The following is a 57,671-nucleotide window of genomic DNA, read 5'->3' as shown; positions in this document are numbered from 1 at the left end:
ATGGCAAAATGTTATGGAAGTTTATCCACAAACTAGCTCGCTAATACTTGATTAAACTAGTCAAGTTTAAGATAATTGCACCGTTGTAAAAAGAGAACCTGAGTACTATGTCTGATACTGAATTACCGATTAAATTTTCTGATGCGGCAGCGAGTAAAGTGCTATCGTTGATCACCGAAGAAGAAAATCCGAACCTTAAATTGCGCGTCTATGTGACAGGTGGCGGCTGCTCTGGTTTTCAATATGGTTTCACCTTTGATGAAAAAGTTAATGAAGGTGACATGACTATTGAAAAACAAGGGGTCACTATGGTGATCGATCCAATGAGCTTACAATATCTTGTGGATGGCGAAGTCGATTATGTTGAGGGGCTCGAAGGCAGTCGCTTTTTAGTCAATAACCCGAATGCTTCAACAACTTGTGGTTGTGGCGCATCTTTTTCTATCTAAATCTATTTATATCTCATATCAAGCCAGCATTCGCTGGCTTTTTTATTGTCACTGTTCCATTTTCTATCAAGATTTTAATAAAAGTTTTGCGTGAGCGGATAATATTCTATTTAATGATGCATTAATTTTTGTAATTAGAGGGATTACTTGTAGTGAACGTATTTTGGCGAAAGATCATCAAATCTAGTGTGATTTCTGCATTTCTTTGGGGTGCACTATTGACTACCACAGCATCTGCTGAGGTATTAAATCAACAACAAAAGCAAACCATGAAGCAATTATCTCAGACCAGTATGTCGTCTGATTTATCTTATCAACTTATCGAGTCACTCACTACGGAAGTAGGCCCTCGTTTAATGGGCTCTGAAGGTGATAAAAAAGCGGTAGAATGGGCAGTAAATAAAATGCAAAGCCTCGGCTTTGATAAAGTATGGACAGAAGAAGTCACGGGGACATTTTGGCAACGAGGCGAGGCGCAGGCAAAAGTGTTAGCCCCTTATCCTCAAAACTTGGTTGCCGTTGCATTAGGAGGCTCTGTCGGCACAGGTAAAAATGGACTGACCGCAGAAATAGCGCACTTTGACAGCTTAGATGATTTAAACGCTGTGGCGGATAACAGCTTAGCGGGAAAAATTGCTTTTATTTCTTATCGTATGGAAAGACATGTCGATGGTCATGGCTACGGACAAGCGGTTGGAGCGCGAGTCAATGGTGCATCCATTGCGGCGCAAAAAGGAGCATCGGCAATTTTAATTCGTTCAGTGGGCACAGACAATAATCGTATTGGCCATACAGGGGTGATGCGTTATCAAGCGAACATTAATAAAGTGCCTGCAGCGGCGCTTTCTAACCCTGATGCCGATATGTTGGTTAACCAGCTTGCACGTGGAGAAGCGGTTAAAGTTTATTTAAAATTAACACCGAGTACCGATGAAAAAGTAGTGGCTCGTTCGGCTAATGTGATTGGTGAAATTACCGGTAGTGAGTTTCCAGAGCAGATTGTTGCGATTGGTGCTCACCTTGATAGCTGGGATGTAGGCACGGGAGCTTTAGATGATGGCATGGGGGTAGGTATTGTCATGTCAGCAGCCAAGCAAATTCAGCAATTAACACAAGCGCCTAAACGCACCATTCGAGTCATTTTATTTGCGGCTGAAGAAGTGGGGTTACTTGGTGCAAAGCAGTATATGATCGATCATAAAGATGAGATTGATAATCATATTATTGGCGCCGAATGGGATTTTGGTACAGGTGAAATATATAAAATGACCACGGGTGTCGGTCAAAAAGCGTTAGCGCAAACCAAAGAATTGGCAGCGTTTTTAGCGCCTTTAGGTGTTGAGTTTTCTCAAGCAAATGATGCTAAAGCACAATCGGACATGGGAATGTTAAGTGCTGCAGGCATGCCGAGTATGAATTTTGCACCTGATGGTTCCCGTTACTTTGATTATCATCATACTGAAAATGATACGTTGGATAAGATAGAAGTTGATGCCTTGAAGCAAGCAACAACTGTGTATACCTTGTTCAGTTATTTTGCCGCTAATGCAGAGATTGATTTTAGAAAATAATGTTATCCCTGCATTAATAAGAACTCGATGATTTTGTTCATATCCAGATCAAAATCATCGGCTCTTACGCCTTTGATGATGTAATCTTTATCTTTAGCGAGATCGATATCTTCGGTCATTACATAGTGGCGATACGGGACATTATAAAAAGAGCGTACCTTCGGGCTGATGGGATCTTCAGCGTTACGCTGTTCGACAATGGCTATACGTTTTGAGTTTAATTCAACCAAAGAGCCAACCGGGTAAACGCCCATACACTTGATAAATAAATCGACTAAACGCTTATCTAAGTGAGCTTGTTCCGCTAAGTTGCGCAATATGGTGAAGGCTTTGACATGACTATAACCATCTTTATAGCAACGATTGGCTGTTAGTGCGTCAAAAATATCGCAAACGCTGATCATTCTGCCATAAGTGGAAATATCTTTTGCTTTTAATCGAAATGGGTAACCATTACCATCGAGTTTTTCATGATGTAGCGCTGCTACTTCTAAACTTAATTCAGACAGACCTGCCGTGCGTTTAATCGCGTCAATTGAATGATTGACGTGAGTTTTCATGATAGTAAATTCTTCGTCTGTCAATTTAGCTGGTTTATTTAAAATGTGATCTGGCACGTTGATCTTGCCGACATCATGTAAAAATGCACCTATGGCTAATTGCTGAATAATCGACTTTTCTATTTTTAAATAACGGGCAAAGATGGTCATTAATATAGACACTGAAACTGAATGTTCGAGCAGGTATTCATCTTTGTTTCTCAGATTGATAACGCATGCGAGCGCATCAGAGTTTTTAAAAATTTCATTAATGGTTTGATCGGTAATATCGATTATTGGCTCTACATCTAATGCTAAACCTTCTTGAGCATCTGCAAATACCTTCTTTTGAATTTCTTTTGATTCTGAAAAAATTTGCTTGGCTTTTTGAACATTAAAAACGACCGAAGCATTATCTGTTCGTTGAGGAGGCGTTGCTGCTTTTTTGTTAGGGAACAAGGTCTTACTCTTATCAATAAGAACCGTTTTAACCCCTTTATTGATTAAATGTTGAATGACGGCATCAGTTTTAACATGTCCAGGTTGAGACAAGGAAAAATTAGAGCTTTGATTAACTATATCAACCACATAGTGGCCTACTTTTAGTTTCGATATTTCGAGTTCAACAATCATAATGGCATTATTTACCGTCAGTTATCCATCACAGTGACATTGGCTGTTAAGCGTTTGTTATTTGCTGCGTATCTTCAGAGTTGTTTTTATGTAAGTATAATTGTTCATCCGCTAATTTAAGTAACTCATCCATGGTGTGTTTACCATCACTGGTCGCAACGCCACAACTAATAGTAATATTGAGGTAACTTTGTTCATAGGGCATCGGATGATCAATAAAAAATTGACATAAACGCTGACTCACTAACCAAGCTTCCTGTTCGATTTGGTTGCTCAGTAAAACAACAAACTCATCACCGGCATAGCGAAAACAGCGATCATTTTCACGGATCAATTCTGTTAATTGAGTGGCTACATATGCCAGTACTTTATCACCACAATCATGACCGTAGGTGTCATTAATTTGTTTAAATTTGTTACAGTCGATAAACAGAATTGAAAACGGATTGCCGTAGCGCTTTTGTCGATTGAGTTCCTCGCTAATACTTATTTCCATCAATCGCCGGTTAGCGACATTGGTAAGGCGATCATAATGCGCCATATAATCGAGTTGCTCTCTTATTAATACATTCGATAAACACAAGCTGACTTTAACGGCCAGTTGTTGAAGGTGAAAGGTGCCTAATTCAGGGGTAAAGCGATCAGCATTGTTATCACAAAATAATACACTACCGAAAAGTTTTCCTTCTAAATTTAAAGGTGTTAATGCTACTGATTTGGTGTTTGCTAGCAAATGTTGTGGGACAAACTGTTTAAAAGTTTCAACATGATTACAAAGAAACGGCTGATTATCAGGGTGATATTTTTTGAGTTGTTCTCCGTCAATTTGGGTTGTTTGGCGCTGATGCCAAGAAGACTGTAAATTGCCATTGATTAGATAATTAATGGGAGTAGGTGATGCGAGTAGTAAATAGATACCTGAAAGGTTAAATTTTTCTTGAATGAGATCGAGTAAGTTTTTAAGTAACTGCTCACTAGATTGACAACTAAGCACCGCGGTTTCTATTTCAAATAACTTGCGGGCAATTACTTCATTTTCTTTTGAATGCTGAACGAGTAAATTTAGCTCTGTTGTTAGTTGTTCTGCCGTTTTCGTCATCATTACAGCCTTATCATTACTGAATACCCATTACACGCATAAACTCTTAATGAGTAAGGTTAATTTATTAATGTACTTGGTATATTTCACCGTGTTCATTGTGTAACTTTTATACAAAGAGAGCAAGTGGATATTATAGTTGCAATTGGTATTAAAATTGCTTTATCTATCAGTAATAATAAGTCCAGTGTGTTATTTGTCAAAAGCTTGGCTTAATATTTTAGTGAATAGGCCGATAACAAGTTGGCTAGTGAGATTTTTTTAAGAGATTTAATATGCGTATATTACCATTGATTTGTTTTGTTACTGTGATTTGTTCCTCAATAGTGAACGCTGAACAATTAGAAGTCGTGCAAGTATATACGGATGATCAGTTGTTAGATTTAATCAAAGATAATAAACACTTAGGGCAAGTTGTGCTGGATGAATGCCAGTTGGTAAAAGATATTGAAGCTCGCGCGATAACTTCCAAAAAACCTGCATTTCAATTTCTATGGGGAGATATGCTTGCCTACGGTGTGTGTGTGAAAAAAGACGTACTGTTAGGGTTGCATTATATGCGTGAATCTGCCGATCAAGGTTTACCTGAAGCACTTGAGCAACTAGGGCGATATTATCATATTGGTAAGTTTATGCAGCCAGATTTACGACAAGCGATCATATACTTAAAAGAAGCAGCAAGTTTAAATAATTTAAAGGCACAAATTCGTCTGGCGGAAATTTATAATAGTGGTGAGGGAAGTCCATTAGATTACCCTGAACTCTATGCTCAGTTACATCATTCGGTCACTGATGATAAACCCACTCACAAGAAAATAACGCAGTTGTTAGTTAAATTAGCGGAAAAGATGCCTGAACGTGTAGTAAATGCTGCCAAAAAAGGGAAGTTCTAATTTAATTTATGCCAGTAAAATTACCTATGGTAAAGGTAATAAATGAATGATAATTGTGCTAAGTAGGATATACTTAAGCCAAATCATTTAAATAAGTAAGATATATCATTAAAGATCCACACCAACAACGTGAAGAAAAAAAGTATGACAACCCTGTTGCCAGCCGTGAGTTGATCCTTGAAACCATCGAAAAATCAACGACACCACCAACGTTCAAGGGCTTATGTAAGCTCTTCAATTATCATGAAGAACATCATTTAATTGGCCTAAAAAGGCGCTTGCGCGCGATGGAAAATTCAGGGCAAGTGATTTTTAACAAATTTAAACAGTATGCGCTGGCACCTAAAAATCATGTGTTAACAGGTAAAGTGACGGGTCATCGCGATGGCTACGGCTTTTTCACGCCTGATGTCCCCGTTGGAGGCAAAAAAGCGAAGGATTTATTTATTTCTTCTCATGAGATGCAGCGAGTGATCCATGGCGATGTGGTTGAGGCGATACTGGTGGATCGCACTGACCGTAAAGGCCGACAAGAAATAAAAGTGCTTGATGTTATTGAACCGCGTAAAGCCGGCATTGTTGGGCGTTTTTTTGTTGAGCATAATATTAATTTTGTTGTTCCCGATGATACGCGGATCAAACAAGATATTTTAATTGATCCGAATGAAAAGTTAGGGGCTCGTCATGGTCAGATGGTGGTGGTTAACATCACGAAACGACCTTCTAAACGCAATAATGCGGTGGGGCAAGTAGTGGAAGTGCTTGGTGAGCATATGGCACCAGGCATGGAAATTGAAATAGCGTTAAGAGAACATGATTTACCACACCAGTGGTCAGCCGAAGTTGAGCAAGAAATAGCCGTTATTGCCGATGAGGTTGAAGAGAAGGTTAAACAACAGCGCATAGATTTACGAGATTTACCTTTGGTTACCATTGATGGTGAAGATGCCAGAGATTTTGATGATGCTGTTTATTGCCAAGCTGAACCAAGTGGAGGCTGGCGTTTATGGGTAGCTATCGCAGATGTTAGCTATTATGTCAGGCCTGGTTCTGCTTTAGATGATGAAGCAATTGCACGCGGTAATTCCGTATATTTTCCAAGCCAAGTGATCCCAATGTTGCCTGAAAAGCTCTCAAATGGCTTATGTTCATTAAATCCAGATGTTGATCGCTTATCTATGGTATGTGAAATGACCATCAGTGCTGGCGGACAACTCTCTAGTAGTCAATTTTATCCTGCTGTGATGCGTTCAAAAGCACGCTTTACTTATACAAAGGTGGCAGCGATCCTTGAAGGTGATAATGAACTTCGAGCAGAGTATGCACCGTTAGTTACTGATTTAGAACAACTTCATCGGTTATATACTTCTTTGGTTACTGCACGAGAACGCCGAGGAGCAATTGCATTTGAAACAGAAGAATCACGCTTTATTTTTAATGCCGATCGCAAAATTGAAGCAATAGAGCCGGTAGTGCGTAATGACGCTCATAAAATGATTGAAGAGTGTATGATCTTAGCAAATGTAGCAACCGCTCAGTTTGTTGAGCAGCACCAAGTGCCGGGCTTATTCCGTGTGCATGATAAGCCAAGTGAAGATAAATTTAATAATTTTGTTACTTATCTGGCTGAACTTGGCTTGCAAATGCCGAGAGTGAATAACGAGGATGAGTTACCTGAGCCTAGAGATTACAGTGATATTCTTGCTAAAGTGCAAGGACGTCCGGATCAGGAGTTGATCCAGACCATGTTGTTACGTTCAATGAAGCAAGCGGTTTATCAAGCCGAGAATCTCGGTCACTTTGGCTTAGCGCTGGCCTCTTATAGTCATTTTACTTCACCAATACGTCGTTATCCCGACTTAGTGATCCATCGGGTGATTAAAGCTGTACTGCAGGCTAAGGAGAATGATCCGGCCAACGATGGTTGTTATAGCTACGATGAGCAAGCAGTGTCAGAACTTGGCGAACATTGCTCAATGACTGAACGACGTGCCGATGATGCAACACGTGATGTTGCCGATTGGTTAAAGTGCGAGTTTATGCAAGACCACGTAGGCGATGTTTTTACTGGTGTCATTTCAACAGTAACAAATTTTGGCTTATTTGTTCGTTTATCTGCGTTACATATTGAAGGCTTAGTGCATATTACGTCTTTAGGGCGTGATTTCTATCATTTTGATGATATTAGAATGTGTTTAAGCGGTGAAAAAACGGGTAATAAATTTCATGTTGGTGATGTGCTTGAGGTACAAGTTGCCGCGGTTAATTTAGATGAAAAGAAAATTGATTTAGTGTTATCGGGTGATAATGCAGTGATCAGCAGAGCTAAGCCAATTCATCAAGAGAAGCCGCTACGAAATAAAAGTAAAGCCAAGCACAAAGATGGTAAATCACATAAAACTAGTACAACAAAAAGTAAAAAAACAAAGCATAAAAAAGAAAAGCCAAAGGCTGCTAAGCGTAAAGAAAGAAAGTCTAGGCCGGGAAAAAATGCGCGTAAGGCGACAAAGTAGCCACTGATCTTTTTGAAAAATTAAAGCAAAGTTAGAGAATAAATTCATGGCCAAAAATGATGAATTAGTGTTTGGTATCCACGCCATTAATGAGTTAATTAAACGTTCACCAGAACGATTTATTGAATTATTTTTGTTAAAAGGTCGAGATGACGAACGCTTAAAGCCGATTATCAATTTATCACGTAAGTATGGCATTCCCACCCAACTGGTAAATAGAAAAGTGTTGGACGATAAAAGTAAAGGGGAACAGCACCAAGGGGTTGTTGCGCGAGTAACACCAGGAAAGACCTTCACTGAAGCCGATCTTGATGACATTTTGTTAGCGGCGCAGCAGCAAAGCAAAGATCCTTTTTTGTTGATCCTTGATGGGGTGACTGATCCTCATAACTTGGGCGCCTGTCTACGTAATGCCGATGCCGCAGGGGTGCAGGCAATTATTGTTCCTAAAGATAATGCTGCACGTTTAAGCGCCACTGTACGAAAAGTTGCAGTGGGAGCTGCAGAGACTGTGCCGTTAATACAAGTGACTAATCTTGCCCGCACGATGAAGCAGTTACAGCAAATGGGAGTATGGATCATTGGCACTGCCGGTGAAACTGATACTTGTTTATATGAAGTTAAAATGAATGGTCCTATGGCATTAGTTATGGGCGCAGAAGGAAAAGGCATGCGTCGTTTAACTCGAGAAAATTGTGATCAATTAGTGAAATTGCCAATGGCAGGGACTGTTTCTAGCTTAAACGTTTCGGTGGCAACAGGTATTTGTTTATTTGAAATAGTGCGACAACGCCAGCTGTAAAAAACACTATTTCATTGGTATTAGTACATGCTTATTCGTAGAGTTTTAACCAGAGTTTGGGATTATCCAACATAGTTTTTTCGGTTAATTCTGAATTGCGTAGATGTAAAAACTTTTTATTTTTCCACTTTTCTAATGGAAATATTTGCGCCGAAAATGGATGTTTCTTCATTAATTTGAAGAAACGTCCATCCTTAATTAGTTCTCTTAAACCATATTCAATTTGTTGTGCTAATTCAGGCTTGTTTTTATTGACAAAAAAGTAAATTGCAAAAGGGTAATGCAAGACTAGATCATCAAACATTACGAGGTTGGGAAACTCTTTCTTGACAATATCTAACTCAGAGTAACCTTCAAAAATTGCTCGGGGAAAGTAGTCACAGCGTTTATAGGCGAGTATTTTAAACATTGAACTTAAGTTAACGATGCGTGAAATATTAAAGCCATTGTCTTCTAAAATATCCGAATCAGGCCAATGCTCTCCTTGACATGCGGTCAACGATTTGAGCTTTTCAGGGCTGTCGAGTAAAGCGGCAAATTGTGAATAATTATCTTGATGAATAAGCGATACTCTATAACCCAGTAACCCCATGAATAATGGAATACGAATAGGTATAAATTGAGATTCCCTTGCTTGATTTGTGCCGGTCCAAATAACATCGAGAACACCTCTTTCTAAAAGGTTTACTGTGCGACCTTGGGTGGTATGAGTTAATTTTAAAATAGAGATTGATTTATGTTGGTATTCTGGAGTGCTTGCATTGATAGCAAGTTTAATAAGCTGGGTAAAGTACTCATGCCCGAGATCCTCTTTTGATTGCTGACCAACTACTCTGATCTCATCATGACTAATTTCATTAGCTAATAATGTTGTGTTTTGTTGGTAAATTATAAGAAAAAGTATTAACCAGCGAATCATTATTGTTTCTTTGCTGTAGGTTATAATCGCTAATTATAGCAATTATTATTTTTTAAACGAGAATGAGAAATAAATGCTTTTAATTCTAAGCATTTAAACTAGACTTGATAAAGCCTTAAGGTAATTCTTGTTATTGGTCGTTTTAACGTGTTTCTGAGGAGTAATGTTGTGGTTATGATTCATTTAGCTTTGTTTTTTACGAATGAATAAAATAAATACTTTATCAGTATTTATTGTCGCATTTCAGTTGCTCTGTGGCGGATTTCAGCTCCAAGCAGAGGAGCTGTTACCGATAAATTTAGCCGTTTCTAATGCTACCACTGGTCCTGCTGCAAAGTTAGGCACTCGCTTAAACCAAGGGGCGAACGCTTATTTTTCTCGAGTTAATAAGCAAGGAGGTGTGGCAGGAAGAAAAATTAACTTAGTCGTGCTAGACGATGGTTATGAACCGTACAAGACGTTAAAGAATACTCAGAAGTTTCTTGAACGAAATGATATTTTTGCTTTTTTCAATTATGTAGGAACACCTACAACTTACGTAATTTTACCTATTATTAAGAAAACTGAGCTGCCATTTTTAACGCCATTTACAGGAGCTGAATTTTTAAGAAGTCCAGTGATCGAAAATGTCTATAATTTGCGCGCCAGTTATTATCAAGAAGCGAGTGCTCAAATTGACTATTTAGTTAATGTTAAGAAATTCACAAAAATAGGGTTACTCATTCAAGCGGACGCGTTTGGCGCAGCTGTCGAGCAAGGTTATTTGAATGTTATGAAACGCCATGGTATTGAACCGGAAGTGGTAACACGCTATCGACGTAATACCAGTGATATTAATCTGGCGCTTAATATTTTAAAAAATAAACAAGTACAAGCAGTTGCATTTGTTGGTACCTATCAACCACTTGCTAAGTTGGTAAACTTAGCTTATCAGCAAAAATTTGAACCGTTTTTTACCACGGTATCATTTATATCAAGTCATGAGTTATTTCAACGCATTGAACAACCAAGTCATATTCTAGTCACTGAAGTTGTCCCTGATCCGTATGAATGTCAATGGGAGATTTGCCAGTCTTTTATTCAAGACATGAAAGCAGAAGGGTATTTGGCACTTGATCGCGTTCAGTTTGAAGGTTATTTGAATGCCGTGGTCACCACACAAGTTTTAAAACTCTGTGAAAATAACCTAACCCCCGCATGTTTTTTTAATAATATTAATCAGATTAAACTCCATTTGGGTGAAGATGATATTGAGTTTGCCCATGATGATCATCAAGGCTTAGACCGTGTTTATTTAAATGTGTTTAATTATGAGTCTTATAGCCACTAAGCAAAGATGTTCATGCTTATTAAAGCTGACATTTACCCTGCGTCAACATATCTAAAACATTGGCAAGTTGTTCTGCGGGTATAAAGCCACGTTTTTTGACTAATAACTTATCTTTACGGTTAAAAATCAGTGTCGTTGGTGAGGCTTGATAACCCCCAATTTTTCGTAAAAATTGTCGATCGGCAATAAATGCAGGAATATCAGAGGAATAATGCTTGAGCTCATGTGTTAGTTGTCGTCGATTCCCATTGGTTCCTATTAATGAGATGTTTAACAGGCCTTGGCAATGCTTAATTGCTGTTGCTAAGGTTTTTCCTTGCTTTTTACACCAACTACAATTGGGTTGAAATATCATACTGATAGTAGCTAAGTTATTGTTTTTTAGGTGATAAGTTTGTTCTTTAGTGTGTAGCGGCTTTAAGGTAAAAGGTGTTGATTTTACTGTAAAGGTAGCGCTCATCGCACTGATGAATATCAGTACTATGAGCCCCTTTATCATTACCATGTTATTGAGCGTCATCGTTTAATACTCGACTAAAGCTTTACTTCTACGCCAGCGTATAACTCTCGGCCATGTAATGCGCCGTAAATATAAGCCACATCATAGCCTCCGTTTGCATCATAAAATAATGGCGTGCCACTGCTATCAATTTGAGTTTTTTCAAAGATATTAGAAATACCTGCATACAGTTTTATATGCGTTGTTAGTTGATACTGTACTTTAATATCAGAAGTAGAAAATGCCTTCCCTGTTAAGGTTTTAATTGAAGTTAAATCATTAAGGCGATCATAACCTTCATAACCATATTCAGTTAAATCTTTTGCGCCAAACCATACGGTTGACCAGTATACTTTAAGGTTATCCTTTTGATATTGGAGTTCAATATTTGCACGTTCTTCAACTGGAGCGATAGCATAGGATGATTTGAATGCATCATCATAGTGAAACTTTTCAATACCGAGATTCAAAGTGAAATTGTCAGTGAGGTTATAACCTGCCGTAACATCAAAGGTAGTGACTGCAGCGCTTTGTTGTAATTGCGTTAATAAAGGAACGCCATCTTCGGTTTCTTGTAAACTTGCCAAGTTGTCTACTGTTGAGTGGGCAATAGAACCGGTTATGGCGACAAGGTCAGTGTCATAATTTAATGAATAGCTCGCTGATAGTGATTCTTCCAGCGCGTGAATATCAATTTGGTAGCCTAATTCTGCATCTAAAATGCCGTGATCTGTTTCAAAAAATGACAGTGGTGCCCGGTAGCCTCGACCGGTTGAAAAACGTGAAGTCAGCTGTTCGGTATGAAAATAGCGAATATCTAGTCGTGGAGCAATGAAAGTTTCGTCAATTTCTGTACCTGATTTGTGTGGATCAATAAAGTTGGCAGTGACGCTGTCAAGTCGTAGTGCGAGGGCGATCTCAATATCTGGGTTGGGTATCCAGGTATCTTGTAAAAATATTCCTTTAGTTTCATAATCAAAGGCATCGCTCTGATAAGCCGCAACGGCTTCTAATGCATCGGTCGAAGAGCGCATTTCTTCTCGACGAGTATCTAAACCAAAGGTGATGAAATGCTCGCTTGATAATTCCATGTCGAATTTGCTTCGGGCATACCACATAGTGTCGTTTGCCTGATAATCAATGCCTTCATAGAAAGAGTCCTGCTCATGTTTCGCGTAGCTGATAGCAAACTCTGCAATAGTGTTGGAACTTAATTCGGTGAGATACTTCACATAAGCTTCATTTCGTGAAGTATCAATCCATTCCGTGGTCTCCCAAGGTTTCCCTATATATTGTTTGCTGACGTCGTCATTGATGAATAAGTGCTCTGATTCTTGTTGATCATAACCAGCAATTGCTGCCCCTATCGATTTCACTTGCTTACCTATGATAGGACCACCAAAAATTTCTGATTGGACTGTCGATAACCTCACTTGCACATTGCTGGTATTATTGAGGTCTTGTGTTAATAGCGAGGTAAAGGATAAATTTTCAATAAGCGGTGCTTCACTCACACCGTTGTCATCATGATCTTCTTGAGCTTGTTTGTCATATTGAGCAATAAATGTCAGGCCTGTTTTACCATCTTCAGAAATACCAGTAGCCATCCCTTTGATTGCGGTAAAGTCATGGGAGCCTGTAGCAATATCAAGGTTTGCCGTATTTTCATACGCTTCTTTGGTGATAATATTGACTGTGCCGCCAATTGCTTCAGGGGCAATCAATGAGGCTCCTGCGCCACGTGCCACTTCAATTCTATCGACACCGGTTGTAGCAATGGCATCGACCGCATAAAAGCCAGAAATTAACGTGTGAGTGGGTAATCCATCGACTAAAATAGTGGTATGCTCCCCCTTCATACCATTTAACATGATGCGTTTAACACCGCACATCGAACACTCATTTGACACATTCACCCCAGGCTCATTGTTAATCGCTGCGGTTAGACTGAGTGCATTTTTATTGTCTATTGTGAGTCTGTCTAGGATCTCAGTTTGTTGAATGACATCTTTTAAACGACCCGCTTGATCCATTTTTTGCCTGAAATTTCGTACTTCAATCACTTCGAACGTTTGATTTTCGGCTTCTGTTTGCTCGTTAAAGCCATAGGAGGAAGCGGATAGTGACAAACTTGCTAGCAGAGCAAGGTGGATGTAGGAAAAGTTTTTCATGGGTTACTCGTTAATCAAATTAGGAAAGTGCGGGAATTATAAATATAATACAAGTTAATGCAAATCATTATCATTTGCGTTTATTTGTTCAAGATCAACTTTCGTTCAATTGTTAACAGTGTGTAAAAGCGATAAGCAAGGGGGGAGGTTGTATTGAACAAACTCGTGAGTATTGGGCTTATATGTGCTAGGTGTATGCTACTGAATTAGGTAATGAATTTACCTGTGTTGGGCGCGCCTTGGTTAATGTGAGATTTAACTTGCCTTTGCTGGTTAATTTCCCTACAATACGCGACCTTAATTCAGCCTGAACTTTTTGTTCCTTGCCTCAATACTGGTGTTGGCTGAGCCAGATAAGAGGCTACAACCGTAAGGAGCTCGTAATGCGTCATTACGAAATCGTATTTATGGTTCACCCTGATCAGAGTGAACAAGTACCTGGTATGATCCAGCGCTACACTGACTTGATCAATGCTGCTGAAGGCAAAATCCACCGTCTTGAAGACTGGGGCCGTCGTCAATTAGCATACCCAATCAATAAATTGCACAAAGCACATTATGTTCTTATGAACGTAGAAGCGCCTCAAACAGTTATTGATGAATTAGAAACTTCTTTCCGTTATAACGATGTTGTTATTCGTAACATGATCATGCGTACAAAAGACGCGGTAACTGAAGCATCGCCAATGGCTGCTGCTAAAGATGACCGTCGTGAAGATCGCCGCGAAGTTAAGAAAGAGGTTGCTGAAACTCCTGCTGCTGAGCAAACTGAAGAAGCAGCAAGCGAAGAATAAGTGCTCTGTGATAACTAATTGCCTTGTTTTAGTTGGAGTTGTGGTTAAAGCACCAAAATTTTCAACTAGCCCTGCGGGTATTGAACACTGCCAATTTTCAATAGACCATCAGTCTGTACAAAATGAAGCAGGCATGAACAGACAAACGTTTGTGCGAATACAAGTAGTGGCAACAAGTGAATTATCACAATTAACTCGTGAATTAATTGTTGGCAGTAATATAAAAGTGACGGGCTTTATTAATCGTCATGAATCGAGAAATGGTAACTCTTTGCTCGTATTACATGCTCAACAAATTGAAATGATTAATTAGTGTTTATTGGCTGTTTATCAGTACAATAGATACTGAAATTAGGAGAAATCCATGTCTCGTTTTTTTAGACGTCGTAAGTTCTGCCGCTTCACAGCGGAAGGTGCTAGCGAAATCGATTATAAAGATATCGCAACACTTAAAAACTATATCACTGAAAGTGGTAAAATCGTTCCTAGCCGTATCACTGGTACTGCTGCTAAATATCAACGTCAACTTGGTCGTGCGATCAAGCGTGCTCGTTACTTAGCATTATTACCGTATACTGATTTACACAAGTAACCTAATAAGGGGTTTTGAAAATGGAAGTAATTCTTCTTGATAAAATCGCCAAATTAGGCGGCCTTGGTGACAAAGTTACTGTTAAGTCTGGTTATGCACGTAACTTTTTATTACCACAAGGTAAAGCGGTTTTTGCCTCTAAAGCAAATGTTGAGCACTTTGAAGCTCGTCGTGCTGAGTTAGAAAAGCAATTAGCTGATAACTTGGCTGCTGCTGAAGCACGTGCTGCTAAATTAACTGAATTAGCTGAAGTAACTATCGTTTCTAAAGCTGGTGAAGAAGGTAAGCTATTTGGTTCTATCGGTACTCGTGATATCGCTGATGCGGTAACTGAAGCGGGTGTTGAAGTAACTAAAGCTGAAGTTCGTATGCCTCACGGTGTTATCCGTGAAACTGGCGAATTTGATATCGCTATTCACTTACACTCTGATGTTGACTCAAGTGTTAAAGTTAATGTAATTGCTGAAGCTTAATTAGCAATTATCGTTAGTAATAGAAACACCGTAACTTTTTAAGTTACGGTGTTTTTTTATGCCTTGAGTGTAATTGGCATCATTATTGACTACACTATGAACAAGCTAATCATTCATAGACAGCCTAAAAATGTCATTTTCTCTAAAACAGCTACAAAGATCACTTATCTTTTTAGTGTTAAAAGTACTGGTGTTTACCGGTATTGCTGTTTTTTCAATGTATTATCTCTATCAACATCAAAACAACCTAGGGTTGTATTTGTTGTCTGTCTTGATGGTGGCGATGGGATTAGCGATTGTCATCTTTTTATTTATAAGACGTTACTTGCGAGGTGTTAAAGATCAGTTACGCTCTCTGATCGTACTTGAGCATTGGGCCGAGCAAGCTAAAGTAAGCGAAACATATCCAAACTTACCAAAAAATGAGCATCTTCTTACTCAAACAATTGTCGATTTGCTGAAGAAATTAGCTCGCGCTAACCAAGTTGAAAGTCATTTTGATATGAAGGTGCGCGGTAGTGCTCTGTTAGATGCTCAAACTGGGGTCGGTAATAGAGAATACTTTAATAGTCGGCTCGAAGCTTTGCTAAAAGAAGAAGAAATGCAAGGCGTGCTTTATTTCATTCATTTTAATCATTTTGATGTGATTCATTCCTTATATGGTGAACGGCAAGTCAATACGTTATTAACCACCTTAGTTAGTACAATTAAACATAGGTTGAAAACATTTGCTAATAGCTATGTAGCAAGGCGTAGTGAATCTGAAATAGCACTTGTTATTCCTGGCATTTTCATCGTAGAGGCAGAGAAACTGGCGACTAAGTTAATTCATAGCTTTTCTACTGTGCCCTTACCGGTAGGGGTTAATCATGAAGAGTTTGTTCATATTGGCATGAGTTATTTTTCTCATGCAGAAAGCGCTTATCAAATAAAATCGGAAGCGGATATGGCGCTACGTTCAGCTCAACTTTTAGGGCCATCACAGTGGTTTATGTATGAGCCAGGCGAAGTTGAGCATGTGTGCGCTAAAGGTTCATTGCAATGGCGTACTTTTTTAGAACGAGCCATTGCTAATAATGCTTTTGTACTGTTTTTTCAGCCTGTGATAGCGAAAGATGGAGAGGTGACACTACACCATGAAGTGCTCTCTAAAGTAAGAGATGTTGATGGCAGTTTGATCAGCGCTCGAGTTTTTCTTCCTATGGCAAAAAAATGTGGTTTAGCAAACACCATTGATTTATTAGTGCTGGAGCAAGTTTGCCGGTTACTTTCCTATGACAATAGTCAGCAAGCATACTGTAGTTTGAATATTTCGATAGAATCACTATTAACAAAAGATTTCACAGCGCAAGTATTGCATGTACTTACGGAGCATCAGATACAAGCCGCTCAGTTGATCATTGAAATCAGTGAATATCATTTAGTGAATCACCTCGATGAGTTAATGCCTGTGCTCAATAACCTTAATCAAATGGGAATAAAGCTGTTGGTAGATAAGGTAGGGCAATATATTGAAAGCTCACATTATCTGATGCGCTGCCCGATTAGCTTTATTAAATTGCATCGAAGTATTGTATTAAATATTCATAAGAAGCCAGAGAACCAAATTTTTGTACAAAGCCTAAAAACCCTATGTGCCACCAATAATGTAGAAGTCTATGCCTTAGGTGTTGAATGTAACGAAGAGTGGCAAGTGTTAATGCGTATTGGTGTGAATGGCGGACAAGGTCACTACTTTACTGAACCGGTAGCTCAGGTGGCAAAGGCCATTCATCTGCCTTAATGCGTTGTTGCTCAACAAGACCATGTAATCCTTGTAAACCACCTGTGTGAAGTAATACGATGCGGTGTCCCGCAGGGAAAGTGTTTTTTTTAATTAAATCAAGTAACGCCACTATCATTTTGCCTGAATAAATTGGCTCAAATGGTATGGCAGTTTGCTCAGAAAATGCTTTGAGTGCGCTCAAATCGCCAGATGAAAACTTACCATAGCCACCTCCGTGGTAATCAGTGAGCAATTGCCAGTTGGTTAGTTGTGCATGATGACCAATAAATTGATTAATTTCGTTCACTAAATATTGAGCTTGCTTGAGCACAGCAACGCCTAACAATTGGTGCTTACCTTGATCACCGAGGATCAGCCCTGACAATGTGCCAGCACTGCCGACAGGGGTGATTAAGGTGTCAAATTCAGTCTGAGCTTCAAGCTCTTGGCATACTTCTGAGACACCAGGTAATGCCAGGTGATTACTACCCCCTTCTGGCACGATAAAGTAGTTTGGAAACTGTTGCTGTAATTGTGCTAAATAACTTGTTTCATGGCGTTTACGGTAGGTTTTGCGATCAACAAATATTAGTTTCATTCCCCATTTTTGTGCACATTGTAAGGTATAGTTGTTCGCGTAATGAGGCTCACCCCTGATAATGCCAATAGTGTTAAATTGCTTGTAATGGCCAGCATAGGCAAGTGCGTGAATATGATTTGAGTAACTCCCGCCAAAACTAACAATACCTTGATGGTGTTGCTGCTTGATATGTTCAATATTGTACTTTAACTTGCGCCACTTATTTCCAGAGATAATCGGATGAATTAAATCATCACGCTTGATCTGTACCTGGATTTGGTATTGATCAAATAGTGGGTGGGATAATGACTGTAAATCAGAACATGGCTTCATAATTGGACGAATTTTCTATTCAGTTAGTATAAATACCTTAAAAAACTTGCGGATATAGCAGAATTAGGGATAATGAAATTAAGATAAATAGCGAAGATAATAATACCTATAAATGAGCTTGATTACACGAGTACGTCGACTATTTTCTCAACCTGAAGCTGCAGGTACTATCGGCGTGAGTATCAAAAATCATGATCTAGATTATTGTGCCTTAGGTCAACAACAAACTGTTTGTAATAGTCAGTTAGTCGTTGATGGTCAATATCATCAAGTCATCGAGAAACTGAGTCAAAAAATAGCTAACAATAGTCAGTGTAACCTTGTGTTGTGTGCTTCTCAGAATCATATTGTGCAAATTGACAAACCACAAGTCCCTGAGGCTGAAGTTAATTCAGCAGTAAAATGGCAGATAAAAGATTTAGTTAGCATTGCACCTGAAGATATGATTGTTGATTATTTTGATGGTCCTAAGCTGGCGGGTGGACTGGAAAAAATTAATGTGGTGTGTGCCGATAAAAACATGTTAAGCCAATATATTACACCACTTATAGAACAAGGCTTATCGGTTGATACTATCACTATTGAAGAATTTGCTTTTGCTAGTTTATTACCCCCGCAAAATGAAGCAAAATTACTGGTGTGTAAACAACCTGGTGAAGGGGTGCTGCTGTTAATCGTTAAAAATGGCGACTTATATTTTCATCGCAGGATCAGAGGCCTTGAACAAGTTGAATTAAAAAGCCAAGAAGAATTAGATTTAAGTGTTATTGATTCGTTGAGCTTGGAAATCCAGCGTTCGACTGATTATTTCGAACGTCAACTCAAGCAAGCACCGATTCGTTCCATCGAAGTATTATTGCCGATGGAGCATGAAGCCTTTGTTGCTCGTCGTTTGTCAGAAAATACCGATGTTACCGTTAACATTTTTACCATGCCCGAGGGCTTTTCAGAATATCGTCAGTTTGCCGCTTGCGTTGGGGCAATACAGTTAATGGCAGCAGGGAGGAAGCATCATGCAAAAATTATCAATTAATTTAATGCAAGATGAGTTAATGCCTCAACAGCCATTGCTGTCGTTAGCTCGCGTCATTGGTTTATGGTGTTTTGCAGCCATAGTGATGATCGCTTGGATCGTTTACACTCAGATGACAATCTCGAAGTTATCCGATGAACAAGCTAAATTGAATGCTGAAAAACAAGCCACAGATAGCTATTTAGCTGAACTCGAGCAAAAAGTGAGTGAAAATAAAGCCGATGCTTTATTAGAAGAAAAACTTGAAACGGTAAAATTATTGTTAGCGAATAAGAAAGCTTTGCATCAACAATTAACGAACGTTGCTTCAACTTACACCGCTGGCTTTTCAAGTGCAATGACAGAATTATCAAACTTACACCATCAAGATATTAGTCTTGAACAAGTGAAAATAATTCAAAACCAGATGTTATTTTCTGGTGTGGCAAAGCAACCCGATGCTGTTCCCCTTTGGTTAGCTGGTTTTGAAAAGTCGACGTTTTTATCGGGACAGTCATTTAGTCACTTTAGCCTGAGTGAGAATGAAGATAAGGTGACGCAGTTTACTGTGAGTTCTAATACGCAACTTATGCAGCGTGGAGGTTAACAGTGAAAGTTCAATGGCAAGAATATTCTGCTAAGTTTCTCTCGATAACACCCAGAGAGCAGTATTTGATCCTATTTACTGGTTTGATAGTGATCATATTTGGTCTTTTTTCTTTTGTGATAGAACCGAAGATGGTGCAAACGACAACCATTAGTAAAGCAGTCAAACAGCTAAAGGCTCATCAAACCTCTAGTCAAGCAAGCATCACTATCTTAGAACAATCGTTAAAGCAAAACCCTAATGACGCGATCAATTTACAGATTGCGCAGTATGAAAAAAAGCTTGAAGCTGTTGATAGCGAACTGCTGACATTAACAACAGATTTAATTAATCCTATCCAAATGCGCCATGCACTCACTGACTTATTAAAAACGCAAAAGTCGGTGAGTTTATTATCATTTGAAGTGATGAATCCTAAAGTGATTACTTTATCGTCACCACCTGAGCAGACAGTTGAGCTCGATGAACAAAGCACTCCAAAGCAACGTGCACACTCACTTCAGCTTTATCGTCATGGTATTAAAGTGACGCTGGAAGGACGTTATTTTGCCTTAAGGGATTACTTACAACAGCTCGAAAAACTTGATTGGACATTTTTTTGGCAATCTTTTGATTATCAATTAACCGAATATCCCAAAGGCCAATTAACTATTGAGCTATATAGCTTGAGTACAAAGAAGGAGTTTGTTGGTGTATAAAATTCTGCTGTTATTACTACTAACCTGCTCTTTTGCTGGTATGAGCAAATCAGTTGATCCAACTAAACCTTTTTATAGTAAAGGGGTCGGTAAAAATGCGACTAAACATATTAGCAAATATGCATTGCAATCAATCATCGCCAATGGCCAGCAAAAGCATGTGGTGATTAATGGCAAGTTAATGGCATTAGGGGATCGTATCGGCCCGTATACCTTAACTGTTATTACTCAGCAATATGCGGTATTAACCTCTGCTGAAAAAGAACTAAAAATGTCGATATTTTCGTCAATCGTGACCAATTAAAATGAAAAGAAATATAGTTATGAATAGTGCTTCTAAATATGTCAGTGTCAGTACCATTTTAATGTTGTTGATGAGCTGTCAATCGGTACCACCACAGCCAACTCATGTTAAAAGTGAACTGGATAAAGCGATTGCACAATCACAAGCGACGAAACAGAAAAAGCCACTCTCTGCTGTCCCTTCTTCGGTTAAACAAGAGCTGATGCAACAAAATTTTGCCAATGCAAGACAAGGCCTATTAGCGGAAAAACGTTTAGAGATTGCGGCTAGCCAAGTAGATGCTAAAGCGTTTTTCGCTGCATTGGTACAAGACTCTGATTATAGTGTCGCGGTTCACCCCGATGTTAAAGGCAAAATTACCCTCAATTTAAAAGATGTAACCTTATTAGAATCTTTGGATGTTATCGAGAAGCTTTATGGCTATGAAATTCGCTCTGATGACAAAGTTATTCAAGTGCATCCTGCGGGGATCCGTACCGAAACCATCCCACTTAATTATTTATTTGTTAAACGTTTTGGTAGTTCGTCAACCAGTATTAATTCGGGTGGGGTATCAGAAAATGATCCGAATGCGAATGGCAATCAAAATGGTCGAGGAAACAATAGAGGCAATAATAACAATAATAATCGTAACTCGAATAATCAGAACGGGCAAAACAATCAAAATGGCACTGCAAGCGGTATCAATATTTATACTGAAAATACCTCTGACTTTTGGACTGAATTAAAAGAAACACTTACTTCATTAGTCGGCGATAGCGATGGTCGTTCGGTGATCGTGTCACCACAGGCAGGGCTTATCACAATTAGAGCCTTACCTAATGAAATAGCGGCGGTGAAAAAGTTTATTAATGACACTCAAAGTCATTTACGTCGACAAGTCATTATTGAAGCTAAGATTATGGAAGTCACCTTAAATGATGATTACCAACAGGGCGTAAAATGGGATCAAGTATTGAGTAATATTGGCAGTACGGACTTAACATTCTCGACCACAGGAAATATCGCTGGTAATGTGATTTCATCGGCGATAGGCGGTACCACGGCATTAAGTTTTGTCAATGCTGATTTTTCTGGGGTGATCGAGCTATTGCAATCACAAGGGAATGTACAAGTCTTGTCTAGCCCACGGATCACTGCAACAAACAATCAAAAAGCGGTAATTAAAGTGGGCGAAGATGAATATTTTGTCACTGAAGTTTCCAGTACAACAACCACTGGTACGGCAACCACCACGACACCAGAAGTTGAGTTAACGCCGTTCTTCTCTGGTATTGCCTTAGATGTGACCCCTCAAATTGATGAAAACGGTGAAGTGATCTTGCATGTTCACCCTTCTGTGACATTAACTGATGAACAAGTGAAAACGATCCGCTTAGGCAGTGATGATTTTTCTTTACCGTTAGCACAAAGTAGTGTGCGAGAGTCAGACACTATTATTCGGGCTAACTCGGGAGAAATTGTTGTTATCGGTGGTTTAATTGAGACACGTAAAGTTGATTTGGAATCAAAAACGCCATTACTAGGGGATATTCCTCTGCTTGGCGGGCTATTTAAAAGTAAGAGCCAAACGACTCAGAAAAAAGAATTGATCATTATGTTGAAGCCACAAGTGATCGGCCAAGACACCTGGAAAAACCAATTACAAGATGCAAGAAGGCTGTTACAAGAGTGGTTTCCTGAAGAAGAGCAATTAAACTAACCTTAATGATTAATAGACATTAGTGAACTTATGTACTTGTATCACTTTGGCTTAAAGGAATTGCCTTTCACTTTAACACCCAATACCAGCTTTTATCTGGGGCTTGCACCCCATAATGAAGCGTTAGACGTTTTACTGACGGCACTTAAAACGGGAGAAGGGTTTATTAAAGTTGTTGGGGAAGTTGGTACAGGTAAAACGTTACTTTGCCGTAAACTATTAAACGAAATTCCATCACATTTCGTTACGGCATATATTCCGAACCCATATTTGAAGCCGGATGAATTACGAAGAGCTGTCGCTGTTGAGCTTGGCGTGAAAAATGCGCAGCGTATGTCGGTGCAGCTACTTACCCAACGTATTCAGCAACGGTTATTGGAGTTACATAACGATGGCCATTCGGTGGTGCTGATTTTAGATGAAGCACAAGCGCTGCCTGCAGAAAGTTTAGAAGCCTTGAGGTTGTTCACTAACCTAGAAACAGAAACCCGAAAATTACTGCAAGTGGTGTTATTTGCACAACCTGAACTGGATCAACGTTTAAATGAAGATAATTTCCGGCAATTGAAACAGCGAGTGACTTTTTCGTATCAGCTGAGACCGATGACAGGCTTTGAGGTTGAACAATATATTGAACATCGATTACGAGTGGCAGGTTACAAAGGAGCCGCATTGTTTAATCGAACGATTTGTCAAAAAATTGCAAAGTTATCTCAGGGCATTCCTCGGCTGGTCAATATTCTTTGCCATAAAATGTTGATGTTATGTTACGGCCAAGGACAGTATCAAATCACCAATGGGCATTTAAAGCTAGCTGCCAAAGACACTGAAGCGGTAAACGGAAAGTTGATGAATACCTCTCACTATTTGTCTTTAGCTTTGATGTTTATCGTGGTATTGAGCACGACATTATATTTTTGGAGTATGCGATGAGCGTTATCAATCAGATGCTAAAAGATTTAGATCAGCGCCAACAATCGTCAGTTGAAGGTCAACCCGTCTCCGCTCATGTCTCAGCGAATAAAGGTACGCGAAAATGGCTGATTATCACCATCATCTTTATCCTGTTGATTAATGTGTTAGGAATTTATATTTGGCAATTATATTCAGAGAATCAACAGCTAAAAAATGCTCAACTAAGTGCTAATAATCAGCAAGGCGATGTATCGGAAAGAGTCACACAAAGGGCAACCACTCAACCCGTTGAAATACAGAAAAATACCCGTACAGAGGCGATTGAAACCGAGAACACAACGGATGAAGATGCCGTTGTCCATAATAACGATAAGCTAGCTAGCGATTCATTAGCAAAGCCATTAGCAAAGTCTGATGTCACAGCGTTAGAAAAAAGTGAATCAAATTCAGCTTTGCAATCAGCAGATGCAGCCACAGCTGCAATCAAGCCAATGGCACAACAATCAGCCGCAGTTATTGCTAATGCCAAAGAGCGACAAACAACAGATGATAAATTAGTAGAGATTGCTCAACAAACACCTGTTGTCAAAGAGCAGCCTGCGCAACTGTCAATTTCACGTAAACAATTAACCTCCCAACAATTAGTGGCTAAAAAGCTAACTCAGGCAGAACAAGCATTAAACAGTCATCAATTAACGGATGCCGAGCGTCTTTTTGAAGATATCTTATTAATTGCGCCGAAAAATAAAACAGCAAGAAAACAATTGGCTGCTTTATGGTTCGGTCGTAAATCATATCAAGCTGCTGTTAATTTACTATCACAAGGAATTGCATTGGCACCATTTGATAGTGAATACCGTTTAATGAAAGCCCGTGTATACTTAAGTCAAGGTCAAAGAGCTGCTGCTGTGGAAACGTTAAAGGCGCTAGCGGATATAGAAAATACTGAATATCAAGCATTATTGGCCAGTAACGCACAATTAATAGAACAATACCAAGTGGCAATTAAGGCATATTCTTTGTTAGTGCGCTTACAGCCTAATGTTGGTCGATGGTGGTTAGGTTTGGCGGTTGCTTACGATAGTGATAGTCAGTTTGAACAAGCACAGAGTGCTTATTTGAAAGTAAAAGATAATAGTGACATTTCTGACAGTGCTCGACAGTTTGCTCGTCAGCGTCTTCAGGAACTAGGAGAATAATCGGCTATGGCAGCACCTAAATTAAAAATGCGACTGGGTGACTTATTGGTTCATGAGCACATCATTTCCAATGAGCAGCTAATGCAGGCTCTTAATAGTCAAAAATCAACAGGACGTAAGTTGGGCAGTACCTTAATTGAGCTTGGCTATATTGGTGAGAAACAGCTATTGGAATTTTTGGCGCAACAATTAGATGTGCCATTTTTAGATATTAGTCAACGTCGGATCCCAACTGAAGTGGCTGCATTATTACCCGAAGTACATGCAAGGCGGCTGAGAGCAATTATTATTGAAGATCAAGGTGATGCTGTTTTAATTGGCATGAGTGATCCTGCGGACTTAAGTGGCCTTGATAGCTTAGAGCAAATGCTATCACCGAAAAAAATTAAACTCGCCGTGGTGATGGAATCTCAATTATTTGAAGCGTTCGATACTCTCTATCGTCGCACTGCTGATATTGAATCTTTTGCTAGCCAGCTTGAAGAAGAGTATGAACAAACGACAGACTTTGCTTTGTCGACCTCTTTTGATGATGGTGGCGATGCAACGGTAGGTAAGTTGTTACAGTCAGTGTTTGAAGATGCTGTACAAATGCGTGCCTCAGATATTCATATTGAGCCCGATGAGAAGTTATTGCGCATCCGTCAACGTATTGATGGGGTTTTGCAAGAAAACATATTAAAAGAAAATAAAATTGCCTCAGCCATGGTACTGAGATTAAAGCTCATGGCAGGGCTTGATATCTCTGAAAAACGCTTACCGCAAGATGGGCGTTTCAATTTACAAATTAAAGGGCATAGCATCGATGTTCGGATGTCAACCATGCCAGTACAGCATGGTGAATCAGTGGTGATGCGCTTGCTTGATCAGTCGGCAGGTTTGTTATCGCTAGATGAAACCGGTATGCCAAGTGAAATGGTGGAACGAGTTCGCCATCAAATCTCTCGCCCTCATGGTATGGTGTTGGTGACTGGCCCCACCGGTAGTGGTAAAACAACTACTTTGTATGGTGCGTTAAGTGAGCTTAACCAATCGACCAAAAAAATCATTACGGTGGAAGACCCGGTAGAATATCGTTTACCCCGTATTAATCAGGTGCAAATTAATAGCAAAATTAATTTGTCATTTTCTAGTGTGTTACGTACAGCATTACGTCAGGATCCCGATATCATTATGGTGGGGGAAATGCGTGATAGTGAAACCGTAGAAATTGGTTTAAGGGGCGCGTTAACAGGGCATTTGGTGCTATCTACATTACATACCAATGATGCCATCACCAGCGCGCTTCGTTTGGTTGATATGGGAGCGGCAGGCTTTCTCGTGGGGAGTTCTTTACGTGCGGTAATCGCACAACGCTTGGTACGCAGAATATGTGATAATTGTAGTACTGAGCATACTCCCAGTGCACAGGAAAAACTTTGGCTAAACCATTTAGCGGGAGAGCGTGCAACGAATGCGACCTTTAAGCAAGGTAAAGGTTGTCAAACGTGCCAATATACAGGTTATCGTGGCCGAATAGGTGTCTTTGAATTACTTGAAATGAATGAAGGCATGATGGCGGCATTGAAGCGTGACGATGCAGAAGCGTTTACCCAACTGGCGAAAGCTAACCCAAGTTTTAAGCCGTTAGCTATGGCGGCCTTTGATTATGCTTGTCAGGGCATCACCAGTGCAGAAGAGGTTTTGCGTTTAGTTGAAATGAGTGAAGTGACAGAGAGCTAAAATTTAATGGCGGCATTTGATTACACAGGAAGAGATAGCCGAGGGCAACAAGTCAAAGGACTGATAGAGGCGGCAACTACGTCAGCGGTTGCTGAGCAGTTGTCACGTCAGCAAATTATTCCTATTTCGATTAAGCCGGCAAAAAGTGGCAAGGCTGCTGGAGCGAGTGCGCCAATCGATATTGGCGATCTGCTTGGATTCGACGCGATTTCACTGGATGATCTTATTGTTTTCTGTCGGCAAATGTATGCATTAGTACGCTCAGGAGTTCCTATCTTACGTGCAATTAATGGCATGTCTGAGTCAAGTAATTCACCTAAGCTCAAAACAGCATTAGCAGAAGTAGCAACACAGTTAGAAGGGGGGTACACCTTATCCTCTGCCCTAAACCAACATCCACATCTATTTGCTCCGTTATTTATTTCTTTGATACATGTTGGGGAGAATACCGGACAACTTGATGGTGCTTTTCTTAAGTTGGCTAGTTATTTTGAACGAGAGCAAGAAACACGTAAGCGAGTGAAAACAGCACTAAGGTATCCGTCTTTTGTTTTGGCTGCGATAGCGATAGCGATGGTAATTTTAAATATTTTTGTTATTCCGACCTTTGCTAATATGTTTGCCAAGTTAGGAGCAGACTTACCTTGGGCAACTCAAGTGTTGATTGCCAGCTCTAACTTTTTCTTAGATTTTTGGCCGTATATGTTAGTCGTCTTAGTGTTTTTGTTTTTTGGTACTCGTGCTTATGTAAGAACCGCTAAAGGGCGATATAAATGGGACAGGTTTAAGACTAAACTACCGATTGTTGGTTCTATTATTGAACGTTCTATTCTAGCACGTTTCTCTCATAGTTTTGCCATTGTACTAAAAGCAGGTGTACCAATGACCTCAGGGTTAACCTTAGTGGCTGATGCGGTAGATAATAGCTTTATGAGTAAAAAAATCATTGCAATGCGCAGTGCTATTGAAAGTGGTGAAAGTTTATTGCGCTCTGCTGTTGCAAGTACCTTATTTACTCCGTTGGTATTACAAATGGTGTCTGTTGGGGAAGAGACAGGGCGAGTGGATGAATTGCTTGAAGAAGTGGGCGATTATTATGAACGCGAAGTGGATTATGAGCTTGGAACATTAACCGCAAGAATAGAGCCGATATTAATCGCTATTGTTGCAGGTATGGTTCTGATACTTGCGTTAGGTATTTTCACGCCAATGTGGGATATGATGTCAGCATTTAAAGGTAAATAATGACCAGACAAGGTGACGCAAATAATCGAGAAAAAACACTAGGCGAAAATATTGTCATGGTGGTGTTTATTGCGTTACTAATGAGCGTGTTTTTGTATTACTTCTTCAAACAGGAACGTGAATTTACCCAAGTGGGGTTTGATGTTGTTGCAACAAACTTTTCTTCAAAGGTTACGGCAATTCGAGCGCAGTGGTTTATGGATAACCAACCCGATACGGTGTTGGTTAAAGAGCCAGATGGTGCTATTTTACGCATCAAGGTTAATGAACGAGGTTGGGTTGATTTTACTGGCTTTGATGATGCGTGTCAGCAAATATGGAGAGCGCTTGTTAGTGACGATTTTTCGTTTATTAATCAACCGGTTGCTGTTTTAATGGTACAGGATAGTACTAATTCATTGCAAAGTCATTGTCGCTTTAGTTTACCGTCAGGTGAGTATTTTGATTATTTTTTTGCTAACGGGAAAGTGGCTAATGCGTCGATGCAATAAGAAAATATTGTAAAAAAATGTTAAAACATTGTAATCTTAAGAAAATAATAATAGCAGTTATAAAAACTTAACTAAGGTTAAGTTAACAAAATAGGTTTTGAGGTAGTTATGAGAAAACAATCAGGTTTTACGTTAATTGAGCTTGTGATTGTTGTGGTGATTTTAGGCTTTTTAGCCGTAACAGCAATTCCCAAATTCCTTGATCTAACCGATCAAGCTAAACAGGCGAATATTGAAGGCATGGCAGGTGGTTTTGCTACGGCAATTTCGTTAGCTCGTGCACAATGGGAAGCAGAAGGTCGCTCTAAAAATACGAGTAATCAAAACTTTGTTGATTATGATGGTACCACTTTGTATTTAACGGTAGAAGATAAAGCGAATAACATTAGACCGGGCTATGTACTTGGTACCACAGCAACTGCCACTATTGGTGATGTTAATTGTGTGCAAGTGTGGAACAATATTTTACAACAGCCCCCTAAAGTCTCTACTGATATCACTGATTTAGATGGAGTAAATGCAGCTGATTATTATGTGGTTAAAGACAGCACAAATACTAATGCACCATTTTGTAGTTATTATTTGAGGGAAACCATCGCTAGAGATGGTTCAGGAAACTATACCGCAACAGGGATTGATAATGTGGCGAACTATTTTAGGTATTTTCCAGCGTCAAGCAATGTAGAAATTACCATTAAAAACTAATATAACAATCTAAAAAATATAGGTGTAGTGATGAAAAAATTATCAACAGCAAAAGGCTTTACGCTAATCGAATTAGTAGTGGTTATTGTCATTTTAGGTATTTTAGCGGCCACCGCTGCACCTAAATTTATTGACTTAACGGGTGATGCGAAAGGCGCAACAATCGAAGGTTTAGAAGCTGCTGTGGAAACAGCGACATCATTAGTGCATTCAAAAGCATTGATTGCCAATGAAACCTCCGGCACAAGCACTTTATCAATTAATGGTGGTACTGATAATGTAGGCATTGTAGATGGTTGGCCTAATAATGCTGAAACAACATGGGGAGCGTTGTTAGATATTGAGGCGGCAGATTTTTTATCTGCAACGGATGGAACAACAGGAACTGATGGTAGAGTTGTTTGGTATCCAACACCTAATTCAGGTACTTTAACTGCTGCAGAAGCAGTAACCGCAGAATGTTATGTTTCATTTATTGAAAGTACTGACTCTAATACAAAACCTGCTATTGTATCTGTAACTTCAGGTTGCTAGCTAGTTTATATAATTCTAATATTAAAGGAGGGCAAAGCCCTCCTTTATTGTTTTAATGAAGTGTTATCATGCTATGAAGAATAAAGATAAAGGTTTTACACTAATCGAATTGGTAGTGGTGATTGTCATTCTAGGTATTTTGGCTGCTACTGCTGCTCCTAAGTTCGTCAATTTTGAAGCGGAAGCTAAAACAGCCACCTTAGAAGCGATTAAAGCATCAATGGAGGGAGCTGCTGCCTTGGTTTACAGTAAATCACTGGTAAAGGGAAATCACACTTTGCCTAGTAGTGACAATCCGACCGTGGATATTGGAAGTGGAACAATGCTCAATATAAGTTATGGTCATCCATTAAGCGATATAAATGATTGGTCGGATAAATTAATAGATATAGAGCTAGAAACTTATCAGTTCACGACAACGATTGACGGGGCTATGGTTGTTTATTTTAAAGATGATGATGAACCTGTAAGCTCTTTACAGAGCTGTTTAGTATTTTATAAAACAGCTGGTCTAGGCGAAAAACCAACTATCGATGTGAACCCTTGTACATAGACGGTGAATTATTGTGATATTAAACGCTAAATATTCACTATTAAAAGCTCAACAAGGTTTTACCCTAATTGAGCTAGTGGTTACCATTATGATTTTAGTGATAATGTCTGTCACTGTGATCCCGCGTTTTTTATCATCTGGTGGCTTTGAAGAGTATGGTTACCGTACCGAGATCATTTCAACTTTGCGCGCTATTCAGCTAAGAGCGATGCAACAAACTGATAATGTGCAATGTCATCGGCTTAAAATAGCTGCTGATGGCAAAACATTAGGCTTGATGAAAACAGATGCCAGTAGTAATCATTGTGATGAAACTGCTTGGTCTGATAACAATACCTCAGCAGGCCTAACAAGTGTCAGTGTTGATAGTAACCATAACATTACCTTTAGTGGTGATAACTTTTCTTTTGATCAAATGGGACGTCCTGAAGGTTGCGCCACGATACCATGCATCATTTCAATTAATGGTGGAGAGCAAGTACTAACCATCACCATTGAGCCAGAAGGCTATATTCATGCAAGTTAAACCTCATGGCTTTACTTTAATTGAAACTATAGTCGGGATTGTGGTGCTGTCGATTTCTTTTTCAATTTTGACCAGTTTAATTTACCCGTTAGCCGAGCAAAGCGCAGATCAACTTCATCAAATTAAAGCGTCTGAATTAGCCCAATCGATGTTTAATGAAATTCAGCAAAAAGCCTTCGATGAAAATTCAGATAAAACGGGTGGGCTTTTGCGATGTGGTGAAGCTGCACTGGTGTGTACGTTAAATAATGCTTTAGGCAATGAAGAAAGCGATAATCGTGCTAACTTTGATGATGTAGATGATTATGATGGCCTTAATTTATCATCCGCTGATATCGAAAACTCATTAGGGGATAAATTAGGCGATTGGTACCAAGGATTTTCTATGAGTATTACTGTATGTAATGACGGAAATTATGATGGTATATGCAGTGAACGTGTTGCTACTAATACCGACACCGACACGGCAAAACTCATACGTTTAACCGTGACAACCCCAACGGGTTTCGATATTGAATTTGCAACTTACCGAGCGAATTTCTGATGTTAATGTCAAGACAAGTAAAGGGCTTTACCTTAATTGAAATGGTCACAGTGATCATTATTTTGGGGGTTTTATCTGTCGGTATTAGCAGTTTTTTACAATTTGGCGCGCGAATATTTTCTGAAACTAGTGAACGAGATGAGTTAATCTCGGCGGCAAGGTTTGCGGTTGAGCGCTTAAATCGAGAAGTACGCAACGCTGCGCCTAATAGTATCGAGGTGGATAACAGCAGTGGCTTTGATTGCTTAACTTTTATTCCAATAGCCGCCAATACTATTTATCTCGATTTACCTGTATCTCCAGAGTCGGCAAACAACCAAGTTGAGCTGATCCCTTTTAATAAAGATAATTTTTCAATGGCTAGTCGTGTGGTTGTTTATCCTATATCGCCAGCTGACTATTTACCTGCATCGGATAAAAACCATGAATTCTCGGTATTAGATGATTCAGCGGTGGCACCCGCACCTTGGACTTTGTCTTTTTCATCACCAAAATTATTTGCTACTGATTCTCCTACTAAACGTTTTTATTTTTATGGTGATAATGTCAGCTACTGCGTGGAAGGGAAAGAATTGGTGCGTTATCAAAATGACATAAGTCGTACATTAATGGCGGAGAACTTAGCGAATTATCTTGATGAAAATGGTAATGCATATACAAATTCAGATGATGTTGTTGCTGCATTTGAAGTAATAAGCGCTAGTCAAACACGTAATGCCACGGCGTTAATTCGTTTAGTATTTGCTTTAAACAATGAGCAGGTGGCCTTTAATAATGAGGTGCAAATTCCCAATGTTCCTTAAACGAGATAATCAGGGCAGTGCATTAGTCATTGCTATTTTTGTGATTGTTGTCATGACAGTGATTGGTGCTGCTTTAGTCAGAATGTTGAGTACTAGTGCTGAGACAATTGCTTATGAAGTACTTGGGACTCGCGCCTATAATGCGGCACAAATTGGTTTACAATGGCGATTACAGCAAGTGTTTCCATTAAATGAGCCAGCAAAAGCGTGTAACGCATTGACGGATCCAAAACCAGCATTGTCGACTATCACAGGGTTGGAAAATTGTACTATAGCGTCATTAAATTGCGTTGATGAGCAGATTGCAGGAACACGTTATTACACTATCACCAGCACTGGCCAATGTAATATTGCAGGTGTGCTCACATCCAGAACGCTCGAAGTGCAAGCACGTGAATTATAACGATTTATTTACATAAAACTGTAAAGTTATTTTACACAATTAAAATGTATGGATTTTATTTTTTAGTTAAGGTTTTGATTTGTAAGGTTTGTTTTGGGTTGGTTTGGTTTTTGCTTTATGGTTATCAATTGTAAAGTCGTCTACTCATTAATAAGAGGTTTTTAATGATTAAGTTTGCAGCTAAAGTTTTTCTTGGTATTAGTCTTTTATTTTCAATCATAACTCATGCGAGTTTAATAACTGATACTTCTTTATTAACATCTGATCACTATGTGACATATAGCGATGAAAATGTCTCGATTGATTTTGCATGGGTATCTCCTATAAACGTAGAATTTTGGGGCGATCCTACCCTTGAAAGTACCAATCAATTATTTACTCCTTCATTGCATGATGGTTGGCAATTTGCGAGTGATTTTGATTTAAATATTCTAACGACAAATTTTACGTTAGCCGATTTTACTATTGGTGAAGGTGACGAGCGTACTTTTATTCATGCGGTTCAATTTTGGAATACTGTATTTGATGACGTCGTTTTAAAACTAGATACAGATAATAATCTTGAAAATGGCTACGAAATTATTGATTGGTCTAATGTGAAAAACTTTCAAGATGGCTTAATCAGTAGCGAATGGGCTAGTTCAGGTGTCAATGGAAAGAATTCTAGCGGTACAAGCTATTATGAAACCTTTTATGTGAGAAAAACATATTTTCAACAATCAGCCGTTTCAGTGCCAGAACCAACAACCTTAATGATTTTTGCATTGGCGTTAATCGCCTTATCACTACGTTCACGTCTTGTAAAATAATACTGAAATAACTCCATTTCGTTTCATGAAATATTGCCTTGCAGGATGCAGGGCTTTTTCTTTTTTATCGCTAAGTTGTCTTACCTAATATCGATTAGCTAACTTGCTTAATAGGCTTGATAGCGTTACCTTTAAGTTGTGGTCGTTTTTTGTAGATAACTCATGTATATAGCATTTCAAAATTTAACTGAGGGAATTACTTTTTTGATGAAAAGGCAATTGTTACGTGCTTTTCGTTTTTCACTCATTTTATTGGTTCTTACGCTATCATCGTTCACTTTTTTGAATCTTTCCCATGCGGGGCAATCGTCCGGCACAACATCGTTAGAGACTTCACCTGACGCAGGTAAACTAGTTTTTAGTGAAATTAATGTTGTTGAAGGTTATATCGAGTTTTTTATTAAACAAACCGTTGATTTTGATGGTTGGACATTTTCTTATGAAGGACAAGGAAATAATGATGGCAGTGTTCTGTTATGTTCAGGTAGCTGTACGCAGGATGCTGGTACCTTTTACGTACTTGAAGGACACTCTCTTCATAGTACGTTAGAAGAGCTGGTCATTTTAGATAAAGATGGCAAGGTTGTTCACTATTTTCGTTATGCTAACAGTGAAACTCAGGCTGGTGGCAAATGGAAGTGGCAGGCAGCTGATGATGTATCAACTTTATATTATGTCGAGGGAGCAAAAAATAATTTATGTGCAAACCCGGTTGGTGAAATAGATGTAAGTAAATGGGGGGAATGTACACCAACGAAAGGAAATAATGGTGACCTTTTGAGCTGTGATGAAATCTTTCCCGGTGATATTACCTTCGCTGTTAACGGAAGCCATACTTTTTTTAGTTCTGTCGCCGACAGTACCTGTAATGGTGGAAATTGTAGCCCAATCAATACCTTTCAGCTTGCTGATATTTTTTCGTTAACGTCGACTGGAAATTTTACATCAACTACTTTAGTTGATGGTGTTTATGCCTTTGATTCTTGGGGCTTACCCAGTAATTCAAATATTTCTTTTTCCGGTAATGGTACTGCCGTTTTGTATTTTTATGACGCAGTAACAATTCCTGCTGGCACACAACTAAATGCCGGTGGCGACCCGAGTAATGTATTAATTGTCGTCAACAGTGCGTTAACTATTGAGGCTGGTGCAGATATTAACGCTAATATTTATGTTGCAGGTTCAGCGACTCTTGGTATCCCTACCGAAGGAGTTGATATTACGGGTGCTTTATCGGTCGGTGGTGCATTGGCTGTATATGGCGACGGTGTCTATCAGTACAATGCTTCTTATGTGAATGATATGGACGCCCGTAGTTTTTGTCAGTCGTCACCAGAAGTTGTCGATCATTTTGAAATTATCCATGATGGTAATGGTTTAACTTGCGAAGTCGAATATATAACGATTCGTGCATGTACTAGTAGCATTGGTGATGCTTGTGTGGAATCATCAAAAGCAATTAATTTAGATTTAGTGGCAACCGGAGCGTCTAATACCGTCACTACCCCAGTCAATTACACTGGTAATAGTGCGATTGTAGCGGAATTGAGCTATACCGTGGCAGAACCTGTCACATTATCAATCGCTAATGAATCGGTCACTGCTCCTAATGGTTTTGTTTGTAATAATAATAACGCTGGTGATTGTATTATTAACTTTAGTGATGCTGGCTTTAAAGTTACTGGTCTTAATGATATTGAAGTGGCTGGTGTTCCTAATAACAACGTGAAGATTCAAGCGGTTAAAAAAGGCACAGATATTCAAAGCTGTGTGCCGTTATTTAATGACGGTAATGAAAAAGCGATTGAGTTTGCTGTTGAGATGATATCTCCAGCAACGACTACTGCTCTTAATAATGGATTGGCTTATAAGATGGGCACGGTTGCCAGTCATCTCGATATCCCAAGAAATATCGGTTCGCCCAGTAGTTATCAAACGGTAAACTTAACATTTGATGACACGTCAACGGCCATTTTGCCTCCTAATGTGTACCTCGATGCCGGCATTATTGATTTACATGCCAGATACACTGTTCCCGCAACGGTTGATAACCCTGCTTTTACAATCACAGGAAATAACGGCCAATTCACCGTTAGGCCTGATAGCTTTCGTATTACGCCAACAAACAGCAATGGTGACTCATTAGTCGAGTCAACTCATGATGGGAGCGTGACTCAAGTAGCCGGTAGAAATTTTAATTTATTAATTGAAGCGTTAAATGCTGATTGGTGGGGAGATGGCACCCCAGAAGTGACAACAAACTTCACGGGTATTGATGTGAATATAGCCTTACATAGATTATTACCAGTTGATGGAGTAAATGGTAAATTGGTTGATGGCTCTCTGTTTGATTTTTATTCATCTGTGACTTTACCTATTACTTATCCAGCTGATGTTCCTTTTGTTGATGGAAAATATCAAAGTAGCTCAGTGACTTTTTCTGAAGTAGGTATTTATCAACTTTTCGTACAGGAAAAAGCGACTATAACGCCTGATAATACCAATAATAAAGCCCAAGGGAGCAGTTACCTTGGCCGTTTTATCCCTGATCATTTTGACCTAGATATTGTCACTCATGGTGATATTCGCAGTGAGTGTGGTATTACACCATGGCCATATACTTACGTTGGGCAAATGGATGCGGCTGATCCTACCAAAGGAGCATTGCAATACGGTGTTGAGCCTGAATTTACCATCACGGCTAAATCTTACTGTCCATCAGGTCCTTGTAGTACTACTCAAAATTATACTGGTGATTTTATAAAGTTGGATACTGCTAATGTCACCTTGGTTACACCGGCTACCGATGGTACTCAACTAGGTGTTGATAATACCAATTTAGTCAAATTAACCGCGGATCTTGAAACGCCAAACATTACTGAAAAGTTGGGAGTGCTAACATATCGTTTTTCAAATGAAGATAATTTTGTTTATTTGCATGAAGCTAATTCTCAAGTAGGCCCATTTGATTCTGATATTAATTTAGAAATCACTTCTATAATCGATGGGGATGGCGTGTCTGCGGTTGATTTTGATCCAAGTTATGATTCAAAATTTTCTGGCGTATTAACATTGCACCCTGTCGCGACAAGTATTCGCTTTGGACGTTGGGCAATTGACAATGCCTATGGCCCTGAAACCGAAAAGTTACCCGTACCGATGAAAATAGAGCAGTGGATTGGGGCTGGCAGTAATGGTCGTTTTGAAGTAAATAGCGATGAAATCTGTTTAGTGCCTGGTTATGGTAGTAAAGTGATATCAGGCAATTTTTATGATCCACTCACTGCCTGGCAATACCGTTTATTGGATACCGATGATGGTGAACCTATTACGCCAAACGATACTTCCGTCGAAGTACCTAATCCACTACTAAGTTTTGATAATGGTGAGTATCAAGCGTTTATTTTTGCTATGCCAAATGACAGCGATGGTGATGGAAATAATGAACGAGGCACATTGAAATTTGAATATGATGTACCTAAATGGTTGAAATATGATTGGCAAGGTGATGGAGACTATGATGAGAACCCAAGCGCCACTATCAGTTTTGGTCTATTTCGCGGCAATGACCGTATTATATCGTGGCGAGAAGTGGGGAATTAGCGGTGAAAGCGTCAGTTTTTAATGTTTTGTGAAAAAAAATGCAAAAAACTGCCATTTTTTACAAAAACAGGCATCACTTCTTGTAAAGTCTGCGGTATGATTAGCGGCAATTACAAAAATAATTTCATTACGCTGTAGCATTTTTGCTGTGGTGAGGTAGCAAGGACATAGAGACCTTATGTTTAAAAAATTAAGAGGCATGTTTTCTAACGATTTATCGATCGATTTAGGAACCGCTAACACGCTGATTTATGTCAAAGATCAAGGCATAGTGTTAAATGAACCTTCGGTAGTGGCGATTCGTCAAGACCGCGCAGGAGGTTCGAAAAGTGTTGCTGCTGTTGGTGCGGCAGCAAAACAAATGTTAGGTCGTACCCCTGGCAATATCGAAGCCATTCGCCCAATGAAGGATGGCGTTATAGCTAATTTCTTTGTTACCGAAAAAATGTTGCAGTACTTTATTAAACAAGTACATAGTAATAACTTCTTACGCCCAAGTCCGCGAGTTTTAGTGTGTGTGCCTTGTGGTTCAACACAAGTAGAACGTCGTGCCATTCGTGAATCAGCCTTAGGTGCCGGTGCGCGTGAAGTGTATTTAATTGACGAGCCAATGGCAGCAGCTATTGGTGCGGGTATGCCAGTATCAGAAGCAACAGGTTCTATGGTGGTTGATATCGGTGGCGGTACTACAGAAGTTGGTATTATCTCATTAAATGGTGTGGTGTATTCATCATCGGTGCGCATTGGCGGTGATAAATTTGATGATGCTATTATCAACTACGTACGGCGTAATTTTGGTAGTTTAATTGGTGAAGCTACGGCTGAACGTATTAAACATGAAATTGGCTCGGCTTATCCGGGTGAAGAGCTAGTTGAAATTGAAGTACGTGGCCGAAATTTAGCTGAAGGTGTGCCACGCAGCTTTACTTTAAATAGCAATGAAATTTTAGAAGCATTACAAGAGCCATTAACAGGTATCGTCAGTGCTATTATGGTGGCATTAGAACAATCGCCGCCAGAACTAGCTTCAGATATCTCTGAGCGCGGTATGGTACTCACTGGTGGTGGTGCGCTATTAAAAGATTTAGATCGTTTATTAATGGAAGAAACGGGAATACCTGTGGTAGTTGCTGATGATCCGCTCACTTGTGTAGCTCGTGGTGGTGGTAAAGCGCTTGAAATGATTGATATGCATGGTGGGGATTTATTCGCCTACGAATAATAGCAATATTTATACTTGCTATTTCACTTTATAACGGTGTCAAATGTACTCATTGATAGTTATCAACTCCGTGCTTTTTCCTTGTTATAAAGTGAACTATCGGCGCATAAAGTAATGCTATGATGTTTACTGATTATTTTTCATTTAGAAAATTAGTGTTTATCAATTGATTAATATATTAAATAGCGAAGAGAACCCATATTCTCGATGAATCCCATATTTAAACATGGACCCTCACCTCAGCACCGGCTAGTTCTGGTGCTGATTTGTTCTAGTTTATTGATTTTTTTTGATCATAAGATGAATAGTTTCGAGTTTGTTCGGGGCTATTTGCAATCTATGGTAAGCCCGTTGCAATATTTAGCCACAACACCCAAATTAGCATTAGATTGGGCGAGAGAAAACTTAGTAACGCGGCAACAATTAATTGAGCAAAATCAACAATATAAGACTAATGAGCTGCGTTATCAGGAGCAAATAATGCAGCTTAATATTCTGAAACAAGAAAATGATCGACTTCGTTCCTTACTCGCTTCTCCTGTGCGCACCGATACTAAAAAAATGGTGGCTGAAATTTTATCGGTTGATAGCGACCCCTATTCTCATCAGGTCGTGATCAATCGTGGAGCGAATGACGGCTTGTTTGAAGGACAAGCGGTGATTGATGACAAGGGCATTGTTGGGCAAATTCTCCACGTTGGCACCATATCAAGTCGAGTACTGCTGATCACCGATGTTACACATGCAGTGCCTGTGAGGATCAAACGTAATGGTGTACGTTTAGTTGCTAATGGCACAGGGAATATTGGCCGACTGAGCCACAACTATGTGCCGCACAGTACTGATATTAAAGTGGGTGATTTACTGGTCACTTCAGGCCTTGGCGGTAAGTACCCTGAAGGGTATCCTGTGGCAAGAGTATCAGCAGTGCGACAAGATGAATCACGCCCATTTGCCTTAGTGCAGAGTGAGCCGATAGCACAAATTGATCGATTGCGTTATTTGTTACTACTCTGGCCAGAAAAACCCACCAAGATATTTTCATCAAAAGATGATCTGGCCGCGTTAAAGGAGCAAAGTGATGTTCGCTCATAATGGTATAGTGATCATATTGACTTTGTTAGTAGCCTTAATGGCTTCTATTATGCCGTTACCCCTTGGCGCTGATGCGTTTCGTCCTGATTGGGTATTGGTGGCATTAATCTACTGGTGCTTAGCGTTGCCTAGCCGAGTCAATGTGGTTACTGCATGGATCATGGGGTTTCTGCTTGATGTGTTATTAGGTTCTGTACTCGGGGTGCATGCCGCTGCTATGGCGCTATCGGTTTATATTATTGCTGGCAATTATCAAAAAATTCGAAACTTTTCAGTATGGCAGCAGGCGCTGATTGTCGGTGTACTTTCCGCTTTATATCATTTACTGGTGTTTTGGTTTCAACGCTTTTTATTGGATATCGTCTTTTTACCGAGTTACTTATACCCTGTACTAACATCAATTATTTTGTGGCCTTGGGCATTTTTATTACTTCGAAAAATACGACGTCATTTTAAAATTAGATAATATGAACTCTCTTATTTTAGCTTCTCAATCACCACGACGACGTGAATTATTGGCTCAACTTGGTTATGAGTTTGCCTGTTTGCCTGCCAATATTGATGAAAGTGAATTAGCTGATGAAACACCCGAACAATATGTTGAGCGTTTAGCTAGAGAAAAAGCGCAATATATTGCGAATGATCAGTCAGATACTACAATTATATTAGGCTCAGACACTTGCGTTGTGCAAGATGGCTGTATTTTAGGCAAACCAGAAAACCAGCAACAGTGTCTAACACATTTAGCTATGCTTTCGGGGCGAAGTCATTTGGTCTTAACAGCAATCGCTGTTGTTCAGGGTTCATTAATCAAGTCAATGGTAATATCTACCGAAGTGGAGTTTAAGCAATTAACACAATGCGAGATGTTGAACTATTGGCGAACCGGAGAGCCTAAAGATAAAGCTGGTTCTTATGGCATCCAAGGAATAGCGGGGCAATTTGTGAAAAGAATAACAGGAAGTTACAGCGCAGTCGTAGGTTTACCTTTATGTGAAACAACACAATTATTAGCAGAGTTTGGTTTGAACTCAGCATTACAACAGCCAGATGACCAGTAATAGGAAAAATGATGAGTGGTGAATTACTCATTAATGTGACCCCAAGTGAAACGCGAGTCGCATTAATTGAAAATGGAGTACTGCAGGAAGTTCACGTTGAGCGTGAAGCAAAACGTGGTCTGGTTGGTAATATTTATCTTGGCAAAGTGATCCGTGTATTACCGGGGATGCAGGCGGCATTTGTTGATATCAATCTTGAAAAGGCGGCATTTTTGCATGCCTCAGATATTAATTCCAAACTGATCCTTAATAATGATGAGCGTAAAGAGGAACGGAAGGAACAAGTACCTGATATTCGCAGCCTAGTGCATGAAGGCCAATACATAGTTGTACAAGTAGTGAAAGATCCGCTGGGAACCAAAGGCGCGAGGTTAACCACTGATATCACTGTGGCGGCACGCTATTTAGTACTAATGCCAAATGCTGACTATGCAGGAATTTCACAACGTATCGAAGATATTGATGAGCGTAAGCGCTTACGCGATATCGTCACGCCTTATTGTTCAGAAAACCACGGCTTTATTGTTAGAACTGCAGCAGAGGGCGCGGGTGATGATGAGCTTCGTCATGATGCGGAATTTTTACGCCGTGTATGGGCAAAAGTGCTTGAACGTAAACAGCGTAAACAAACCAGTACTGCCATTTACCAAGATTTATCACTGGCATTTCGAGTAATAAGAGATTTTGTTGGTATTGATCTAGAGCGTATTCGGGTGGATTCTAAATTGACGTTTGATCAGTTAAGTACTTTTACCCAAGAATTTGTTCCCGAGTTAGCCGGTACGTTGGAATATTATCCGGGTGAGCGACCGATTTTTGATTTGTTTGATGTTGAAAATGAAATTCAGCGAGCATTACACCGAAAAATAGAACTAAAATCTGGTGGTTATTTAATTATTGACCAAACTGAGGCCATGACCACCATAGATATTAATACTGGGGCTTTTGTTGGGCATCGAAATCTTGAAGAAACTATTTTTAATACCAATATTGAGGCCACACAAGCAATTGCTCGACAGTTACGATTACGTAATTTAGGTGGTATTATCATTGTTGATTTTATTGATATGTTAGATGAAGACCATCAGCGACGTGTGTTACATAGCCTAGATATGGCAATGATGAAAGATAACGTCAAATACAGTATTAGTGGCTTTTCCGCCTTAGGTTTAGTTGAAATGACCCGTAAGCGCACGCGAGAAAGTTTAGAGCATGTATTATGTGGTGAGTGCTCGGTTTGTCACGGACGTGGACATTTAAAAACCGTAGAAACGGTATGCTTTGAAATCTTGAGAGAAATTGTCCGGGTCAATCGTGCCTACGATACGGATAAGTTTATTGTTTACGCGTCTTCAGCCGTTAGTGAATCATTAATTAATGATGAATATCATAATTTGGCAGAATTAGAAGTGTTTATTGGTAAGCAAATTAAGATTCAAACGGAAAATATGTACAACCAAGAGCAATTTGATGTGGTTATGATGTAACCATTTTAGCAATAAAGCGTTCTACTCAAGGAGGAGCAATACGTTTTCACAGGTTTATTAAGAGCAAAGAGAATTAAGTAGGTAGATGAGTATTTCGAAGGTTTCTAACCGCTGGTTAAACAGAGCATACAAAAGTATCGCCATTTTTTTGGTGATCTTTGCTGTGTTGATCAGTGCCTTGCGTTTACTGTTACCTTACGCTCATAACTACCGCACTGACCTACAAGATTATATTAATCAAACCTATAACAGTAATATTATCATCGGGGCATTAAATATGGGCTGGCAAAGCTCAGGCCCGACGTTAGTGGCATCAAATGTGAGCTTGCTGCAAACTGATGAAGCAGAAATATATGTACAAGCGTTTGATCTTAATGTTGATTTTTGGCAAAGCATTAAGAATAGACGCTTAATCACTAAGGATTTTTCACTAAGTGGGGTGAAAGTTCTGTTTGATAAAACCATTGTTTCAGAAACTGAGGTTTCGAATAATAATTCAGCATTATTGAGCAATTTGACTGAGTTGTTTTTTTCACAAATAGGTCGATTTTCAGTTAATAACAGTCAAGTCATTTATCGAACTAAGCAAGGTAGTCGTACTTTGTTGATCGATTCCCTCCATTGGCTTAACCAAGGAAATAACCATCGTGCAGAAGGTAATGTTATTGTTGATGGCATTACCTCAAATAATTTACGCATTAAGTTGGATGTGCAAGGTGAGCATGTTGAAGATATGCAGGGCACGCTGTACTTGGCTGCTAATCAGCTTAATATCACACCATGGTTAGGTAAAGTGTTAGCGATTGCTGACGAAAATACTCATTCAACCATTAATTTTGATGCTTGGCTGTCAATTGATCAGGGGCAGTTGGATAGATTGCAATTAGCCTTGGGACAGAACCAGATTGCCTGGCAATATAATGGCAAGATCAATACGCTCAATATTGAACAAGGCCAGGTAATGATTGACAACTTGGCGCAACCCGATCAGTTAACCGTGTATTCTTCACCCATTGATGTGACATCAAATAAGCATCAATGGCAGCCGCTGACTTTTAGTCTGCAACAAAATGGTCAAACGCAAACAAGCTATATTTCTAATGTAGATATCGCAGGAAGTGCTCACTTACTTCCTTTATTGGTAAAAGATGAGCAGACTCGTTCGCTGATTAAAAAACTGGCACCAACCGGAGAATTACACGATATCTTTTGGCAGAAAAAACCTAACGGTATGTCGTTAGTTGCCAGTCTTGCTCAAGTTAATACTCAGTACGGTGATGGCATTCCTGGTGTTGAAAACCTCAGTGGAGAGCTGATCTATCAACCAGGAAAATTGCACGCCAACATTCACGCTGAGCAAGGTGCGTTAGATTTTGCTCAACACTTTGCTAGGCCGATTCAGTATCAATCTCTGACATCATCATTGGATTTTGTTGAACAAACAGACGGCTGGCAACTATCGTCGGATGATTTTCAATTTTCTTCAAAACAATTAACCCTTAGTGGTGAATTGGCGGTGTTTAAGCAGCCGGAAAAAGATATTGAGTTGTCGTTACTGGCAACAGCCACTAAAGCAAATGTAGTGGATGCACCGAGCTTTTATCCTCATTTATTAATGGGGGAGAACTTAGTTAATTATTTAAACGCTGCTCTGGTTAAAGGGCAATTAGCGCAAGCTGTTGTGATGATAAACGGTCCTTTAACTGCATTTCCTTATGGTGAAGGAAATGGAATTTTTGTTGTGGATGCTGAACTAACTAACGCTTCGTTTAAATTTGACCAGGGCTGGCCAGCGATAGAACATTTTAATGCTAATTTAAATTTTACAAATAACAGTATGTTGATCACTGGTCGTGATGGCACCTTAAGTGGTATTGAAGTGAAAGGGGTTGAAGCGGCAATCGAAGATCTTTCTGAACAACAAACCTTAATGGTTGATGCGACATTTGATGGAACAAACCCTGCGCTTATTGCTAATTTAATGATGACAAGCCCATTTAGTGATAGTGTTGGCGCTGTGCTTGAGCAAGTCGTGGTCAGTGAGAAAATCGCTGGTGATTTTCATCTGTTATTGCCGTTAAATGATACTGACAGTGCAATTGCCAAAGGGAATATTACATTTAAAGATAATGTTATCGACTTACAGTCACCACAAATGCATTTTAGCCAGCTCAATGGCTCGCTCAGTTTCGAAAATGATCAAATTACCACTGATGGGCTAAGTGCTGTTTGGCGAGGTATGCCAATGAAATTTGCTGTAACGGCACAAGCTCAGGAAAATAGTTATCGTACAGACATCTTGTTGTCTGCTCATTGGCAAGAGCAACAATGGCAACAACAACTTCCTCCGTTATTGCGTTCATATGGCTCGGGTGAGCTTAACTGGCAAGGTCAGTTAGTACTAAGTAATCGTCATGATGGTAAATTTACTTATCAACTGAACCTTGATTCTGAGTTGAGTCAGTTACAATTGAATTTACCGGCGCCATATCAAAAAACACCAGAACAACAAGTGACGGCATCGGTCAGTGTGTTTGGTGACAAAGAACAATCGACCATTGATGCCCAAATTGGTGAACAATTAAATTTTTACGGAAATCTTGAGCACCAACAAGTGGCCTTTTCACAGGCTCATTTGATATTGGGCGATGAACCTATGTATCTCCCGATGAGTGGTTTTCATATCACCACTAATTTGGCGGAAGCAGACTTTTTTCAGTGGCAACCTTTGATCATCGATATTATTGACAGTCTTGAGAAGAGTGAGCCGCAATTACCCGCTCAAAGAGGCTTGTTAGCGCAACCGGAGAGAATTCGTGGTGATATTGCAACATTAACTTTTTGGGATGAGGCCATTCATGGCGTGTCATTTAATTTAGAAGATCAGTTGAGTTGGTGGCTGTTAGAATTAAGCAGTAAAGAAGCAAGGGCGGCAGTAAAATTTTATCCTGACTGGCATACACAAGGATTAGATGTTAATGCTGACTTTATTCGATTGTCCCCAGATAAGTTACTGTTTGGTCCTAAGCAACAGCAGGCAAAGGAACAGCTCACCAGTGTCTTTGACTCACATAAAAATGATGAGTTATTTCGCGGGTTACCGCCAATGCGCTTTGATTGCCTCGATTGTCGTTATGGTAATTTAAATTTAGGCGAGGTGACCTTTGCCCTTGAGCGGTCAAAACCTGAACTTGTCACCATGAAAAATTTTGTCGCTAAACGTAAAGGCAATAAATTAAGTTTTGATGTGCTTTGGCACCATGACGAAACCTCGTCTGAGAGCCAAATTGTTGGCTCATTATCTTCTAACGATATAGAACGAGAGTTAGAGCGTTTGGCTATACCTTCAACAGTGAAAGACAGCGGCTTAAAATCGAGTTTTGACCTACATTGGCGTGGCGGCCCACATGATTTTGCTATTGCACAGTTAAATGGTGAATTGACGGGTAAATTAGATGAAGGCTATCTATCTGAAGTACCCGATCAAGCACGAGCATTTTCAATACTGAGCTTGCAATCCTTAGTGCGTAAGCTCAAATTCGATTTCCGTGATATTTTCAGTGATGGCATGTTTTATAGTGAAGTAAAAGGGGATTTTCAGTTACGAGATGGCGTCATTTACACTAAAAATACCTTTTTAAAAGGCAATGCTGGTGATTTAACGGTAAAAGGTAATACTGACTTAAATAGTGAAGAGCTTGACTATCGTATGTCTTATAAGCCAAATGTAACTTCGAGCTTACCTGCGATAGCTTGGATCGCCACGTTAAACCCTGTTACTTTCCTTGCTGGTATTGCCATTGATGAAGTGATCACCTCAAAGGTGGTGTCTGAGTATAAGTTCGAAGTGACAGGTAGCATAGATAAACCAAATTTTAGGGAAGTTGATCGTAAAACCCAAAATATTAGTGTTGGTCGTGATTCTCCACCGCAAATCGTTGAGAATTTACCTAGTGAGAAAAATGATTCACTAACCACGGTTGATCCTGAAAAAGACTTGGGTGAGAAGGCGAATAAAACCAAAGAAAAGCAGGATAAAATTGATGGCTAAATTAACTGCTATACAAATGACATCAGTGCCTGATGTGCAGCAAAACTTAGCCACCATAGAACAACAGCTCAAGCAGTTAAGCATCACAGATGAGCACATTGTGGTGTTACCTGAGTGCTGTTTATATTTTGGTGGAAGAGACAAGGCACAACTAGTCTTGGCGCAACAAAATGAAGCCTCTTGCGAGTTGACCACAGCTTTAGCGAAATTAGCTGCCAAGCATCAAATTACTTTAGTTGCAGGCAGCATTCCTTTATTTCATCCTCAATCGAATAAATTCACCAATACTTGTTGTGTGTTTTCACCTAGTGGTGAAATGCTAGCGCAATACCAAAAAGTGCATTTGTTTGATGTTGAAGTGCAAGACAGTGAACGAAATTATTTAGAGTCTCGTTATACTCATCCAGGAAATGAACTGACAACATTGACCATGGCAGGAGTTACTTTAGGGTTAACGATTTGTTATGATTTGCGCTTTCCTGAATTGTTCCGAGCACTAAGGCAGTTAGGTGCGAATGTCATCACAGTGCCCAGTGCTTTTACTAAGGTCACAGGTCAAGCACACTGGGAAACCTTATTAAGGGCGCGAGCAATTGAGAATCAAGTTTATATTGTAGCTGCTGCACAAGTAGGAAACCATGAAAACGGTAGAGAGACCTGGGGGCATAGCATGATCATTGATCCTTGGGGGAAAATTATTACCTGTAAGCAACAAGGTGTCGGCATCATCAGTGCTGATGTAGATTTAGCGCACTTAGCAAAAATTCGTCAAGCGATACCTGTGCAAGAGCACAACCAATTTATCACTAAGTTGAAAATTTATGAATAATGTTGAGCGAGAGCTCTTGGCGGAAAGCCAATTAGATAAAAGTTTCTTAAATGAGACGTTACAAGGAATTTATCAGCGTAACATTGATTTTGCTGATTTATATTTTCAAGCGAGCTCTCATGAGTCTTGGTTACTTGAAGACGGTGTTGTCAAAGAAGGCTCATACAATATTGAAAGAGGTGTTGGTGTAAGAGCTATTTCTGGTGAAAAAACGGGTTTTGCTTACTCAGATGATATTAGCCCTGTTGCAATAACTAAAGCAGCTGATGCGGCTAAAGGGATTGCTAACTCAGGTAATAGTGCGACAGTGCATGCCTTTAAAACGGATAAACATGCATTGATTTATCAAAGTATTAATCCGATTGACAGCTTAACTCAAGAGCAAAAAATTACCATGTTGCATGAAGTGGAAGCGCATGCACGCCAACAGGATCAAAGAGTTAAGCAAGTAATTGTGAGCTTGTCGGGGGTCTTTGAAAAAATATTAGTGGCGGCAAGTGATGGTACTTATGCAACTGATATTCGTCCTTTGGTACGGTTAAATTGCTCGGTGCTGGTTGAAAGTAATGGCAAGCGTGAACGCGGTAGTGCCGGCGGTGGCGCGAGAACCGATTATAGCTATTTTTTTGAAGCAGAAAATAACAAAGCAAGATATCTTGCTTATGCCGAAGAGGCTGTTCGTCAGGCATTAGTCAACATAGTGGCGATAGAATCTCCTGCAGGCGCGATGCCCGTTGTTTTAGGATCGGGTTGGCCGGGTGTGTTATTGCATGAAGCAGTAGGACATGGGCTTGAAGGTGATTTTAATCGTAAAGGTTCATCGGCTTTTTCAGGAAAAATTGGCCAACAGGTGACATCTAAGCATTGTACTATTGTTGATGATGGCACAATTGCCAATCGTCGTGGATCATTGAATATTGATGATGAGGGGACACCGGCACAATATAATGTCTTAATTGAGAAAGGTATTTTAAAAGGTTATATGCAAGATAAGCATAATGCGGCTTTGATGGGAGTAAATCCTACCGGTAATGGTCGACGTGAATCTTATGCGCATTTACCCATGCCCCGCATGACTAATACCTATATGTTAGCCGGAGAGCATCAACCGGAAGATATTATAAAGTCGGTAAAAAAAGGCATCTATGCGCCACATTTTGCTGGCGGCCAAGTGGATATCACTTCTGGAAAGTTTGTTTTTACCAGTGCCGAAGCTTATTTAATCGAAAATGGTGAAATCACTTCGCCTGTTAAAGGGGCAACTTTAATTGGTAGTGGACCCGAGGCGATGCAAAAGGTCAGCATGGTAGGTAATGATCTTGCGCTAGACGCAGGTGTCGGCGTTTGTGGTAAAGATGGTCAAAGTGTGCCGGTGGGGGTTGGTCAACCAACACTCAAAGTAGACGAAATGACGGTAGGTGGTACGCAATAGTCACTTCTCGCTTGAAATAAAAAAGCTCCGTTGGAGCTTTTTTATTACGCTGATTATTACTTGATAATATTGCACGGCAGTTTTAATTGTTATATTATCACATTTAATTTAGTCACATTAGTTATCTTCGGTTACGTTTATTTTCGCTATGCCTTATTTTTCGATTGCTCGTCAATTTTCAATCAGCCTGTGTTTGCTGTTTGTATTGTTGTGCGCGTCGATCACCCATAGTCACGAATATTCGGTTGATCACAATAGCTCTATCGAGCAACTTGATTGTAAGCTTTGTCAGCAGAATATTGATAAACCAACCACTTCACTTAAGCTAGTAAGTTTCAAACTAGGGAGTTTTTCCTTAGTTGAAAAAGCGGATAGTTTAACTGCTTTATCGGTTGAATTTTGCTACTTACCGCCACTTAGAGCCCCTCCAATAGCTGCTTAATTTTTTAATTAGTTCGTTTTACAAGTTATTAATAAAATTTTAAGTGGAAAATTATGAAGTTAAATCATATTGCCGCGGCATTGTCGATGTCGTCATTTTTTTGTATTCCTGTGTTTGCACAATCTGTCAGTGGTATTGTTAAAAATAGTGCGGGTCAGCCAGTCAAAAATGTCAAAATTGCGGTAGGAAAAAGTAAGCAAAAAGTGTTTACTGATGAAAATGGCCGTTTTGAGCTTAGTAATCTTAGTGAAGGTACGTTTGAGTTACATGTAACTAAGTCAGCGTACAGTCATCAAAATAAAACCATCACTGTCGGTCAAACTGACATTATGGATTTGTCTTTAACCTTAGTATCATCTTCTATTGAAGTTATCGATGTACATGCCACCCCTTTACATTCCTCGAATATCGAATCAGCATTACCAGTGAATGTTATTGCCAGTGATGAGCTTAGATTAAAACAAGCTTCAACATTAGGTGAGACTTTAAAAAATGAGGTTGGTGTTCATTCATCTTATTACGGCCCAGTTTCGAGCAGTCCTATTATTCGTGGACTGGATGGTCCTAGGGTGCTGATCACCCAAAATGGTCTGGATGTCGGTGATGCTTCACGTGTTGGCCCTGATCATGTGGTCTCATCTGAAACTGCAACGGCACAACAAATTGAAGTGCTGCGAGGTCCAGCAACCTTGTTTTATGGCAGTGGTGCAATTGGTGGCGTGGTGAACGTGGTTGATAATCGCGTACCTAACACCCTTGAGCGCTCGGTTAACTATATGGCTAAGCATAATGATGTTGCCGATGAGAATGAGGTGTCAGTTGCCGCAGATTCTTATAGCGGTCAACTTGCGTTTCATGTGGATGCATTTTGGCGTGACGGTAATAATTATGATATTCCAGGTTTCGCAGAGTCAGTGCAAGCGCATGATGAACATGAAGAAGATCATGAAGAAATGCATGAGGGAGAATTAGACGGCCATGATGACCACGAAGAAGAGCAAGGTGCGAAAGGGATCTTATTAAATAGTGCCGCGAAGGCATCGGGTTTTACAATCGGCTCTAGCTATATCCTTGAGAATGGTTTTGTTGGGTTCGCTTATGGCCAAATGTCTCGAACATACGGTATACCTGGTCATAGCCATGCTGATGAACATGAAGAGCATGATGAACACGAAGAACAAGACGAACATGCTGAGGAAAGTGTCGAAGGTGATTTAACCCAAGACAGAATTCAATTATTAAGTGAATTAAATTTTGACCAAAGCTTTATCAATAAAGTTGCTAGTAAAGCGTCTTATACCGATTACCAGCATCAGGAAATTGAGAATGGAGCAGTAGGGACTCAATTTAATAATGAAATGTTAGAGATGCGTTTTGATATTCATCACAAAGAATATCAGGGCTGGAAAGGAGCGTGGACCTTACACTATAAAACCAGCGACTTTGAAGCGATTGGGGAAGAAGCATTCACTCCTCCATCAAAGACAAAATCTGTTGCACTTGCATGGTTAGAAGAAAAACATTTTGAACAATTATTGATACAACTTGGCGCGCGTATTGAAAAAGTCGAGCTAGAAACACAATTAACGGAGGAAGCAGATATTCATTCTCATGAAAGTGAAGCGCTTAGTCACTTTAGTGCTGAAGCATTTACCCCTGTAAGTATTTCAGCTGGTGTGGTGTGGGATTATCGCGCCGGTTATAATCTTGGCATTTCGAGCTCATTTTCACAACGTGCGCCTTCGGCAACAGAATTGTTTTCAAATGGCCCACATATTGGCACCAATACTTATGAGTTAGGCGCCATGTATCATGTGCATGGCAGTGGTGATGATCTCCACTTTGATATAGGAGATAGCCAAGTCGATTTAGAAACAGCAATGAATGTAGATTTGACATGGCGAAAGTTTGAAGGTGATTTAGGCTTTGTTATCAGTGCGTTTTATAATCACATTGATGATTACTACTATCAGGCTAATACTGGCGAGTTTTCGCATGCTGAACATGAAGAAGATGAGCATGAAGCACATGATGAGCATGAAGAGTCAGTAGAAGAGCAAGGTTTACCTGTTTATCAGTATCAGCAAAATGATGTGAAAATGTATGGTCTAGAAGCTGAATTGGTTTATCAATGGGGGAACGGTGTGAGTTCAACGTTATTTGGTGATGTTATTCGTGCTAAGCTCGATGATGGTAGTTATTTACCGCGTATTCCACCAATGCGTATTGGTGGGCAGCTTGCTTATCAAGGGGATAGTTTCGGTATGCAGTTATCAGCTAGCCATTATTTTAAGCAAGATAAGGTGGCTGCATTAGAAACAAATACCAATGGATATACTATGGTTGATGCAAATTTTAATTACTACATCGACGGCATCGGAGATGATCTCGTTATTTTTGCCAAAGCCAATAACATTACCAATGAAGAAGCGCGGGTGCATGCCTCCTTCCTCAAAGATGTTTCACCATTACCTGCACGTGGTTTTGAGCTAGGCATTCGTGGCAGTTTTTAATTGGTCGCGTTAATTTCTAAGCTGTGATAACAAAACAGGCGCTATCATTAGCGCCTGTTTTTATGGTTGTAGTATGCTTTAAGGGAGGCGAATGCCATTTTTTTCAATCACCAACTGCCCTTTTTTCATTAAATTACCAATAGTGGCTTTAAAGGTCTTTTTGCTCACGCCAAGCACTCGTTTAATGTCATCGGGGGAGCTTTTATCATGCAGCGGGCTAAAACCATTATTTTTTTCTAAGTGTGCTAATAACTTATCACTAAAATCGATAACTTTCTTTTTACCCGTGCGGCTTAATGTTAAGTTAATTCGACCGTCTTCTCTTATTTGTTTGATGTAACCAGTGACCTTTTTACCTGTTTTGAGCGGTTGAAAAATATCACTTTCGAAAATTAATCCCCAGTGTTGGTGATTAATAATCGCTTTAAAACCAAGGTCAGTTTTAGCGCCAATCGTCAATGAAACTTCGTCGCCCTCTTGGTATTCGGCTGGCCAAATATCTAAATATTTATCGAGTTTGCTGGATGCGACAATTCTTTCAGTACTTTTATCGACAAATAGGTACACGAGATAATGTTTACCTACTTCCATTTTTTTATGTTGTTGATTAAAAGGTACTAATAGATCTTTTGGTAGACCCCAATCAAGGAAAGCGCCAATCTTGTTTACTTGCTTAACCGCTAAAGAGGCAAACTCTCCAACTTGCGCATAGGGTGTTTCTGTTGTGGCAATCAGGCGATCTGCTGAGTCTAAGTAGATAAATACGTCAAGCTCATCACCTATTTGACAATTTTCTGGTAAATAGCGATTTGGTAATAATATTTCACCTAGCTCGTCAGCATCGAGATATGCGCCGTTTGCCATCACAGCAATTACAGGAAGGGTATTAAATTGGCCAATTTTTGCCATGCTCAACTCAGAATAGTAAATGATAAATAACTGCTTGTTATTATACCTTAGTTTGAATTGAACCGTTGAATATTTCTTTACCAACAACTCTCAGGGCGAGTCGAACTTTGTTTGTATTTACACAAAGGGTAAAACGCCTTAGGTAAGTATGATGCTTTTAGCCCTAGCATATTCAGCGCGGCTTAGGTGCAGTAGATCGGCGATTTTACGGATAACGTGTTCTTCAATACTAGCTATTTCACCATCGGCTAATGCGAGTTTCCATAATAGTGCGACCATTTCTGTTTTCTGATGAGCGTTATAATGACGATTAACTTTTGAAGTAAACTGATGAAAATCAATGGCGTGTTCACTTAATTCTTTGGCTTTACTGATCAGCTCCTCAACTGCTTGAGGTTCAAGAGCAAACTGACGCTGAATGGTCTTGCTTAGCATTTTCTGCTCATTAGCGTCTAACTGACCATCAGCGCGCATGACTTCACATAATAGTACTGTGCAGGCCATTTCTAATGATAACGGTTCATCAGTATTTGCGTTATCTTTTTGTAATTCATTAAAAAAATTAGCTATTTTTGCAAGCATATCGCACCAAAGATCTGTCATTAATGACAGGTATTCTTAAGCTTAATCTGCTGTTTAGCAAGTAATAAATGATAAGAAAGTGAGTTGCAGGATATTGATCATTACTTACTATTGGTGTTGGTGTGATTGCTATTTATTGATTGGAGCATTAGAATTACTAAAAATGACAGCGCTGTCTATTTGGCGTATTAGTGATAAAAAATACTTGAGGTACCTGTGAGCGAATTAACAACACCACAGCACGTGGCATCTACAGAAAAGAAACGTTTGTTATCAATTGATGCGTTACGTGGCTTTGACATGTTTTGGATTTTAGGTGCTGAGAAGTTATTTGCTGCGCTGTTTATCATTTCAGGATGGTCTGTTTTCAAAGTGGCAGAAGCGCAAATGCAGCATAGCACTTGGCATGGATTTACCGCTTACGATTTAATTTTTCCATTATTTATTTTTCTATCTGGCGTCAGTTTAGGGATTGCGGCTAAGCCTTTATCGAGTTACCCCGCAGAAAAAGCCAGTCAAATAGTAAAAGCGGGAGTAAAGCGCTTACTATTACTGATATTTTTAGGGGTAATCTATAACCATGGCTGGGGCGAAGGTATTCCTGCTTCTATTGAGAATGTGCGCTTTGCCAGTGTGCTTGGTCGTATCGGTATTGCTTGGTTCGTTGCTGCTATGCTCGTTTGGTATGTCAGTGAACGTGCCCAATGGCTGACAGCTGTCGTTATTTTAGTAGGTTATTGGTTGTTATTGAGTGTGGTAACTATTGATGGTCTTGGTGGCGGAAATTTCAGTGCTGATGGTGCGTTAAATGTATGGATTGATCAGCATTTTCTACCTGGAGCTACGTATCGCAACCTTGCTGTAGATCCCGAAGGACTGCTATCAAATCTGACTTCGATTGTGAATGCGCTTTGTGGCGTTTTTGCAGGACGCTTTATGATCAAACATAAAGAAATGCCTTGGTATATTGTGATTAACTTTGTTGTTGTTGGTATTTCGTTAGTGATTCTTGCTTATGCTTGGGATATTTACTTTCCTATCAATAAAACACTGTGGACGAGTTCATTTGTATTACTTACCGTTGGCTATAGTCTTTTGCTGTTAACGCTATTTTATGGGGTGATTGATTGGCTCAAAATAAACAAGTGGGCAAAAGTTTTTGCTGTGATTGGTACTAATTCTATTGTTGCTTATTTAGGTACTAGTTTGATTAATTGGCGCTACACGAGCAGTAGCTTATTTGGTGGTATTATCGATGCATTACCGGCTGCTTGGCATGACATGATATTGTTTAGCGGTATGCTGCTTTTACAATGGTTGGTACTTTACTGGTTATCTTGTCGAAGAATTTTTATTAAAGTTTAATAGAGCCTAAAAGTTGGTTAATTTAACCACTTTTTTTGTCATAGACTGAAAACTGACTAAATAATACTTATTTAGCTAAAAATACTAGTTTAAAATAAAGATGATTAAAAACATGCTGTTAGCATGTTTTTTTATTGCTTTTTTTGTTTTTCTTTAGGTTGGCTTGATCCTTGTAATAAGCTTTTACAACTTTTATCTCATAGCAGTGTCGTTATTCGCTAAAATTGATAAAAATAAGAAATTATTACAATAGAATTAATTTACCTGAGGAATTCGTGGTGACTAGAAAAAAACAGATTATTGTCCCGATTGTTATATTAATCGCTGGCATTTTACTTTTTTTGGCCTTTTCAAGCATGAAAAAACCACCAGCCGAAAAGGCAAAAGTAGATAACACCCCTATTGTGGCCGTTGAAGAAGTTACGGTGACACCAATGACCTTAAATGTCGATTCTTACGGCATTGTAAAACCTAAATATGAAACTGAAATTGTTGCTCAGGTGAGCGGTCAAATTGTTGAGCTTTCTGAGACTTTTGTTCGAGGTGGTTTTGTCGAGAAAGATCAGTTACTCGCACGAATCGATCCGAGTGATTACCAAGCAGCATTGATTGATGCAGAAGCGTCACTAGCTTCTGCAAAAGCAGCTTTAGAACAGGAGCGTGCACAAGGTAAAGTGGCTGAGCAAGAATGGCAACGCATCACTGATGCTTCTCCTACTGCGTTAAGCTTACGTAAACCTCAATTAAAGCAGGAAATTGCTCGGGTAGAAGCTGCAAAAGCATCGGTGTTACGAGCTAAGCGCAACCTTGAACGCACGGAATTAAGAGCACCTTATGATGCCATGATTGAAGAACGAAATATTGGTTTAGGAGCTTTTGTTGGCACAGGCAGCCGAGTTGGAAAAATTTTAGGAACCGGCATTGCTGAAGTGCGCTTACCTGTGCCGGATAATCAGTTACAGTATTTGGTGGAACAAGGGAACCAAGCGACTGTCAATTTAGTTGGTACTTATGCTGGCGAAGAAACGACTTGGGTGGCAAGTATTGCTAGAAGTGAAGGTGTGATTGATAAACAAAGCCGTATGAGTTACTTGGTGGCGCAGATCACAGATCCTTATGCCTTACGTTCAGACGCGACAAAAACGCCATTACGCTTCGGTTCTTACGTGAATGCGCAAATCTTAGGCGTTGAACTAACAAAAGCAACTAAGTTGCCACGCTACTTAGTAAAGAATGGTCAGGTTGCGATTTTAAATAAAGAGTCAAAATTACAATATGTTGATATTGATATTGCGCGTCAAGATGGTGGTGATGTCATTGTTTCTGATGGTTTAACGAGTGGTGATCGATTAATTATTTCTGCACTGGATTATCCTGTAGATGGGATGAAATTAGCGTTGCCAACCGATAGCGAAAGTGAATTAGAGTCTGAGAACGAAGTTGAAACACAAATTGCCAGTGTGAAGGACTAAGTGATGGAAGATACAAACAAAGGCTTAATTGCTTGGTTTGCCCGTAATAGCGTTGCCGCAAACCTGTTAATGATATTTATTATTGTCGGTGGCTTTTTAACCGCACAAACGATAAATAAACAAATGTTTCCTCAAGTTAAAATCAATTGGATTTCTTTTGCCGCGCCTTATCCAGGAGCCGCCCCACAAGAAGTTGAGGAAGGCATTACCATCAAGATAGAAGAGGCACTTGAATCTGTTCAAGGCCTGAAAAGAGTGATTACTTATTCTAATCGAGGCTATTCAAATGGCTGGTTTGAAGTTGAATTAGATTATGATCCGCAGGTGGTGTTAGAAGAGGTAAAATCAGCGATTGATTCAATACCAAGCTTTCCTGATGGTATGGAACGGATCAAGGTGGAGCGTGAAAAATTTCGTCAAGAAGTTATGTATATCAGCTTGTATGGTGATATTAGCAATGCTGAATTGAAAGAGCTTGGACGTAAGATTCATGATGAAGTCCAGCAACTTCCCTTAGTGAATGTTTCTGAGTTTTTTGGCGGTTTAGATTATGAAATCTCTATCGAAGTTTCGAAAGATAAATTACGTGAATATGGTTTAAGCTTTCGAGATGTTGCCAATGCGGTGAGAAGTTACTCACGTAATATGTCAGCAGGGCAAATCAAAGCTGAAAATGGTTATATTAACTTGCGCGTTGAAAACCAAGCGTATCGCGGCCATGAATTTGAACGTATACCTGTTGTTACTATGGCTGATGGTACTAAGGTTTTATTAGGTGAAATAGCTAACATTAATGATGGCTTCAAAGAAGGCCTACAGTATTCAAAATTCAATGGTAAAAACTCCACTACCTTATTCATTGGTGCATCGGATAACCAAAGCATTACTGATGTGGCAAAGGTGGTCAATAGCTATGTTGAACAAAAGCAAGAAATCTTACCTTCAGGTGTCAAACTAGAAACTTGGGTTGATATGACCTATTACCTGGAAGGTCGACTAGACATGATGCTAGACAACATGAAAAGTGGTGCCGTGTTAGTCTTTTTAATTCTGGCCTTATTTTTACGTGTGCGATTAGCTTTTTGGGTGATGTTAGGGCTACCAGTTTGTTTCTTAGGTACATTATTAATGATGCCTGCTGATTTTGTTAATGTGACGATTAATATCACCAGTTTATTCGCCTTTATCTTAGTGCTAGGTATTGTTGTTGATGATGCCATTGTGATGGGGGAAAGCGCCCATGATGAGATTGAGCAAAATGGTCATAGCACCGAGAGTGTTATTCGTGGCGTCAAACGGGTAGCAATGCCAGCCACATTTGGGGTGTTAACCACGATAGCGGCATTTGTGCCTTTTGTCTTAGGTGATGGTCCAAGCTCTGCGTTTGGTAAATCTATCGGTTTTGTGGTGATCTTCTGTCTACTATTTTCATTGGTGGAATCTAAGCTCATTTTGCCTGCGCATTTGGCCAATATGAAGAAGAAGGTCTTCAACCCGAAAAACCCTTTGGACAGAATTCGTCGTAGCATGGATAACGGTTTAAAACATTTCGTTGAAAACTACTATAAACGCTGGTTAGAAACTTGCCTTGCATATCGTTATGGTGTGTTGATGTTTTTTATTAGCATCTTGTTGATCAGTGCCGGTTTATTTAGTGGTGGTATTGTTCGTTTTGTTGGCCAGCCGAAGATACCGCATGATTTTCCACGAATTTCAGTTGAAATGAATGTAGATGCTTCTGAAAAAGCAACCTTAGATACCGTGTTAGTGATCCAAAATATTATCAATGACATTGATAAGAAAATAGAAGCAGAGCATGGCAACAAGATGATTTCTGATATGCAGGTGGACTTGCGTAGCAGAACGCGCGGCCAGATCATGGTTAAACTAGTCGATCCTGAAGTGCGGGTCATGGATACCTTTGCCTTGGCTGACATGTGGCGTAAAGCAATTCCTACCTTGCCAGGTGTGAAATCCTTAAACATTTCAGATAATTTATTTGGTGGTGGTCGTGAAGATGGCGATATCGCCTTTAGATTAGAAAGTAAAAATGATGAACAGCTACTCCAAGCGGCGAAAGCATTGAAAGTGAAGCTAAATTCATTAAAAGGTGTCGGTGATGTCAATGATAGCCGTCAAACCAGCACGAAGGAAGTACAGTTTACCTTAAAACCATTGGCGTATAGCCTAGGCTTAACCTTATCGGATGTTGCATCACAAGTTAGTTATAGTTTTTATGGCTTAGAAGCTCAACGTATCTTACGTGATACCGAAGAAGTGAAGGTGATGATCCGTTATCCGCTTGAACAACGCAGTTCGGTTGGTCATGTTGATGAAGTGATGATCCAAGCGCCCAATGGAGCTGAATTACCTTTGTCTGAACTGGCAGACATTAGTTTAACTGATGGTGTGACCCGTATCCGTCGTGAAAATGGCAATCGCACGATTAATGTTTGGGCAAAAGTCGATGCCGATCAAGTCGAGCCGTTTAAAGTTGCTAAAGATATTCGTGATAACTATATTCCACAATTACTCAGACAGTACCCGTTGGTGCAAAGTGAAGTGTCTGGTCGTATTCAGGAGGAATTGGATAGTGCTAATGATCAGATGCGTGATTTCATTATCTCGCTCATGGTGATCTTTTCATTACTTGCCGTGCCACTTAAATCGTATTCTCAGCCATTGATGATCATGACGGTCATACCATTTGGTGTGGTTGGCGCAGTATTTGGTCATTTAATACTAGGGATGGATTTAAATACTTTATCTGTGTTTGGCATTATTGCCGCAGCAGGTGTGGTGGTGAATGACTCATTGGTGATGGTGGATTATGTGAATAATGCTCGTAAGTCCGGCATTCCATTGCACCAAGCGGTTGTGC

Annotated in this window: 52 protein-coding genes (2 of these 52 cut by a window edge); 44 read left to right on the top strand and 8 right to left on the bottom strand. The window is 39.6% G+C overall.

The genetic code is table 11. From position 1 onward, the window contains the following. The 3 genes from IV514_RS10495 to IV514_RS17700 form a co-directional block, all read left to right on the top strand. On the top strand, nucleotides 1-55 hold the end of the coding sequence (locus IV514_RS10495; RefSeq protein WP_241242280.1) for a DUF6776 family protein. It extends 701 nt beyond the left edge of the window; the window shows 55 of its 756 coding nt (coding positions 702-756); its start codon lies off the left edge, out of view; its stop codon occupies nucleotides 53-55. 52 nt (nucleotides 56-107) lie between these two features. Continuing rightward, nucleotides 108-449, top strand: coding sequence for an iron-sulfur cluster insertion protein ErpA (gene erpA / locus IV514_RS10490; RefSeq protein ID WP_206485168.1), 342 nt, complete (start codon nucleotides 108-110; stop codon nucleotides 447-449). A 152-nt stretch (nucleotides 450-601) separates the two neighbouring features. Further along, a complete protein-coding gene (locus IV514_RS17700) occupies nucleotides 602-2,020 on the top strand; it encodes a M20/M25/M40 family metallo-hydrolase (RefSeq protein WP_206485167.1) in 1,419 nt (472 codons plus the stop codon). A 2-nt stretch (nucleotides 2,021-2,022) separates the two neighbouring features. On the opposite strand, the gene IV514_RS10480 is transcribed toward IV514_RS17700, so the two are convergent. Further along, nucleotides 2,023-3,192: an HD-GYP domain-containing protein gene (locus tag IV514_RS10480; RefSeq protein ID WP_206485166.1), complete on the bottom strand. Its 1,170-nt coding sequence runs from the start codon at nucleotides 3,190-3,192 to the stop codon at nucleotides 2,023-2,025. 46 nt (nucleotides 3,193-3,238) lie between these two features. Beyond that, on the bottom strand, nucleotides 3,239-4,294 hold the full coding sequence (locus IV514_RS10475; RefSeq protein WP_206485165.1) for a DUF484 family protein: 1,056 nt from the start codon (nucleotides 4,292-4,294) through the stop codon (nucleotides 3,239-3,241). 272 nt (nucleotides 4,295-4,566) lie between these two features. On the opposite strand from IV514_RS10475, the gene IV514_RS10470 reads away from it, so the two are divergent. The 3 genes from IV514_RS10470 (at nucleotide 4,567) to rlmB (ending at nucleotide 8,499) form a co-directional block, all read left to right on the top strand. After that, nucleotides 4,567-5,184 carry a tetratricopeptide repeat protein gene (locus IV514_RS10470; RefSeq protein WP_206485164.1) on the top strand — a complete coding sequence of 206 codons (618 nt, stop codon included), beginning with the start codon at nucleotides 4,567-4,569 and terminating at the stop codon, nucleotides 5,182-5,184. A 104-nt stretch (nucleotides 5,185-5,288) separates the two neighbouring features. After that, on the top strand, nucleotides 5,289-7,697 hold the full coding sequence (gene rnr / locus IV514_RS10465) for a ribonuclease R (protein WP_206485320.1): 2,409 nt from the start codon (nucleotides 5,289-5,291) through the stop codon (nucleotides 7,695-7,697). Nucleotides 7,698-7,743: 46 nt separating this feature from the next. After that, nucleotides 7,744-8,499, top strand: a complete 756-nt coding sequence (rlmB, locus tag IV514_RS10460; RefSeq protein ID WP_206485163.1) for a 23S rRNA (guanosine(2251)-2'-O)-methyltransferase RlmB — start codon at nucleotides 7,744-7,746, stop codon at nucleotides 8,497-8,499. 31 nt (nucleotides 8,500-8,530) lie between these two features. Here rlmB and IV514_RS10455 read toward each other — a convergent pair whose 3' ends face one another. Continuing rightward, nucleotides 8,531-9,418: a hypothetical protein gene (locus tag IV514_RS10455; protein ID WP_206485162.1), complete on the bottom strand. Its 888-nt coding sequence runs from the start codon at nucleotides 9,416-9,418 to the stop codon at nucleotides 8,531-8,533. A 202-nt stretch (nucleotides 9,419-9,620) separates the two neighbouring features. On the opposite strand from IV514_RS10455, the gene IV514_RS10450 reads away from it, so the two are divergent. Beyond that, nucleotides 9,621-10,748 carry an ABC transporter substrate-binding protein gene (locus IV514_RS10450; protein WP_206485161.1) on the top strand — a complete coding sequence of 376 codons (1,128 nt, stop codon included), beginning with the start codon at nucleotides 9,621-9,623 and terminating at the stop codon, nucleotides 10,746-10,748. Between the two features lie 19 nt (nucleotides 10,749-10,767). Here the strand turns inward: IV514_RS10450 and IV514_RS10445 are convergent, their stop codons facing one another. Together IV514_RS10445 and IV514_RS10440 are read right to left on the bottom strand one after the other, a co-directional pair. Then, the gene (locus IV514_RS10445) at nucleotides 10,768-11,268 is read right to left on the bottom strand and encodes a hypothetical protein (RefSeq protein WP_206485160.1); all 501 of its coding nucleotides are present in this window, start codon (nucleotides 11,266-11,268) and stop codon (nucleotides 10,768-10,770) included. Nucleotides 11,269-11,282: 14 nt separating this feature from the next. After that, nucleotides 11,283-13,418, bottom strand: coding sequence for a TonB-dependent receptor (locus IV514_RS10440; protein WP_206485159.1), 2,136 nt, complete (start codon nucleotides 13,416-13,418; stop codon nucleotides 11,283-11,285). A gap of 383 nt (nucleotides 13,419-13,801) precedes the next feature. Between IV514_RS10440 and rpsF the strand changes: the two genes are divergently transcribed. The 5 genes from rpsF (at nucleotide 13,802) to IV514_RS10415 (ending at nucleotide 17,060) form a co-directional block, all read left to right on the top strand. Continuing rightward, nucleotides 13,802-14,212, top strand: a complete 411-nt coding sequence (gene rpsF / locus IV514_RS10435) for a 30S ribosomal protein S6 (RefSeq protein WP_206485158.1) — start codon at nucleotides 13,802-13,804, stop codon at nucleotides 14,210-14,212. Between the two features lie 7 nt (nucleotides 14,213-14,219). Beyond that, nucleotides 14,220-14,525 (top strand): primosomal replication protein N, encoded by a 306-nt coding sequence (gene priB, locus IV514_RS10430; RefSeq protein WP_346776915.1) that lies wholly within the window; start codon nucleotides 14,220-14,222, stop codon nucleotides 14,523-14,525. A 51-nt stretch (nucleotides 14,526-14,576) separates the two neighbouring features. After that, complete coding sequence (gene rpsR / locus IV514_RS10425; RefSeq protein WP_189379144.1) at nucleotides 14,577-14,804, top strand: 30S ribosomal protein S18; 228 nt, start codon at nucleotides 14,577-14,579, stop codon at nucleotides 14,802-14,804. A gap of 20 nt (nucleotides 14,805-14,824) precedes the next feature. After that, a complete protein-coding gene (gene rplI / locus IV514_RS10420) occupies nucleotides 14,825-15,277 on the top strand; it encodes a 50S ribosomal protein L9 (RefSeq protein WP_206485156.1) in 453 nt (150 codons plus the stop codon). Nucleotides 15,278-15,407: 130 nt separating this feature from the next. Continuing rightward, nucleotides 15,408-17,060 carry an EAL domain-containing protein gene (locus IV514_RS10415; protein WP_206485155.1) on the top strand — a complete coding sequence of 551 codons (1,653 nt, stop codon included), beginning with the start codon at nucleotides 15,408-15,410 and terminating at the stop codon, nucleotides 17,058-17,060. On the opposite strand, the gene IV514_RS10410 is transcribed toward IV514_RS10415, so the two are convergent. Then, a complete protein-coding gene (locus tag IV514_RS10410) occupies nucleotides 17,014-17,955 on the bottom strand; it encodes a pyridoxal-phosphate dependent enzyme (protein WP_206485154.1) in 942 nt (313 codons plus the stop codon). The two genes, IV514_RS10415 and IV514_RS10410, sit on opposite strands and share 47 nt — an antisense overlap. 112 nt (nucleotides 17,956-18,067) lie before the next feature. On the opposite strand from IV514_RS10410, the gene IV514_RS10405 reads away from it, so the two are divergent. The 29 genes from IV514_RS10405 (at nucleotide 18,068) to IV514_RS10265 (ending at nucleotide 50,462) form a co-directional block, all read left to right on the top strand. After that, the gene (locus IV514_RS10405) at nucleotides 18,068-18,988 is read left to right on the top strand and encodes a hypothetical protein (protein WP_206485153.1); all 921 of its coding nucleotides are present in this window, start codon (nucleotides 18,068-18,070) and stop codon (nucleotides 18,986-18,988) included. After that, a complete protein-coding gene (locus IV514_RS10400; protein WP_206485152.1) occupies nucleotides 18,969-19,574 on the top strand; it encodes a PilN domain-containing protein in 606 nt (201 codons plus the stop codon). Before IV514_RS10405 ends, IV514_RS10400 begins: the two co-directional genes overlap by 20 nt. A 2-nt stretch (nucleotides 19,575-19,576) precedes the next feature. Further along, a complete protein-coding gene (locus IV514_RS10395) occupies nucleotides 19,577-20,272 on the top strand; it encodes a hypothetical protein (RefSeq protein ID WP_206485151.1) in 696 nt (231 codons plus the stop codon). Beyond that, nucleotides 20,265-20,576, top strand: coding sequence for a hypothetical protein (locus IV514_RS10390; protein WP_206485150.1), 312 nt, complete (start codon nucleotides 20,265-20,267; stop codon nucleotides 20,574-20,576). Before IV514_RS10395 ends, IV514_RS10390 begins: the two co-directional genes overlap by 8 nt. 19 nt (nucleotides 20,577-20,595) lie before the next feature. Further along, nucleotides 20,596-22,278, top strand: coding sequence for a pilus (MSHA type) biogenesis protein MshL (mshL, locus tag IV514_RS10385; RefSeq protein ID WP_206485149.1), 1,683 nt, complete (start codon nucleotides 20,596-20,598; stop codon nucleotides 22,276-22,278). 30 nt (nucleotides 22,279-22,308) lie between these two features. Then, the gene (locus IV514_RS10380) at nucleotides 22,309-23,211 is read left to right on the top strand and encodes an AAA family ATPase (RefSeq protein WP_206485148.1); all 903 of its coding nucleotides are present in this window, start codon (nucleotides 22,309-22,311) and stop codon (nucleotides 23,209-23,211) included. After that, complete coding sequence (locus tag IV514_RS10375) at nucleotides 23,208-24,392, top strand: tetratricopeptide repeat protein (protein WP_206485147.1); 1,185 nt, start codon at nucleotides 23,208-23,210, stop codon at nucleotides 24,390-24,392. The genes IV514_RS10380 and IV514_RS10375 overlap by 4 nt, the downstream gene beginning before the upstream one ends. 6 nt (nucleotides 24,393-24,398) lie before the next feature. Then, nucleotides 24,399-26,114 carry a GspE/PulE family protein gene (locus IV514_RS10370; protein ID WP_206485146.1) on the top strand — a complete coding sequence of 572 codons (1,716 nt, stop codon included), beginning with the start codon at nucleotides 24,399-24,401 and terminating at the stop codon, nucleotides 26,112-26,114. Nucleotides 26,115-26,120: 6 nt separating this feature from the next. Further along, nucleotides 26,121-27,359 carry a type II secretion system F family protein gene (locus IV514_RS10365; RefSeq protein WP_206485145.1) on the top strand — a complete coding sequence of 413 codons (1,239 nt, stop codon included), beginning with the start codon at nucleotides 26,121-26,123 and terminating at the stop codon, nucleotides 27,357-27,359. Further along, nucleotides 27,359-27,850, top strand: a complete 492-nt coding sequence (locus IV514_RS10360) for a hypothetical protein (RefSeq protein WP_206485144.1) — start codon at nucleotides 27,359-27,361, stop codon at nucleotides 27,848-27,850. Before IV514_RS10365 ends, IV514_RS10360 begins: the two co-directional genes overlap by 1 nt. Before the next feature lie 108 nt (nucleotides 27,851-27,958). Further along, complete coding sequence (locus IV514_RS10355) at nucleotides 27,959-28,555, top strand: prepilin-type N-terminal cleavage/methylation domain-containing protein (protein ID WP_206485143.1); 597 nt, start codon at nucleotides 27,959-27,961, stop codon at nucleotides 28,553-28,555. 30 nt (nucleotides 28,556-28,585) lie between these two features. Beyond that, complete coding sequence (locus tag IV514_RS17640) at nucleotides 28,586-29,089, top strand: prepilin-type N-terminal cleavage/methylation domain-containing protein (RefSeq protein ID WP_206485142.1); 504 nt, start codon at nucleotides 28,586-28,588, stop codon at nucleotides 29,087-29,089. A 73-nt stretch (nucleotides 29,090-29,162) separates the two neighbouring features. Next, on the top strand, nucleotides 29,163-29,642 hold the full coding sequence (locus tag IV514_RS10345; protein ID WP_206485141.1) for a type II secretion system protein: 480 nt from the start codon (nucleotides 29,163-29,165) through the stop codon (nucleotides 29,640-29,642). A gap of 13 nt (nucleotides 29,643-29,655) precedes the next feature. After that, nucleotides 29,656-30,168 (top strand): type II secretion system protein, encoded by a 513-nt coding sequence (locus tag IV514_RS17635; RefSeq protein ID WP_277601500.1) that lies wholly within the window; start codon nucleotides 29,656-29,658, stop codon nucleotides 30,166-30,168. Further along, entirely contained in the window at nucleotides 30,158-30,712 is a 555-nt protein-coding gene (locus IV514_RS10335; protein ID WP_206485140.1) for a type II secretion system protein, read from the top strand. The genes IV514_RS17635 and IV514_RS10335 overlap by 11 nt, the downstream gene beginning before the upstream one ends. Before the next feature lie 5 nt (nucleotides 30,713-30,717). Continuing rightward, nucleotides 30,718-31,515, top strand: coding sequence for a type II secretion system protein (locus IV514_RS10330; RefSeq protein WP_206485139.1), 798 nt, complete (start codon nucleotides 30,718-30,720; stop codon nucleotides 31,513-31,515). After that, nucleotides 31,505-31,918 (top strand): pilus assembly PilX N-terminal domain-containing protein, encoded by a 414-nt coding sequence (locus IV514_RS10325; protein ID WP_206485138.1) that lies wholly within the window; start codon nucleotides 31,505-31,507, stop codon nucleotides 31,916-31,918. Before IV514_RS10330 ends, IV514_RS10325 begins: the two co-directional genes overlap by 11 nt. Before the next feature lie 164 nt (nucleotides 31,919-32,082). Then, the gene (locus IV514_RS10320; RefSeq protein WP_206485137.1) at nucleotides 32,083-32,727 is read left to right on the top strand and encodes a PEP-CTERM sorting domain-containing protein; all 645 of its coding nucleotides are present in this window, start codon (nucleotides 32,083-32,085) and stop codon (nucleotides 32,725-32,727) included. Between the two features lie 207 nt (nucleotides 32,728-32,934). Then, entirely contained in the window at nucleotides 32,935-36,330 is a 3,396-nt protein-coding gene (locus IV514_RS10315; protein ID WP_206485136.1) for a DUF6701 domain-containing protein, read from the top strand. A 178-nt stretch (nucleotides 36,331-36,508) separates the two neighbouring features. Further along, nucleotides 36,509-37,552, top strand: a complete 1,044-nt coding sequence (locus IV514_RS10310) for a rod shape-determining protein (RefSeq protein ID WP_206485135.1) — start codon at nucleotides 36,509-36,511, stop codon at nucleotides 37,550-37,552. Nucleotides 37,553-37,759: 207 nt separating this feature from the next. Then, nucleotides 37,760-38,647, top strand: a complete 888-nt coding sequence (gene mreC / locus IV514_RS10305) for a rod shape-determining protein MreC (RefSeq protein WP_206485134.1) — start codon at nucleotides 37,760-37,762, stop codon at nucleotides 38,645-38,647. Beyond that, on the top strand, nucleotides 38,634-39,113 hold the full coding sequence (mreD, locus tag IV514_RS10300; RefSeq protein WP_206485133.1) for a rod shape-determining protein MreD: 480 nt from the start codon (nucleotides 38,634-38,636) through the stop codon (nucleotides 39,111-39,113). Before mreC ends, mreD begins: the two co-directional genes overlap by 14 nt. 1 nt (nucleotide 39,114) lies before the next feature. After that, nucleotides 39,115-39,708 (top strand): Maf family protein, encoded by a 594-nt coding sequence (locus IV514_RS10295; protein ID WP_206485132.1) that lies wholly within the window; start codon nucleotides 39,115-39,117, stop codon nucleotides 39,706-39,708. Nucleotides 39,709-39,719: 11 nt separating this feature from the next. Continuing rightward, a complete protein-coding gene (gene rng, locus IV514_RS10290) occupies nucleotides 39,720-41,195 on the top strand; it encodes a ribonuclease G (RefSeq protein ID WP_206485131.1) in 1,476 nt (491 codons plus the stop codon). Nucleotides 41,196-41,280: 85 nt separating this feature from the next. Beyond that, complete coding sequence (locus IV514_RS10285) at nucleotides 41,281-45,246, top strand: YhdP family protein (RefSeq protein ID WP_206485130.1); 3,966 nt, start codon at nucleotides 41,281-41,283, stop codon at nucleotides 45,244-45,246. Next, nucleotides 45,239-46,075, top strand: a complete 837-nt coding sequence (locus IV514_RS10280) for a carbon-nitrogen hydrolase family protein (protein WP_206485129.1) — start codon at nucleotides 45,239-45,241, stop codon at nucleotides 46,073-46,075. The genes IV514_RS10285 and IV514_RS10280 overlap by 8 nt, the downstream gene beginning before the upstream one ends. After that, on the top strand, nucleotides 46,068-47,507 hold the full coding sequence (tldD, locus tag IV514_RS10275) for a metalloprotease TldD (RefSeq protein ID WP_206485128.1): 1,440 nt from the start codon (nucleotides 46,068-46,070) through the stop codon (nucleotides 47,505-47,507). Before IV514_RS10280 ends, tldD begins: the two co-directional genes overlap by 8 nt. Before the next feature lie 148 nt (nucleotides 47,508-47,655). Further along, nucleotides 47,656-47,949, top strand: coding sequence for a hypothetical protein (locus tag IV514_RS10270; RefSeq protein WP_206485127.1), 294 nt, complete (start codon nucleotides 47,656-47,658; stop codon nucleotides 47,947-47,949). Nucleotides 47,950-48,002: 53 nt separating this feature from the next. Further along, nucleotides 48,003-50,462, top strand: a complete 2,460-nt coding sequence (locus IV514_RS10265; RefSeq protein ID WP_206485126.1) for a TonB-dependent receptor — start codon at nucleotides 48,003-48,005, stop codon at nucleotides 50,460-50,462. A gap of 78 nt (nucleotides 50,463-50,540) precedes the next feature. On the opposite strand, the gene IV514_RS10260 is transcribed toward IV514_RS10265, so the two are convergent. Then, nucleotides 50,541-51,371: a S1-like domain-containing RNA-binding protein gene (locus IV514_RS10260; protein WP_206485125.1), complete on the bottom strand. Its 831-nt coding sequence runs from the start codon at nucleotides 51,369-51,371 to the stop codon at nucleotides 50,541-50,543. Nucleotides 51,372-51,509: 138 nt separating this feature from the next. After that, the gene (locus IV514_RS10255) at nucleotides 51,510-51,974 is read right to left on the bottom strand and encodes a TerB family tellurite resistance protein (RefSeq protein WP_206485124.1); all 465 of its coding nucleotides are present in this window, start codon (nucleotides 51,972-51,974) and stop codon (nucleotides 51,510-51,512) included. Between the two features lie 195 nt (nucleotides 51,975-52,169). Between IV514_RS10255 and IV514_RS10250 the strand changes: the two genes are divergently transcribed. The 3 genes from IV514_RS10250 to IV514_RS10240 form a co-directional block, all read left to right on the top strand. Further along, nucleotides 52,170-53,318 (top strand): DUF5009 domain-containing protein, encoded by a 1,149-nt coding sequence (locus IV514_RS10250; protein WP_346776914.1) that lies wholly within the window; start codon nucleotides 52,170-52,172, stop codon nucleotides 53,316-53,318. A gap of 278 nt (nucleotides 53,319-53,596) precedes the next feature. Next, nucleotides 53,597-54,790 (top strand): efflux RND transporter periplasmic adaptor subunit, encoded by a 1,194-nt coding sequence (locus IV514_RS10245; protein WP_206485123.1) that lies wholly within the window; start codon nucleotides 53,597-53,599, stop codon nucleotides 54,788-54,790. 3 nt (nucleotides 54,791-54,793) lie between these two features. Beyond that, a protein-coding gene (locus IV514_RS10240; RefSeq protein WP_206485122.1) for an efflux RND transporter permease subunit crosses the window boundary here: on the top strand, nucleotides 54,794-57,671 show its 5' portion. It continues 278 nt past the right edge of the window; the window shows 2,878 of its 3,156 coding nt (coding positions 1-2,878); the start codon lies at nucleotides 54,794-54,796; the stop codon falls past the right edge of the window.

The sequence above is a fragment of the Thalassotalea sp. G2M2-11 genome (assembly GCF_017168195.1).
Lineage (GTDB): Bacteria > Pseudomonadota > Gammaproteobacteria > Enterobacterales > Alteromonadaceae > Thalassotalea_E.
Note: the sequence above shows the minus strand (reverse complement) of the source record. Positions and strands in the feature narration are given on the sequence as shown.

Coding starts and splice junctions, on each gene's coding strand:
- erpA (WP_206485168.1), top strand. CDS start 108: ATGTCTGATACTGAATTACCGATTAAATTTTCTGATGCGGCAGCGAGT.
- IV514_RS10480 (WP_206485166.1), bottom strand. CDS start 3,192: ATGATTGTTGAACTCGAAATATCGAAACTAAAAGTAGGCCACTATGTG.
- IV514_RS10475 (WP_206485165.1), bottom strand. CDS start 4,294: ATGATGACGAAAACGGCAGAACAACTAACAACAGAGCTAAATTTACTC.
- IV514_RS10470 (WP_206485164.1), top strand. CDS start 4,567: ATGCGTATATTACCATTGATTTGTTTTGTTACTGTGATTTGTTCCTCA.
- rlmB (WP_206485163.1), top strand. CDS start 7,744: ATGGCCAAAAATGATGAATTAGTGTTTGGTATCCACGCCATTAATGAG.
- IV514_RS10455 (WP_206485162.1), bottom strand. CDS start 9,418: ATGATTCGCTGGTTAATACTTTTTCTTATAATTTACCAACAAAACACA.
- IV514_RS10450 (WP_206485161.1), top strand. CDS start 9,621: ATGAATAAAATAAATACTTTATCAGTATTTATTGTCGCATTTCAGTTG.
- IV514_RS10445 (WP_206485160.1), bottom strand. CDS start 11,268: ATGACGCTCAATAACATGGTAATGATAAAGGGGCTCATAGTACTGATA.
- IV514_RS10440 (WP_206485159.1), bottom strand. CDS start 13,418: ATGAAAAACTTTTCCTACATCCACCTTGCTCTGCTAGCAAGTTTGTCA.
- rpsF (WP_206485158.1), top strand. CDS start 13,802: ATGCGTCATTACGAAATCGTATTTATGGTTCACCCTGATCAGAGTGAA.
- rpsR (WP_189379144.1), top strand. CDS start 14,577: ATGTCTCGTTTTTTTAGACGTCGTAAGTTCTGCCGCTTCACAGCGGAA.
- rplI (WP_206485156.1), top strand. CDS start 14,825: ATGGAAGTAATTCTTCTTGATAAAATCGCCAAATTAGGCGGCCTTGGT.
- IV514_RS10415 (WP_206485155.1), top strand. CDS start 15,408: ATGTCATTTTCTCTAAAACAGCTACAAAGATCACTTATCTTTTTAGTG.
- IV514_RS10410 (WP_206485154.1), bottom strand. CDS start 17,955: ATGAAGCCATGTTCTGATTTACAGTCATTATCCCACCCACTATTTGAT.
- IV514_RS10405 (WP_206485153.1), top strand. CDS start 18,068: ATGAGCTTGATTACACGAGTACGTCGACTATTTTCTCAACCTGAAGCT.
- IV514_RS10400 (WP_206485152.1), top strand. CDS start 18,969: ATGCAAAAATTATCAATTAATTTAATGCAAGATGAGTTAATGCCTCAA.
- mshL (WP_206485149.1), top strand. CDS start 20,596: ATGAATAGTGCTTCTAAATATGTCAGTGTCAGTACCATTTTAATGTTG.
- IV514_RS10380 (WP_206485148.1), top strand. CDS start 22,309: ATGTACTTGTATCACTTTGGCTTAAAGGAATTGCCTTTCACTTTAACA.
- IV514_RS10375 (WP_206485147.1), top strand. CDS start 23,208: ATGAGCGTTATCAATCAGATGCTAAAAGATTTAGATCAGCGCCAACAA.
- IV514_RS10370 (WP_206485146.1), top strand. CDS start 24,399: ATGGCAGCACCTAAATTAAAAATGCGACTGGGTGACTTATTGGTTCAT.
- IV514_RS10365 (WP_206485145.1), top strand. CDS start 26,121: ATGGCGGCATTTGATTACACAGGAAGAGATAGCCGAGGGCAACAAGTC.
- IV514_RS10360 (WP_206485144.1), top strand. CDS start 27,359: ATGACCAGACAAGGTGACGCAAATAATCGAGAAAAAACACTAGGCGAA.
- IV514_RS10355 (WP_206485143.1), top strand. CDS start 27,959: ATGAGAAAACAATCAGGTTTTACGTTAATTGAGCTTGTGATTGTTGTG.
- IV514_RS17640 (WP_206485142.1), top strand. CDS start 28,586: ATGAAAAAATTATCAACAGCAAAAGGCTTTACGCTAATCGAATTAGTA.
- IV514_RS10345 (WP_206485141.1), top strand. CDS start 29,163: ATGAAGAATAAAGATAAAGGTTTTACACTAATCGAATTGGTAGTGGTG.
- IV514_RS10335 (WP_206485140.1), top strand. CDS start 30,158: ATGCAAGTTAAACCTCATGGCTTTACTTTAATTGAAACTATAGTCGGG.
- IV514_RS10330 (WP_206485139.1), top strand. CDS start 30,718: ATGTCAAGACAAGTAAAGGGCTTTACCTTAATTGAAATGGTCACAGTG.
- IV514_RS10325 (WP_206485138.1), top strand. CDS start 31,505: ATGTTCCTTAAACGAGATAATCAGGGCAGTGCATTAGTCATTGCTATT.
- IV514_RS10320 (WP_206485137.1), top strand. CDS start 32,083: ATGATTAAGTTTGCAGCTAAAGTTTTTCTTGGTATTAGTCTTTTATTT.
- IV514_RS10315 (WP_206485136.1), top strand. CDS start 32,935: ATGAAAAGGCAATTGTTACGTGCTTTTCGTTTTTCACTCATTTTATTG.
- IV514_RS10310 (WP_206485135.1), top strand. CDS start 36,509: ATGTTTAAAAAATTAAGAGGCATGTTTTCTAACGATTTATCGATCGAT.
- mreC (WP_206485134.1), top strand. CDS start 37,760: ATGAATCCCATATTTAAACATGGACCCTCACCTCAGCACCGGCTAGTT.
- mreD (WP_206485133.1), top strand. CDS start 38,634: ATGTTCGCTCATAATGGTATAGTGATCATATTGACTTTGTTAGTAGCC.
- IV514_RS10295 (WP_206485132.1), top strand. CDS start 39,115: ATGAACTCTCTTATTTTAGCTTCTCAATCACCACGACGACGTGAATTA.
- rng (WP_206485131.1), top strand. CDS start 39,720: ATGAGTGGTGAATTACTCATTAATGTGACCCCAAGTGAAACGCGAGTC.
- IV514_RS10285 (WP_206485130.1), top strand. CDS start 41,281: ATGAGTATTTCGAAGGTTTCTAACCGCTGGTTAAACAGAGCATACAAA.
- IV514_RS10280 (WP_206485129.1), top strand. CDS start 45,239: ATGGCTAAATTAACTGCTATACAAATGACATCAGTGCCTGATGTGCAG.
- tldD (WP_206485128.1), top strand. CDS start 46,068: ATGAATAATGTTGAGCGAGAGCTCTTGGCGGAAAGCCAATTAGATAAA.
- IV514_RS10270 (WP_206485127.1), top strand. CDS start 47,656: ATGCCTTATTTTTCGATTGCTCGTCAATTTTCAATCAGCCTGTGTTTG.
- IV514_RS10265 (WP_206485126.1), top strand. CDS start 48,003: ATGAAGTTAAATCATATTGCCGCGGCATTGTCGATGTCGTCATTTTTT.
- IV514_RS10260 (WP_206485125.1), bottom strand. CDS start 51,371: ATGGCAAAAATTGGCCAATTTAATACCCTTCCTGTAATTGCTGTGATG.
- IV514_RS10255 (WP_206485124.1), bottom strand. CDS start 51,974: ATGACAGATCTTTGGTGCGATATGCTTGCAAAAATAGCTAATTTTTTT.